Genomic DNA, 55,252 nt, shown 5'->3' on the forward strand with positions numbered 1-55,252 from the left:
TGCCGGCGCCGTTGGGGCCGAGGAAGCCGGTCACCATGCCCGGACGGACGGCGAAGGAGGCGTCGGACACCGCGGTGCGTGCGCCGTACCGCTTCGTGAGGTTCTCTGCGACGATCATGAATCCAGGCTATGAACCGGCTGTACGTCGCGAATCCGCCCCGGGTAGGGGATCGTCGCGTCGGCGTCATCCCAGAGGATGACTCGCCTGCGAAAAACCCAAACGAGTCCGAGAAACCCCGCAACGCAGGGTTTCTCGGACTCGGATGGTCTTCTCGCGGAGGTTACTCGGCGTCGCGCTCCTGCACCGCGAGCGCGCGCTCGACGACGGCGAGGTTCTCGTTCACGAGACGGCGAAGGGCCGCGGGGGCGTCGGCATTCTCCGCGAGCCAGGCGCGCGTGGCGTCACGCAGCTCCCGGTTGGCGAGCGATGCCGGGTACAGGCCCGTGATGAGGTAGTTCGCGATCTGGTACGTGCGCGACTCCCAGATCGGCAGCAGCATCTCGAAGTAGGCCGGTACGAAGGCTGCGAGGTCGTCGCGGGTGGTCGGGTTGACGAAGCCGAGCGCTGCCGAGCGCACGATGGTGTTCGGCAGATCGGCGTTGTCGATCAGTGAACTCCACGCGGCGCGCTTCGCCTCCTCACCGGGCAGCGCGGCCTTGGCCTGTGCCGCGAACTCGCCGCCCTTGGCGGTGTTGTCGGCGGCAAGGGCGGCATCGATGTCGGCGGTCGTCACCGCGCCGGCGGCGGCGAGCGCGACCAGCAGCTGCCAGGACAGGTCGGTGTCGATGCTCAGACCCTCGAAGACGATCTCGCCGTCGCGGATGGCGCGCACGCGCTCGACCTGCTCGGGCGTGGCGGCGTTCGCAGCGAGCGCCTGGACGAACTGCAGCTGGCTGTCGCTCCCGGCTTCGGCGGCCTGCGCCAGCTCCCAGAGTCCTTCGCCCACGCGGCTGCGCGCGGCGGAGCGCGTCGCGGGGTCGACATAGGAGTTCGCGGCCAGACGCAGCTGCGCGAGGGTGGTGCGCACCGTCGTGGACTCGGTCTCACGGCCGATGTTGCCCAGCACGAGCTCGATGTAGTCCGTCGCGCTCGACTCGGCGTCGCGGGTCTGATCCCACGCGGCACCCCACACCAGCGAGCGCGCGAGCGGATCGGCGATGTCACCGAGGTGCTCGATCGCGGTGCGCAGCGAACGGTCGTCGAGACGGATCTTCGCGTAGGCGAGGTCTTCGTCGTTGAGGAGCACCAGATCGGGCTGTGCGAGGCCCTTCAGCTCGGCGACATCCGTGCGGTCGCCGTCCACGTCCAGCTCCACGTGGTGGGTGCGGCGCAGCTCGCCGTCCACGACGTCGTAGAAGCCGACACCGAGGCGGTGCGGGCGGATGGTGGGGTAGTCCGCCGGCGCGGTCTGTGTGATCGCGAATCGGGTGATCTTGCCGTCCACGTCCGTGTCGATGACCGGGGCGAGAGTGTTGACGCCCGCGGTCTCGAGCCACTTCTTCGCCCACGTCGACAGATCACGACCGCTGGTGGCCTCCAGCTCCACCAGCAGGTCGCCGACCTCGGTGTTGGAGTACGCGTGCTTCTTGAAGTACGCGGCGACACCTGCGAAGAACTGCTCGATGCCGACCCAGGCGGCGAGCTGCTTGAGCACCGAACCGCCCTTGGCGTAGGTGATGCCGTCGAAGTTCACCTGGACGTCCTCCAGGTCGTTGATCTCGGCGACCACCGGGTGCGTGGAGGGGAGCTGGTCCTGGAGGTAGGCCCAGGTCTTCTCCATGGCGTTGAAGGTGGTCCACGCCTCCTTCCACTCCGTCGCCTCGGCGGTGGCGATGGTGGAGGCCCACTCGGCGAACGACTCATTGAGCCAGAGGTCGTTCCACCACTTCATCGTGACCAGGTCGCCGAACCACATGTGCGCGAGCTCGTGCAGGATCGTGACGACGCGACGCTCCTTGACGGCGTCGGTCTGCTTGCTGCGGAAGACGTACACCTCGGTGAAGGTGACGGCACCGATGTTCTCCATCGCCCCGGCGTTGAACTCAGGGACGAAGAGCTGGTCGTACTTCGCGAACGGGTACGGGTAGTCGAACTTCTCGCCGAAGTAGGCGAAGCCCTCGCGGGTCTTCTCGAAGATGTAGTCGGCGTCCATGTACTCCCACAGGCTCTTGCGGGCGTAGATGCCAAGGGGGATGGTGCGGCCGTCGCCGTTCACCAGCTCGGAGTGTGTCGACTCGTAGGGTCCGGCGATGATCGCGGTGATGTAGGAGGACATCTTCGGCGTGGGCTCGAAGCTCCACGTGGCGATGCCGTCTCCCGCGGGCACGGGCTCCGGGCTGGGGGAGTTGGACACGACCTTCCACGCGGCGGGCGCGGTGATCGTGAAGGTGAACTCCGCCTTCAGGTCGGGCTGCTCGAACACGGCGAACACACGGCGGGAGTCGGGGACCTCGAACTGCGAGTAGAGGTAGACCTCGCCGTCGACCGGGTCGACGAAACGGTGCAGGCCCTCGCCGGTGTTGGTGTACAGGCAGTCGGCGTCGATGACGAGCTCGTTCTCGGCGGCGAGGCCGTCGAGGGCGATGCGGGAGTCCGCGAACGCGGTCGACGGGTCGATCGAGCGGCCGTTCAGCGTGATCGAGTGCACCGTGCGGGCGATCAGGTCGATGAAAGTCGAGGCGCCTTCGGTCGCGGTGAAGCGCACCGTCGAACGAGAACGGAACACCTCCGCTCCGGTGGTGAGGTCGAGGACGATGTCGTACGTCTGCGTGTCGACGATCGCGCGACGCTCCTGCGCCTCGATGCGTGTGAGGTTCTCTCCAGGCACTGGGTTTCTCCCGTGTTGTGGGGTTCTGCGGCGACCGCCGCTCGGATGCGCCCGGCGCGGTGGCGCGGGCGGAGACGAAAACCAGCCTACGCCCCGCGGCCTCTCTAGGATTGAGCCATGCGCATCCACATCGCCACCGATCACGCCGGTCTCGAGTTCTCCACCCGCCTGCAGGAGCACCTGCGCGCTGCAGGTCACGACGTCGTCGATCACGGCCCGATCGAGTACGACGCCGTCGACGACTACCCCGCCTTCTGCATCCGCGCGGCCCAGGCGGTCGTGGCCGATCAGAGCTCGGGAGCCGAGGCGCTGGGCATCGTGTTCGGCGGATCGGGCAATGGCGAGCAGATCGCCGCGAACAAGGTGGCCGGCATCCGCGCGGCGCTCGCGTGGAACGAGGCGACGGCCAAGCTCGCCCGTGAGCACAACGATGCCAACGTGATCTCGATCGGTGCCCGTCAGCACACATTCGAGGAGGTCGTCTTCCTCATCGATACCTTCATCGCAACGCCCTTCAGCAATGAAGAGCGCCACGTCCGCCGGATCGCTCAGATCGCGGACTTCGAGCGGGACGGCTCGCTGCTGCCCGACCCCCGCGCCGCACGGGGGCACTGATGCCCGAGGGGCATTCCGTCCATCGCATCGCACGCCAGCTCGATCGCAACTTCGTGGGGCGTGTCATCACGGCATCCTCGCCGCAGGGGCGCTTCGCGGAAGGCGCGGCCCTGCTGAACGGCCGCGAGATGATCGGCGTGCAGGCGGTCGGCAAGCAGATGTTCACCGAGTTCGAAGGCGACCTGTGGCTGCGGGTGCACCTGGGCCTCTACGGCGCCTGGGACTTCGCCGGCGAGATCCTGGTGGATCCCACGATCGCGTCGGCCAACGGACGGATGGGACAGACCAACCAGCGAGGCACGGTCCTCGACCCCGCGCCGGCCGAGGACGCCGCGATCTATGACGACGCGGGGGAGAACTCGCTCAACTCGATCGGTGCTCCCCGTCGCGCGCGCGTCAACGTCCGCATGTCGGAGCAGACCAAGGGTCTCGCGTCCGAGCTGACCGAGTGGCCGCCGCCGCCCGTCGGTGCGGTGCGTCTGCGGCTGCTCACCGACCTCATCTGCGCAGATCTGCGCGGCCCCACTGCGTGCCAATTGCAGACTCCGGATGAAATGCTCGCAACGGTCGCGAAGCTCGGACCCGATCCGCTCGTGGGTGACACCTCCGAGGGGGAGGAGCGCTTCATCACCGCAGTTCGACGCCGCAACGTCGCCATCGGTCAGCTGCTGATGGATCAGGCGGTGGTGAGCGGAATCGGGAACGTCTATCGTGCCGAACTGCTGTACCGGGCCGGGCTCAACCCGCACAAGCCGGGAAAGTCGGTTCCCGTGGAGAACCTTCGGGCGTTGTGGCGTGACTGGGTGCAGCTGCTGGACATCGGCGTCGAGACCGGTCAGATGATGACCATGGACGATCTGGATCCCGAGGCATACCGCCGAGCGATGGCCAGCCGTGACGACCGACACTGGGTCTACCACCGCGAGGGCCTGCCGTGCCGGACGTGCGGGACCAACATCGTGATGGAGGACATGGTGGGGCGCAAGCTCTACTGGTGTCCCACCTGTCAGGCCTGAGCGCACGAGAGGATCCTCGATGAGACAGAACCCGAGCTTCGCGCTGACGGACGTCGCCGAGCTACGCCGCGTGATCGCCCGCAATCCCTGGGCGACCCTGATGAGCGACGGCCCGGACGGCCTGATCGCCTCGCACTACCCCGTGCTGCTGGAGGACGGGCGCGACGATCTGACCGTCGTGACGCACGTCGGCCGTCCCGACGATCTTCTGCATGGGCTGGGGGATCGCGAACTGCTCATGGTGTTCCAGGGCCCGCATGGCTACATCACTCCGCGCTGGTACGGCGACGTGCCGGCGGTGCCCACCTGGAACTACGTGGCGGTGCACCTGCGCGGTGTTCCCGAGATCCTCAGCACCGAGGAGAACCTGGCGGTGCTGGACCGTCTGGTCACGCATTTCGAAGCTGCGGAGCCGAACCCGCGCGGGATGTGGCAGGTGCCCAACGACGAGGCGTTCGTCCGCCGGCTGGAGCGCGGCACCGTCGGCATCCGGCTGACGCCGACCTCCGTGACCGCCAAGCGCAAGCTGAGCCAGAACCGTTCTCCGGAGATCATGGAGACGATCCTGACCGGGCTGGAAGGCGACGGACCATACGCAAACGCGGAGCTGGCCCGGGAGATGCGGCGCAGCGAGGCTGCCCGGCGTGCCGCCGTGCAGGGCGAATGAGCGCCGAGGTGTCACTTCGGCCGGCGCTCGTCCGCAACGTGCACATCCCCGGTCCCACCGCGCGGTTCCTTCCCGTGAGTGGGCCCCTCGACATCCTCGTCGACGGCGACCGGATCGCGGACATCGCCCCGGCCGGGGCGCTGCGGGCGGCGGGCCCCGTGTGGGATGCGGAGGGTCGCTGGGCCGTTCCCGGACTCTGGGACCATCACGTGCACGTCAATCCCTGGGCGCTGTTCTCGAGTCGGGTCGACGTCTCGAGCGCGACCGGTGCCCGGGAGGTCGGCGCGCGCATGGCGGCGGTGGCTCCGGATCACCGCGGCATCCGAATCGGCGTGGGGATGCGGGACGGGCTGTGGCGGCGCAGGCCCGCGCTCTCCGAGTTCGACGAGGCCACCGGAAGCGTTCCGACCTACGTAATCGGCGCTGATCTGCACTGCGTGCTGCTGAATTCGGCGGCAGCGCGGCGCGAGGGGATCGCCGTGCCGGACGACGGCATGCTGCGCGAAACCGAGGCTTTCCGTGTGCACGCGTCGCTCGATGCCATCAGCGATGACGAACTCGACGCCGCGGTGGCGGCCGCGGCTGCGCGCGCGGCATCGCAGGGGATCGTGGGCGTCGTCGACTTCGACATGGCCTGGAACATCGGCGCCTGGCAGCGACGCGGCGCGGCGGGATTCGACAGCTGGCGCGTGCGCGCCGGGGTGTATCCCCAGCACCTGGACAAGGCCATCGCGCAGGGGTGGACGAGCGGCGGGACTCTGCATGATTCCGGCCTGCTCGAGGTGGGGTCGCTGAAGGTGATCACCGATGGCTCTCTGGGCACGCGTACGGCGGCATGCTCCGTGGCGTATCCCTCCGGGGGCCATGGTGAGCTCACCGTACAGCCGGACGAGCTCGTCGATCTGCTCCTGCGTGCGACCGGTGCGGGCTTCTCCGTCGCCGTGCACGCGATCGGCGACGTGGCGAACACGCGAGCCCTGGACGCTTTCGCGCTGAGCGGCGCCTATGGATCCCTCGAACACGCCCAGCTCGTCGCGCGCACGGATCTGCCGCGCTTCGCCCGTCTGGAGGTCACGGCCAGCGTCCAGCCGCAGCACGCGGTCGATGACCGCGAACTCGCCCGGCACGAGTGGGCGGGTCAGCGTGCCGCGGCCTACCCGCTGCGGTCGCTGGTCGACGCCGGTGCCAACCTCACGCTGGGCTCAGACGCTCCGGTGGCCCCGCTGGATCCCTGGGGCGCAATCGCGACGGCGGTGGGCCGCTCCCGGCCCGGCGAACCGGGACCGCAGGATGCGGAGGGGATCGATGCCACGACGGCTCTCGCCGCGTCCAGCGAGCACGGTTCCCGGACGGCGCCCGAGTTGCTGCCGGGGGCTCTTGCCGACATCGCGTTCTGCGACGCCGATCCGTTCGTGGCCGAGGTGGAGCACCTGCGCTCGATGACGGTGGGCGCCACGATGCTGGGCGGCCGCTTCACACACGTGTCCTGATCCGCAGGAACACGTCGAAGGGGCGGGCCCGATCGGGCCCGCCCCTTCGACGTGTTGTGATTGCGGTCAGCGTGCGACGTGCGCGGTGAGGAACCAGCGGTCCTTCTCCAGACCGCGACGGATCTCGATGGCCACGTCCTGGCTGGTGAGATCGATCTCGTCCAGGCCGTCGATGGCCTCCTGCGTCTGAGCGAGGATCGCGTCGATGTCAGCGACGATGGCCGCGATCATCTCGTCGGACTGGGCGAAACCATCGCCCACCTGGGTGTTGGCGGCCTTGGTCGCCACGGTGGCCGCGCGGGCGTCGACCGGCAGGCCCAGGGCGACGATGCGCTCCGCAGCCGTGTCCGCCCAGTCTCCGGCGTGGGCCACGACGGTGTCCAGAAGCTCGTGCACGCCGATGAAGTTGGCGCCGCGGACGTGCCAGTGAGCCTGCTTGCCGTTCAGGGTGAGAGCCTGCAGCCCGATCACGAGGGGCGAAAGGAACTGCGCTGCGGCAGCGGCGACGGTCGGGTCGCTGGCAGTGGCGGTGACGGTGGTGGTCTTGCTCATGGTTGCCTCCGATGTGGTTCGTCGTGTGAAACCAACGCTACTCATCTGACATTCCCGCGCAAGCAAGCTGAGGCTGGGCTTACCGCCCGTTAGGGTGAGGGCCATGACCGTCAGCGCAGCAGCACAGATCCTCAGCACCGCCAGCGGAACGCCCCGGCTGGACGACAGCGTCTTCGTCGCCGGAGGAGCCCGCATCATCGGCGCCGTCGTGATCGAGGAGCAGGCCAGTGTCTGGTACAACGCGGTGGTGCGCGCAGATCGCGCCGAGATCCGGATCGGCGCGCGGAGCAACGTGCAGGACAACGTCTCGATCCACGTGGACGAGGGCTCTCCGGTCCGCATCGGCGCTGACGTCTCGATCGGCCACAACGCGGTGGTGCACGGCTGCACCATCGAGGACGGTTCCCTCATCGGCATGGGCGCGGTCGTGCTCAGCGGTGCGGTGATCGGTGCCGGCACGCTCGTCGCGGCCGGCGCGATGGTGCTCGCCGGTGAAGTGATCCCACCCGGCTCTCTCGTAGCGGGGGTTCCTGCGAAGGTGCGGCGCACACTCAGCGCCGACGAGACCGCGGGGCTCCTGCGCAACGCGGCCGTGTACATGGAGCTGTCCGCCGAGCACGCCGCTGCCCGGTGAGCAGACGGAGGGCGTCCGGCACGTGCCGGACGCCCTCAACGGTGCCTGCTGGTCAGTCCTCGTCGGCGAGATCGACGTTGGTGGGATCGAGCACACGTCGCAGGAAGTTCTTCGTGCGCTCGTGCTGGGGTGCGCCGATGACGCTCTCCGCGGGGCCCTCCTCCACGACGACGCCGCCGTCCATGAAAACCACGCGATCGGCGACCTCGCGGGCGAATCCCATCTCGTGGGTCACCACGATCATCGTCATGCCCTTGCGAGCGAGCTTGCGCATGATCGCGAGCACATCACCGACCGTCTCCGGGTCGAGGGCGGAGGTGGGCTCGTCGAACAGCATGAGGCCCGGGTCCATCGACAGCGCCCGCGCGATGGCCACACGCTGCTGCTGGCCCCCGGAGAGCTCGCCGGGATAGCGGTGGCTGAGGTCGGCCAGTCCGACCGAGGTGAGGTGCCCGTGGGCGATCCGCTCGGCCTCGGCCCGGTCGCGCTTGAGCACCGTCCGCTGGGCCACCGTGCAGTTCTCCAGCACGGTCAGGTGCGGGAACAGGTTGAACTGCTGGAACACCATGCCGACGTGGCGGCGCATGTCATCGACGTCCACATCGGGATCGGTGGCGACGAAACCGCCGACCTCGATGAAACCGGCGTTGGGGGTCTCGAGCAGGTTCACACAGCGCAGCAGCGTCGACTTCCCCGAGCCGGACGGGCCGATGAGACAGACAACCTGTCCCGGTGCGACATCCAGTGAGATGCCCTTGAGCACCTCGTTGGAGCCGTAGGACTTCCGGAGGTCCTTGATGGTCACACCGGCAGCGGTGGCGATGGGGGCGGTGATCGGAGCGCTCATGCCGCGACCTCCTTCTTCTGACGCTTCGGGCGGGAGACCTGGGCGGTCCGCTTCTCGAACCAGCGGGCGAGGAAAGTCAGCGGGATCGTGATGCACAGGTAGAACAGGCCGGCCACGAGCAGCGGCGTCATGCCGCCGCCGAGCGAGAGCATTCCGTCGCGTCCCATCTTGGTGAGGTCCACGACCAATGCCGTCATGCCGAGCACCTGCACCAGAGACGTGTCCTTCGTCAGCAGGATGAGCTCGTTCGTCAGCGGCGGGAGCACGATGCGGAAGGCCTGCGGGATGATGATCGAGATCATCGCCCGCCATTGCGGCATGCCGAGCGACCGTGCCGCCTCCATCTGCCCCTTGGGAACCGCCTGCAGGCCGGCGCGCAGGGTCTCGGCCATGTAGGCGGCCGAGACGAGCCCGAGCGCCACCATGACCGTCACCCAGAAGTCCCATTTCAGCCCCGAGAAGGCCAACGGCAGACCGTAGCCCAGAGCGAGCAGCACCAGCAGAGCCGGGATGCCGCGGAAGAATTCGATGTAGATCGTGGCCACCCACCGATAGGGCGGGAAGCTGGCTGTCTTCATCAGCGCAAGCACGAGGCCCAGCGCCAGGCCGAAGATGAACGAGGTGATCGTGTACAGCAGTGTGTTGCGGAGGCCGACGAGGATGATGTCCGGGAACATCGGCAGCGTCTTGCCGAACTGGAAGAACGAGTCCGCGACCAGCGGCCAGTTCACCAGGAAGACGAGGAGGAGGATCGCGACGACGAAGATGAGGACCTGGATCCAGCGACTCACCGTGCGCCGCTGACGGGCTGTCATAGCCATGCGGCTGTGCCTTTCTGAAGAGAGGGCCGGTCCGCGCCGTTGCGGACCGGCCCGTTCACGCGGTCAGTTGCCGAACCACTCGGCTTCGAGCTTGTCCAAGTCGCCCGAGCTCTTCAGCTCGCCGAGCGTCTTGTTGACCGCGGCCAGCATGTCGGCGTTGCCCTTGGGCACCGCGATGCCGAGCTGCTCGCCGGTCTTGATCTCCTCGACCACCTCGAAGTCGCTCTCGCCCTTGATGGCGAACTTGAGCACCGACTGGTTGCCGAGCGAACCCGCTGTGGCACCCGACTTCAGCGACTGGATCTGGAGGCCCGAGTCCTCGTATCCGATGGTGGACAGACCGTTCTCCTGGCCGTAGGCCTCACCGGTCGTCGCGGTCTGCACGCCGATCTCCTTGCCCTTCGCGGTCTCGATGGACGTGATGCCCGAGTCCTTCTTGGCGATGAGAACCAGGTCGTCGTCGTAGTAGGGGTCCGAGAAGTCGACGTTCTGCTTGCGCTCGTCGGTGATCGAGATCGACGACGCCGCGATGTCGCAGTCGGTCTTGAACAGACCCGACGTGATCGCGTCGAACGAGGAGTCGACGACGTTGAGCTCGAGGCCCAGGTCCTCGGCGATCGCCGCGGTGATGTCGATGTCGAAGCCGACCGCCTTGCCGTCCTTCATGGATTCGAAGGGCTCATAGGGGATGTCGGAGCAGACGGTGAGCTTGCCGTCCACGACGGTCTTCAGGCCGCTGCCGGTGCCGGCATCCGTGCCGGATGACGCCGTCGAACCGGCGTCGCCACCGGCCTGGGTGCCGCCGGTGCTGCAACCGGTGAGTGCGAGCGAGCCGGCTGCGGTGAGCACGGCGATCGCGAGAAGGGACTGACGCAACTTCATGGTGTACCTCTTGCGTGATCATCGGGAGATTTGTTGCCTGAGCATAGCGGCACCCGTCGCCCGCACGCGTTACGTCCGTGTCTCGATCCGGTTTCGGTAGCCCCTGACGGGCGCAGATCAGCGAAGTTCCACGCGGGGGCGCACCCATACCTCCGTGATCTGCGTGTCGGCCGGCGCGTCGATGACGTGGCGCACCGAACGAGCCACCGTCGTGGGCAGGATGCGGCGGCCGTCCTCGTCGCGAGTCAGGCCTTCTGCGGCCAGTGCGCCGGCGGTGGCGGTCGGGCCGGGCGAGACGGTGCTGACCCGGATGCCGTCGGGCTCGACCTCCTGCCGGAGGGCGTCTGCGTAGGCCTGGAGCGCATGCTTCGTCGCGCCGTACACGACGTGGCCGGCAGCAGCGCGCCGCGACGCCCCGGATCCGATGAACACGACGCTCCCGCGCGTGTCGCGGAGGCGCGGGAGCAGCACGCGCGTCAGCTCGGCCGGCGCCACCACGTTCACATCGAGTAGCTCGCGCCAGAGGTCGACCGTCGCAGTCTCCGCGGTCGTGTGGGGAAGGAGCGCCGCACCGTGCACGACCGCATCGACGCGGGGGAGCGCGGTCAGTGCCGCCTCGATGCCGGCCGGGTCGCCCAGATCGAGAACGAGCGGGATGATCGCCCCGGCGGCGGCGCGTGCCGCCACCTGGCCCAGCCGCGCGTCGTCGCGACCGATCGCGACGACCGTCCGGTCCTGTGCCAGGTCGACCGCGATCTCCGCGCCGATCCCTGACGAGGCGCCCGTCACGACGACGAGCGGGCGGGTGGGGTCGAGGTCAGCGAGAACAGACATGCCTCGACGCTAGCGCCGGCGCCGGCGGGCGCGATGCCGTGGCGTCATATTCCTGAACGAAACGGATCCGGCTCTCAGACGAAGAACGCCCCGGTTCGGGTGGAGCCGAACCGGGGCGAAGAGGGGATGACGGGAATCGAACCCGCGTGACCAGTTTGGAAGACTGGGGCTCTACCATTGAGCTACATCCCCGCACTGCAGCAGCAGCGGGACCACTCTACCTGATCTGGTGCGTGCTCTCGCACACCGTCGACGGCCGGGCGCGTCGGGGCGAGAATCGCCCGGTAACCCGGGTGTGAACCGGAACCCACCTCGTCGGCTAGACTTTTGGAGGCCGTTTCGTGCCCGCGCGCAGGCGTGGAATCCCGGGGCGTAGCTCAGCTTGGTAGAGCGCCCGCTTTGGGAGCGGGAGGTCGCAGGTTCAAATCCTGTCGCCCCGACCAACGGCCCCCTCAAGACTCAGCACGAAGAACTCGCACGTCCACGCGTGCGGGAACGCTACAAGGAAGAGACGCACAAGCATGGTGAAGAGCACCGTCGAGAAGCTCAGCCCGACCCGGGTGAAGCTGCACATCACGGTCACGCCCGAGGAGCTTCAGCCCTCGATCAAGCACGCCTACGAGCACATCGCCCAGGACGTGCAGATCCCCGGCTTCCGCAAGGGCAAGGTGCCCGCCCCGATCATCGACCAGCGCATCGGCCGTGGCGCCGTCATCGAGCACGCTGTGAACGAGGGCCTGGACAGCTTCTACCGTGAGGCCGTCACCGCTCACGAGGTGCGCATCGTCGGTCGCCCGGCCGCGGAGATCATCGAGTGGCCGGCGGAGAAGGACTTCTCCGGTGACCTGATCGTCGACGTCGAGGTTGACGTCGTCCCGGACTTCGAGCTCCCGGACCTTTCGGGCATCACCCTGACGGTTGACGCCGTCGAGGTCGACGAGAACGCCGTCTCCGAGGAGCTGGACCGTCTGCGCAGCCGCTTCGGCACGCTCGTCACGGTGGACCGTCCCGCGAAGTCCGGCGACTTCGTCGAGCTCGACCTCGTTGCCACCATCGACGGCAACGAGATCGACCGTGCCGAAGGCGTGTCTTACGAGGTCGGCTCGGGCGAGCTGCTCGAGGGCACCGACGAGGCCGTCGAATCGCTGACTGCCGGCGAGGACACCACCTTCCGCTCCAAGCTGATCGGTGGCGAGCACGCCGGTTCCGAGGCGGAGGTTTCCCTCACCGTCAAGGCGGTCAAGGAGCGCGAGCTGCCCGAGGCCGACGACGACTTCGCTCAGATCGCGAGCGAGTTCGACACGATCGCCGAGCTGCGCGAGAGCCTGAAGGAGCGCGTCGCTTCGCAGGGTGCCTTCTCGCAGGGTTCCGCCGCGCGCGACAAGCTGGTCGAGGCGCTCATCGAAGCCACCGACATCCCGGTGCCCGCCGCCCTCGTCGAGGACCAGGTGCACCAGCACCTGGAGCAGGAGGGGCGTCTGGAGGACGACGAGCACCGCGCTGAGGTGACCGAGGCGAGCGAGAAGCAGTTCCGCACGCAGGTGATCCTCGACCGCATCGCCGAGCAGTCCAAGGTCCAGGTGTCGCAGGACGAGCTGACCCAGTACCTGGTGCAGTCCGCCGCACAGTACGGCATGGCGCCCCAGGAGTTCGTCGAGATCCTCCAGCAGGGCAACCAGCTGCCCTCGCTGGTGGGCGAGGTCGCGCGCAACAAGGCGCTCGCCGTCGCGCTCGGCAAGGTCACGGTCGTCGACACCGACGGCAAGGCTGTCGATCTGAGCGACTTCGTCGCGATTGAGGACGACGCCGAGGAGAGCCCCGCCGAGGAGGCTCCCGCCGAGGAGAAGCCGGCCAAGAAGGCTCCCGCGAAGAAGGCTCCCGCCAAGAAGGCCGCCGCGGCCGACGAGGCTGCAGCGGAGGAGAAGCCCGCGAAGAAGGCTCCCGCCAAGAAGGCTCCCGCCAAGAAGGCGGCGCCCAAGAAGGACGCCGAGTAATCACCACGCGTGACCGAGGGGTGGATGACGATGTCATCCACCCCTCGTCGTATCCGGAGGAGAAGTAGATGATCGAGATCGACTCGGCGGAATTCGCCGCGTGGCAGGAGCGCATCGATGCCGTGTGGCAGGACCGCTCGCTCTCGGACGAGGAACGGATCGAGCGGATCGACCTGCTCGCGTCGGAGCTGGGGGCGGATCACCCGGTCGCGCTCTTCGAGCGTGCCGGGGCACGTGACAGCGCCGGACGGGAGCAGGAGGCGGAGCCCCTCTACCGCGCGGCGCTTGCAGCCGGGCTCGATCCCCGCCGCCGCACGCGCGCCGTGATCCAGCTCGCAAGCACGATCCGCAATCTGGGGAAGGTCGACGAGGCGCTGGCTCTGCTGGCGGCCGAGCATGACCTCACCCGCGGGGGTGCACTTCATGATGAGGCCTCCGCGTTCTACGCGCTGGCGCTCGCCTCCGCCGGTCAGCCGAACGACGCCCTGGCGGTCGCCCTCACGGCGCTCGCGCCCCACCTGGAGCTCTATCAGCGCTCGGTGACCGCGTACGCGGCACAGTTGCGCGACTGAAGGTGCCACGCACGTCTGCCGAGGGCGAACACGGCCGGTGCCGCCCGAGCGCGCCGGTAGATTCGTTATCACCAACACGAAACGGGAGCACTCATGGCTGAACCCCTCATGGCGACCAGCGTCTTCGACCGGTTGCTGAAGGACCGCATCATCTGGCTCGGCGCCGAAGTCCGCGACGAGAACGCCAACGAGATCTGCGCCAAGATCCTGCTGCTCGCGGCCGAGGACCCGAACAAGGACATCTACCTCTACATCAACTCGCCCGGCGGCTCGATCACCGCGGGCATGGCGATCTACGACACGATGCAGTTCGTGCCCAACGACATCGTCACCGTCGGTATCGGCATGGCCGCGTCGATGGGCCAGCTGCTGCTCACCAGCGGCACCAAAGGCAAGCGGTACATCACCCCGAACGCCCGCGTGCTGCTGCACCAGCCGCACGGCGGCTTCGGTGGCACGGCCAGCGACATTCAGACGCAGGCGCAGCTCATCATCTCGATGAAGAACCGCCTCGCCGAGATCACCGCAGCTCAGACCGGCAAGTCCGTCGAGCAGATCAACGAGGACGGCGACCGCGACCGCTGGTTCACCGCCGAGGAAGCACTGGAGTACGGCTTCGTCGACCACATCCGTGAGCACGCCACCGACGTGCACGGCGGCGGCGGAACCCAGGCCTGAGACCGAGAGAAGGAACACTCCTATGAACATGCCGACCTTCGGCCTCCCGCAGGGCGTGGCAATGCCGTCCTCGCGCTACATCCTCCCGCAGTACGAGGAGCGCACGGCGTACGGCTACAAGCGCCAGGACCCCTACAACAAGCTGTTCGAAGACCGCGTGATCTTCCTCGGCGTGCAGGTGGACGATGCCTCCGCCGACGACGTCATGGCGCAGCTGCTCGTGCTGGAGAGCCAGGACGCGGACCGCGACATCACGATGTACATCAACTCGCCCGGTGGCTCGTTCACCGCGATGACGGCGATCTACGACACCATGCAGTACGTGGCCCCCGACATCCAGACGGTGGTGCTCGGTCAGGCGGCATCCGCGGCCTCCGTGCTCCTCGCTGCCGGAACGCCCGGCAAGCGTCTGGCACTGCCGAACGCCCGCGTGCTGATGCACCAGCCCGCCGTCGGCGAAGCCGGACACGGCCAGGCATCGGACATCGAGATCCAGGCCGCGGAGATCCTCCGCATGCGCACGTGGCTCGAGGAGACGATGGCGCGCCACACCGGCCGTCCGGCTGCCGAGGTGCACAAGGACATCGACCGCGACAAGATCCTCTCCGCCCAGCAGGCGCTGGAGTACGGCATCGTCGACCAGGTCCTGACGTCGCGCAAGCGCACGACGCCCGCACTCACCAAGTGAGTCACCACGGATGCCCGGCCCGTGTGGCCGGGCATCCGTCGTTTCATGTCGGATATCCCCTCGGATGTCCGAGGGTGCGGTTAGGCTCGAAGCAATCGTTGATCAGGGAGGCGACATGGCACGGATCGGTGAAAGCGCCGATGTCTTCAAGTGCTCGTTCTGCGGAAAGAGCCAGAAGCAGGTGCAACAGCTGATCGCCGGACCCGGCGTCTACATCTGCGACGAGTGCGTGGAGCTGTGCAACGAAATCATCGAGGAGCGGATGGCGGAGTCGGCCTCCGGCACCGTCGCCGAGTTCGACTTGCCCAAGCCTCGTGAGATCTTCTCGTTCCTCGATGAGTACGTCATCGGCCAGCTGCAGGCCAAGCGTGCGCTCTCGGTGGCCGTGTACAACCACTACAAGCGCGTTCGCGCCCGCAGCGCCCTCCAGCCGGCCGAGCAGAAGGCCGACGACATCGAGATCGCCAAGAGCAACATCCTGATGATCGGCCCCACCGGTTGCGGGAAGACCTATCTCGCCCAGACGCTTGCCAAGCGGCTCAACGTGCCGTTCGCGGTCGCGGACGCCACCGCGCTGACGGAGGCGGGCTACGTGGGCGAGGATGTGGAGAACATCCTCCTCAAGCTCATCCAGGCGGCTGACTACGACGTCAAGCGGGCTGAGACCGGGATCATCTACATCGACGAAGTCGACAAGATCGCCCGCAAGGCTGAGAACCCCTCCATCACGCGTGACGTGTCGGGCGAGGGTGTGCAGCAGGCTCTGCTGAAGATCCTCGAAGGCACCGTGGCGTCGGTGCCCCCGCAGGGCGGTCGCAAGCATCCGCACCAGGAGTTCATCCAGATCGACACCACCAATGTGCTGTTCATCGTGGCGGGAGCCTTCGCGGGACTGGAAGACATCGTGTCCGCTCGTGTGGGCAAGCACGGCGTCGGCTTCGGTGCACCGCTGCACGACAAGAGCGCGACCCAGGACATCTTCGCGGACGTCCTGCCCGAGGACCTGCACAAGTTCGGTCTGATCCCGGAGTTCATTGGTCGTCTGCCCGTCGTGGCATCGGTGTCGCCCCTCGACCAGGAGGCGTTGATGGAGATCCTCACCGTTCCGCGCAACGCTCTGGTCAAGCAGTATCAGCGCATGTTCGAGCTGGACGGTGTGGAACTCGATTTCGACGACGATGCGCTGCGCGCGATCGCCGACCTCGCCGTCGAACGGAAGACCGGAGCTCGCGGCCTCCGCGCGATCCTCGAAGACGTGCTCGGGCCGATCATGTTCGAGATCCCCTCCGCCGATGATGTCGCCAAGGTCATCGTGACGCGTGCAGCCGTCGACGATGGCGACGCTCCCACTGTGATCCTCAAGGAGAACCGCAAGAGCGCATGAGCGAGCGCTACGCGGCGATTCGCGCGCTCTGGGAGATCGAGTCCACGGCGCGAATCGGTTACCCGGGCGACGTCCTCGACGACTGGCTGCGTCGCTTCGGTGCCGTCCCGGCTGCGCTGCGCGAGTACTACACGACACTCGGCGCTCACGTCGGAATGAACCATACGCAGGATCAGCTTGTCGCCCCAGCGAACACGCCCGGCACCGTGTACCGGATCGACGGCGACGACGCCACCGACGTGCTCGTCTTCTACGTCGAGAATCAGCTGGCCCTGCAGTGGGGCGTCCTCGCCGCCGACTGCGTCGAGGACGATCCGGCGGTTCAGGTCCTCCGCGACGGGGAATGGGAACCCACGGGCGATTGCGTGAGCACCTTCCTGACCGCCCAGGCGCATCTGCAGCGGCTCTACGCATATGAAGACTGGAGCGAAGAGTTCCTCGCTATCGACCGTGAGGGATGGGGTCGGCTGCGGGACTTCCTCCCCGCTCGGGGAATCGTTGCCGACCTCTACGGCGGGGTCGAGTTCTTCGGTGGCCCCGGAGTGGTGCTCGCCTTCTTCCGGGACAGCTCTTCGGTCGTCTTCGGGTGCGCCGACGCGCAGCTCCTGAACTCATTGTTCGCATACTTCGCCCGCATGGGCTGAGTTTCGCACGTCCGGTTCCCGCGCCGGCGCGGTCGGCGGGCGGGCCGCCGGGGCACCCGGTGAGAGTTGTTCGCCCGCGGTAGCTGATCTCGCAGCTCCGGTTCCCGTGCTGGTGCGGTCGGCTGGAGGTTGCCTGCGCCGGTCGTTTCCGATCAGCGGCGGAGCGTCAGCGTCGGGTTCCCGCGCCGCTGCGGCTGTATTGGCGGCCCGTCCGGCCAACCTGCGCGACGTTGTCCGCCGGCACCGGCTGGGATCGCCGCCCGGCTCAGCGCAGCGGCAGCATCAGGTCCGTGCGCAACTCCTCGGCGGGGGTCGCCGACGGGTCACTGACGTACACCTCTGTCCAGTCTCCGCGCGTCTGCCCCTGCGCGGACGCGAAGTCGGTGAGCGTCGTCCAGGCTGACGGGAGGTGGTCGAAGGGACCGATCGCGGACAGGATCGCCGTCCGGGCAGCGGGAATCGCCCCGGTGGTCACCGTGAGATCGCCGGTCGTGTAGATCGTGGGCATACCTTCGACGGGGAATCCCACCTCGAGATCGAACTCGCCGTGCGGGTCGCCGATGTACCGGCCGAACGGGGCTCCGTTCGGCGTCATCGCGCCTTCGGCGATCGCCTGGCGGAGCGCTCCGAACGCGCCGTCATAGATCGATGACAGCGCCGCCATGGTGATGCCGCGGAAGCGGATCACTGCGGTGGCGATCTCGGAGACCTCCACGATCGTGGGGGCGGTGAACGGTTCGCGCGAAGCGGGCAGCAGGGTCATCGTCGTCCTTTCTCAGCGCCCGACATTACGGGATGCGCGGCCGCCGCGGAAGCCTCAGTCCACAAGCCCCCGTCGCGCGAGCAGCGGGCCGATCTGCGGATCGCGGCCCCGGAAGTCGCGGTACGCCTCGCGAGGATCTTTCGCGCCGCCGACTCCCAGCAGGCGCTCCCGGAAGCGGTCACCGCCTGCGCGGCTCAGACCGCCGTTGTCTGCGAACCACTCCACGGTGTCGGCGTCCATGACCTCGGACCAGATGTACGAGTAGTATCCGGCTGAGTAGCCCCCCGCGAACACGTGTGAGAAGTACGCCGTCGAGTAGCGTGTCGGCACCGTGTCCGAGGCCAGCCCGATCTCAGCGAGCGCCGCAGCCTCGAACGCGTCGATGCTGTCGACCATCTCGGCCTCCGCTGAACTCAGCGAGTGCCAGGCGAAGTCGAGCCAGGCCGCGGCAAGATACTCGGAGGTCTGGAAGCCCTGGTTGAACGTCTCGGCCGCGTTCAGGCGATCGATGACGCTCCGATCGATCGGCTCGCCCGTCTCGACGTGACGGGCGTAATTGTCGAGCACCTCGGGCCACAGCATCCACATCTCGTTGACCTGGCTCGGAAACTCGACGAAGTCGCGGAACACGTTCGTGCCCGAGAACATCGGGTACCGCGTTCGCGCGAACAGGCCGTGCAGCGCATGGCCGAACTCGTGGAAGAGCGTCGACACCTCATCGAAGGCGAGCAGAGTGGGCCCCTCGGTGGGCTTCGGGACGTTGAGGTTGTTCATCACGACCGGGAGGGTGCCTTCGAGATCGCTCTGCTCGACGATCGGATTCATCCAGGCGCCGCCGCGCTTGGTGTCGCGGGTGAAGAGGTCGAGTGCGTAGAGGCCCACCACCGTCCCGTCGTCGTCGCGGACTTCGAAGACCCGCACGTCGGGGTGATAGGTCGGAAGATCATCGCGTTCGTGGAACGTGACGCCGTATGCACGGGTGGCGGCGTAGAACACGCCGTCCTGCAGCACGCGGGTGGCCTCGAACCACGGGCGCAGTGCGGCCGTGTCGACGTCATACTCAGCTGCGCGGACCTTCTCGGTGTAGAACGCCCAGTCCGAGGCTTCGAGTGGCCGGGCTGCCTCGGACGCATCCAGCATCTGCTGCAACAGCTCACGCTCCGCACGTGCGTTGCGAGCCGCTGCCGGTGCCAGCCGCCGCAGCATGGCAGTGACCGCCTCGGGAGAGCCGGCCGTCTCGTCCGCGGTGACGTAGGCAGCGTGATTCGGATACCCCAGCAGCTCCGCACGGCGGGCACGCAATCGCACGATCTCCAGCACGAGATCCGCGTTGTCCCACGCGTTGCCACGGTGACCGCGCGAACGAGACGCGGCCATGATGCGACGGCGCGTCTGCGGGTCGGTGAGCACGGCGAGCGACGGGTGCCCGGTGAAGTTCATGAGGGTCAGAAGGTAGCCCGGCCGGCCGCGCTCGTCGGCTGCGGCCTTCAGCGCTGCGAGTTCCGCGTCGGTGAGGCCGTCCAGATCTGCGGCATCGTCGAAGTGGACGGCGAGGTCGTTCGTGTCGGCGAGCAGGTTCTTCTCGAACTGCGTGGTCAGGACCGACAGGCGTGCGTTCAGGGCCGTCAGGTCCGCCTTCGCGGCGTCGTCGAGAGCAGCACCGGCGTGCGTCATCGTGCGATAGCGCCGCTCCAGGAGGTAGGCGTCTTCGCCGGTGAGGCCGAGCGACTCGCGCTGCTCCCACAGCGTGCTGATGCGCTGGTACAGGTGCGCGTCGAGGGTGATCGCGTCGAAGTGCGCCGACATCAACGGTGCCAGCGTCTCCTCGATCGCCTGGATCTCCTCTGTCGCATCCGCGGAGCTCACGGTGAAGAAGGCGTTGGCAACCCGGCGCAGCATCCCGCCGCTGCGCTCCAGCGCCACGAGCGTGTTCTCGAACGTCGGCATCGAGCGCACCCGCGTGATCGCGTCGATCTCGCCCCGATGCTGCGCGAACGCCGCCTCGAACGCCGGCAGGTAGTGCTCCGGCCGGATGCGGTCGTATGGCGGAACTTCGTAGGGGAGGGATGACGGAACGAGCAGGGGATTGGCGTCGACGGTCATCCTGCCACCCTATCCGCGCACTCTCGCGTTTGCCGCTGCACGCGCGCCCCCGCCCGTGCTCGACACGCTGCGGCGGTGCTGGACGCCGTGCCGCGAGACGTCGTCTGCGGGTGACGATCGGCGCTACGCGGGCATTCTCTCGCACGCAGACGGAACTGCCGCGGGCCAGCAAGGAGCGTGCAGTTCCAAAGTCATTGCAAAGGAATGCTTGCAAAGAAGAACTTGCAAAGATATCTTTGCAACATGAGCAACGATGAGGGCGCCGAACGGCGGGAGATCGCGCCGCTGTCGAGCGCGGCCATGCGTGCGCTGTCGCACCCGCTGCGGGTGGAGATCATCGACATCCTCGGGCAGCGAGGGCCGCAGACGGCGAGCAGCCTCGGGCGACTGGTGGGGGAGTCCTCCGGAGCCACCAGCTATCACCTGCGAGCGTTGGCCAAGCACGGCATCGTTGTCGAGGTCCCGGATCGCGGCAGTGCTCGCGAGCGTTGGTGGGACGTGGATCCCGACGGACTCCGCCTGGACATCGCCACCGAGGCGACTTCCCCCGCCGGGCGCGCTGCCGCGGAGATCCTGACGACGGAGATGTTCCGGCGTCGCAACGCGCAGCTCATGGACTTCCTCCGCGCGAGCACCCGGGGCGGCGCGGACTTCTCGGATCGTGACGCGACTCTGGCGACGTCGAACATGCGCCTCACGCTGGAGCAGTTCGCGGTACTTCGCGACGAACTGGAAGCCGTGCTCACCCGTGCCAAGGCGATGGCGAAAGAGAACGGCGAGACCGGAGGCGTGCTCTACTCGGTGCGCACCGACGTGTTCCCGCTCGTGCTGGACGATGCACCCGAGTCGCGTCACAACCACCCGCAACACCCCACGACGAACGAGGAGACGAACTGATGACCGGTGTTGCCGCACCCAGAACCACCATCATTCCCGTGGTGTACGGACCGCTCACCACGCCGACCCTGGTGCGGACGAATCGCGCGACGCTCGGTGAGCGCGGGATCCTCTCGCTTGCAGCCGCGGTGCAGCGCGCGATCGCGCGTCGTGTCGAGGTTCGCGCCCGGCGTGAATCCGCGCTCCACGCGCATCGGGAGACCGCCGCGGAGGCCTGGCGCTACCTCGGCACTCGCTGACGCGGGCCTCGTCACGGCGACGGTTCCGCTCGCACGGCCACCACTCCGCTCGCACCGGCGACAACTCCGCTCGCACCGGCGACAAACCGACTGGCGTCGGCAACTAGTGCACTCGCGTCCGTGGCGATTGCGACTGTGGGCGAGAGTCGCCGCAACGCGGTGATTCTCGCCCACAGGGGAACTCTCGCGGATCAGTCTTGCCAGGGACGACCGATCACGGAGCCGTCCGGGAGCTCAACCACCTCGACACCCGAGTCGAGTTCCGCCACAGCCCGGCCCTCCAGCCAGGTGAGCGTCCAATGGGATCCGGCGGGGGCGTCTGCGTCGGCCTGCGCGATCGCGTCACGCAGGGCGGCCGGCACGCTGGGCGGTGGGACGGTGCCTGCCGCCCAGCGGGTGCCGAGCTGCATCATGCCTCCGGGGTCGGAGCGAGTTCGATCTCCACGACCGCGAGCTCCGCGCCATCGACGAACTGCAGGTCCTCGATCCGGCCGACCGCCGCGAGATCGGCGGCGGCACTCGACAGCGCGACGCGCACCGCCTCGGGCGCCGCGACGATGGCGCGGGCCACCGGCGTCTTCTGGGACGCCTTGGCCTCCGTCTTCGCACGGCGGATGCCGATCAGCGCCGCACTCGCCGCGGTGAGGACGGCGGTGTCGCCACCGCGCTCGCCCGGGACGGGCCACGGCGCGGTGTGGATGGATCCCTCGTTGAACCAGGACCAGGATTCCTCGGTGGCGAACGAGATGACGGGTGCCAGCAGTCGCAGCAGGGCCGACAGCGCGATCCGCAGCGCCGCCACGGCCGATGCGCCCGTGGCGCCGCCCGCGTAGGCGCGCTCCTTCACCAGTTCCAGGTAGTCGTCGCAGAACGTCCAGAAGAACGACTCCGTGACCTCGAGCGCGCGAGCGTGGTCGTACTCGTCCAGAGCGCGCGTGGCATCGGCGATCACGGTGTCGAGGCCGGCGAGCATGCTGAGATCGAGCGCCTCGGTGACGGCGGCGTCGCCGGGGTCGCCGAAGGAGAGCACGAACTTGGCCGCGTTGAGGACCTTGATGGCGAGGCGGCGGCCGATCTTCACCTGCGTCGGGTTCTGCGGGTCGAACGCGGCGTCGGCACCGAGGCGGCTCGATGCTGCCCAGTAGCGGACGGCGTCGGTGCCGTGCTGAGTGAGGATGTCGGCCGGGGTGACCACGTTGCCCTTGGACTTGGACATCTTCTTACGGTCCGGGTCCACGATGAAGCCCGAGATGGCAGCGTCCGTCCAGGGGGAGCGGTCGTCCTCAAGAGTGCTGCGCAGCATCGTGGAGAACAGCCACGTGCGGATGATGTCCTGGCCCTGCGGTCGCAGATCGAACGGGGACACCAGGTCCCAGAGCTCGGTGTCGCGCTCCCAGCCACCCGCCAGCTGGGGCGTGAGCGAGGACGTCGCCCAGGTGTCGAAGATGTCCATCTCGCCGTCGAAGCCGCCGGCCTGGCCGCGCTGGTCCTCGGTGTACCCCGCGGGCACATCCGTGGTCGGGTCGATCGGCAGCTGCGCGACATCGGGGACGAGCACCCGGTCGTAGTCCCGTTCTCCGTTCTCATCCAGGGCGTACCACACCGGAATCGGCACGCCGAAGAAGCGCTGGCGCGAGACCAGCCAGTCTCCGGTCAGGCCGCCGACCCAGTTCTCGTAGCGCACACGCATGAAGTCCGGGTGCCAGTTCAGCTCACGACCGAGCTCGACGAGCCGCTCACGCAACTGCGGGTCGCGGGCGCCGTTTCGGATGTACCACTGGCGGGTGGAGACGATCTCCAGCGGCCGGTCGCCCTTCTCGAAGAACTTGACCGGGTGGGTGAACGGCCGCGGATCGCCGAGCATCTCGCCCGAAGCCTGCAGCAGCTCCACCATCTGCTTCTTGGCGCTGAACACCGTCTTGCCGACGAGTTCTCCGTACGCGGCGATCCCGGCCTCGGACGTGATCGCCTCGGGCCGCTCCTCCACGATGCGCCCGTCCTTGCCGATGATGGTGCGGTTGGGCAGATCCAGCTCGCGCCACCAGATGATGTCGGTCACGTCACCGAAGGTGCAGACCATTGCGATGCCCTTGCCCTTGTCCGGCTGTGCCAGGTGGTGCGCGAGGACGGGCACTTCGACGCCGAACACCGGGCTCGTGACGGTGCTGCCGAACAGCGGCTGGTAGCGCTCGTCGTCGGGGTGGGCCACGAGCGCGACGCACGCTGCAAGCAGCTCCGGTCGCGTCGTGTCGATCTCGACGTCGCCGCTCGGGCCGTGGAAGACCAGCGTGTGGTAGGCGGACGGCTGCTCGCGGTCTTCGAGCTCGGCCTGTGCGATCGCCGACCGGAAGTCGATGTCCCACAGCGTGGGCGCCAGGTCCTGGTACGCCTCACCGCGCTCCAGGTTGCGCAGGAACGCCAGCTGGCTGGTGCGGATCGTGTCGTCGGAGATCGTCCGGTAGGTCTGCGTCCAGTCCACGGAGAGACCGAGCTGACGGAAGACCGCCTCGAACTGCTTCTCGTCCTCGACGGTCAGCTCTTCGCACAGCTCGATGAAGTTGCGGCGCGAGATCGGCTGCTGGTCCGCAGCCTTGGAGGACTTGTTGTCCCCGCCGCGGAACGGGGGAATGAAGTCGGGGTCGTACGGCAGCGACGGGTCACACCGCACGCCGTAGTAGTTCTGCACGCGGCGCTCCGTGGGAAGTCCGTTGTCGTCCCATCCCATCGGGTAGAACACGCTCTTGCCGCGCATGCGCTCGAAGCGCGCCTTGATGTCGGTGTGCGTGAACGAGAACGCATGACCGATGTGGAGGCTGCCCGAAGCGGTCGGCGGCGGGGTGTCGATGGAGTACACGGACGCGCGACCCTGCGCGGACGCCGCGCCGCGATCGAACCGGTAGACACCGGTCTGCTCCCACTGCTCGGACCACTTGGCCTCGAGACCTTCGAGGGCGGGCTTGTCGGGAATCTGCGCGTCGGCCATGGGGTCTCCAGAGGCGATATGTGCGGCACCGTGTGAGCGTGCCTGAGTGTTTGGGAGAGACCAGTCTACGTGCTCGTGCGTCGCTCAGTCCGTCACGTACACGCCGAGAGCGGTCGCGAGAGCAGTCGCGGCGAGCTGGGCCTGGAGGGAGGTGATCGTCGCCCCGGCGAGCCCGCGCGGGTCGAGATGGTGCCCGATGTCCAGACCGCGCAGGTCGACGTCGGTGTTGCGCGTCTCACGGAGGTCGAGTTCGTCGACGCGGGAATCGGCGAACCGTACGCGTGTGAGCGAGGCGGCGGGCGCGTCGAGCGACCCGAAAACAGTACGCGACACCTCGACGTCCGCGGCGGAGGCCCGCCCGGCGCTGAGGTAGTCGACCCGGGAATCCTCGATGATCAACTCGGAGATCTCGGCGTCCGCGAGGTCCAGACTGCCGATGCGGCTGGAGCGAATCCGCACGCGCCGAAGGTGGGAGCCGCGCAGCGAAAGCGACGCGATCTGAACGGTGTCGAACTCGAGGTCGCGCAATCCGCCGTGGGCTGCGTCCAGGCGATCGATCGTCCCTCCGGCGAACCGTGAGCCGCTGAGGTCGGCGTACGGCGCGTCGAATGCTCCGCGCGCGTCGGCCCACTCGACCTCCTCCGCGGTGATGCCACGGCGCGGCTGGGGGCCGGGCTCGAACTCGGCGGGGAGATCGGGAGCGGCAGCCTGTGGTGGGCGGAGAGGGCGTGATGTGCGAGCCATGCGGGCAGTCTAGGGACGGCATCGGACAAACAAGGAATGGAATGGGTCGAGGTCCGGGGTCAGGGGACTGCGTGAATCGCGACGGTGGCAACCGCCGTGCGCGAGAGGCGACGATTCATGCTTGCGCTACACCGAGCGGGAGGGGTGCCGCGCCCGACCCGAACGGGCGCGGCACCGTGTCGCGGAGGATCTCACGTCGACGTCCGGCCGCTGGAGGGCCGGTGCGGTAATTGCACCGCGTCCAACAACCGTAGCGGATGCGGTAGGTTGGATGCATCCCTGACCCGCAATCCGAGGATCCCGCATGTCTGCTCGTTCCGTCGGCCGCCGAGTGCTGGCCGCGCTGTCTCTGACCGTCGCTGCGACGATCGTTCTCGCCGGCTGCGCCGGATCCGATGCGCCCGCATCGGGCGGGACCGGCTCCGCCGACGGGACCGCCCCTTCGGGTGAGCTCACCTGGGCCATCGCCGGCGCCACCCTGTCCGAGGGACACATGGATCCGCAGACGAGCCAGATGGATGTGACCGCCATGGTGCAGCGCGTCGTCTTCGATTCCCTGGTCTTCCAGAACGCGGATGGTTCCTTCTCGCCGTGGCTCGCCAGCGCGTGGGAGGTCTCCGAGGACGGACGCAGCTACACGTTCACCCTGCGTGACGACGTCACGTTCACGGACGGCGAGAAGTTCGACGCCGCGGCGGTGAAGGCGAACTTCGATCGCATCGTGGCCCCCGACACGGCTTCGGCGCAGGCTGCGAGCATGCTGGGCGGAGAGAACTACGCGGGAACCACCGTCATCGACGACACGACCGTTCGCGTGGACTTCCACGAGCCCTACGCGCCGTTCCTGCAGGCTGCGAGCACGCCGCTGCTCGGTTTCTACTCGCCCCGTGTGCTCACCGAGTCTCTCGACAAGCTCAAGGCCGGGGGTCCGGATGTGACCGTGGGCACGGGGCCCTACGTCCTGAGCGAGTACACCGCTGATCAGGAGATCGTGTACACCGCGAATCCTGACTACGCCTGGGGGCCGCAGGGCCAGAAGACGCCGTCCGTCCAGACGCTGCGCGTCTCCCTCGTCCCCGAGCCCTCCGTACGCACCGGAATGGCGAACTCGGGAGAGGCTCAGCTGGTGAGCGAGCTGCCCCCGAGTTCGGTCGCAGAGCTCAACCCCGACCTGACCGTGGACACCAAGGCCTACCCGGGCATGCCGTACTCGCTGTTCCTCAATGAGAAGTACGGTGTGTTCGCCGATCAGAAGGTCCGTCAGGCTTTCGCGCTCGGGATCGACGTGGACAGCGCTGTCGAGTCGATCTTCGACGGCCAGTTCGAGCGCGCCTGGAGCGTGCTCGGCCCCACCACACCGATGTACGACGCGGCGATCGAGGGCACGTGGGCGTTCGATCCGAAGAAGGCGGAGGCACTCCTCGACGAAGCCGGGTGGACCGGCCGGGACGCGGACGGATACCGCACCAAGGACGGCAAGCGACTCAGCGCCCGCTGGATCGCGTGGACTCCGATCCCCGACGACCGCACGGCGCTCGGCAACGCCATCCAGTCGGATCTGAAGAAGATCGGCTTCGAGGTGGTTCGCGAAGCGCTCGAGCCCGGTGCTTACAACGAGCAGTACGGACCGAAGACCTATGACATCACCGACTGGGGCTTCTCGGGGGTGGATCCGGACTACCTGCGCTCGCATCTGGCGACCGACGGTTTCCAGAACGCCTCGCAGGTGTCCGACCCGGCAGTCGACGCACTCGTCGCGAAGGGCGCCGAGACGGTCGACCCGACCGAGCGGGCCGCGGTCTACACCGAACTGCAGGAGTGGAACGCCCAGCACGTCGCGATCGTGCCGCTCTACGTGCCTGCCCTCATCAGCGCGAGTGCTCCGTCGGTATCAGGACTGACGTTCGACCTGTACGGTCGCCCGCTCTTCTACGACGCCTCGATCGACTGAGTTGGTCAGGACGGCCCCGCGGCGGCGGCGCGACGGAGTGATCCGTCGCGCCGCCATCGGCGTGTTCGGGGGAGTGCTTCTGCTGTGGGTGGCCGCGACGGTCTCGTTTCTGCTCATGCGGGTGATCCCCGGCGATCCGGTGGCCGTCATGCTCGGTCCGCAGGCGAACGTGTCCGAAGAGGTCAAGCAGCGCCTGCGCGAGCAACTGGGCCTGGACCGTCCGCTGCCGCAGCAGTACCTGGACTACTTGGCCGGCTTGCTGCGCGGCGACTTCGGCGAGTCGTTCCAGCTGCGGCTGCCGGTCACCGAGGTGATCGGGCGGCAGCTCGGGGCCACGCTCCAGCTCACCCTCGCGGCGCTGGGAATCGCGCTGGCGCTGGTACTGATCGTCGCGATCGTGGCGCGCACGCGCCGCACCCGCGCGGTGGCCGCCACGGTGGAGCAGGTCCTGCTCGGTATGCCGGTGTTCTGGATCGGACTGATCCTGCTCTCGGTCTTCGCGTTCGGCCTCGGCTGGTTCCCGGTCTCGGGATCACGCCCGGGCTCGCTCGTGCTGCCCGCTCTCACGTTGGCCCTTCCCACCGCAGCGCTGCTGGGCCAGTTGCTGCGCGACGGCCTGGAGCAGGCGGAGCGATCGGAGTTCGCCGAGACGGTTCGCGCCCGTGGCGCCGGTGACGTGCGACTGTTCGCTCACCACACGCTCCGTCATGCCGCGGTGGGGACGCTGCCGATGGTCGCCTACCTGATCGGCTCGCTCCTCGGCGGCGCGGTGCTCGTGGAGACCGTGTTCGCGCGCCCCGGCCTCGGTCGTGTCACGCTGGCGGCGATCATGGACCGGGACGCTCCCGTGCTGAGCGGGGTTCTGCTGCTGAGCTGCGCCGTGTTCGTCGTGGTCTCGCTGTTGTCCGACCTGGCCGTTCCGCTCCTGGACCCGCGTCGGCGGGCACGCTCGGCTCGCCCGCGCGCGGCGGAGGATGCCGCATGATCCGCCGCGCGCTCCTCGCCGTTGCAGGTGTCTTCCTTCTCGTCCTTGTGGCCATGGCGGTGGCGCCGCAGCTCTTCACGACGGCCGATCCGCTGCTTGCCGACGTGAGCTCCCGGCTCCTGCCGCCGAGCGCCGATCACCTGTTCGGAACCGATCAGAGCGGACGCGACGTGTTTGCGCGGGTCGTCCACGGTGCGAGGTCGTCGCTGGGCGTGGGGGTCTTCGCGGTGATCGTGGCACTCGTCATCGGCACCCTGCTGGGGTGGCTCATCGGAAGTGCACCGCGCCCGGTGGACGCCGTGGTGATGCGCGTGATCGATCTCGCTCTCGCTGTTCCCGAGTTCCTCGTCGCCCTCGTCGTCGTGGCCCTTCTCGGCCCGGGCGCGGCGAACGTGGCCGTCGCGGTGACGCTGGCGGTGATCCCGATCTACGTTCGGTACGCGCGCGGTCACACGCGCGCCATCGCTGCGGAGGAACATGTGGAGGCGGCACGCATGCTGGGCCTTCCGGCGCTTACGGTCTCCGTGCGTCACGTGCTGCCCGCCGTCATGCGTCGGCTCACCGTGCTCGCAACGATCGGGATCGGAAGCACGATCCTCGCCGTGGCCGGTCTTGGCTTCCTCGGTCTCGGCGCTGGCGAGCCTGCGCCGGAGTGGGGGCTGATGCTCGCCGGCGGACGCAACGTGCTGGCGCGGGCGTGGTGGGTCACGCTGTTTCCGGGCCTGGCGATCACCCTGACCGTCGTATGCGCGAGCCTCATCGGCCGGGCCCTGCGTGAGCGAGTGGAGGGTCTTCGATGAGCGGAATCCGCCTGCAGGGCCTCGTCATCGCCGATGGCGCGGGCGAGCGCTCGCGCGAACTCGTCCGGGTCGACGAACTCCAGGTCGCCCCCGGGGAATGCGTCGCCGTCGTCGGCGAGTCCGGAGCTGGAAAATCGCTGCTGCTGCGTGCGCTGCTGGGGCTCGTTCCCCGGCCACTGCAGGTGAGCGCGGCACGGATGGATGTGGACGGGGTGGACATCGCGGGAGCCTCGGAGCGGGAGCTGCGGGCCGTTCGCGGGTCGCGGATCGCCCTGGTGGGCCAGGACGCCCTCGTCGCGCTCGACCCGCTGCGACGGGTCGCCGACGAGGTCTCCGAACCGCTGGCGATCCACACAGACCTGCGCCGGCGGGCGCGACGTGCTCGCGCGGTGGGGCTGCTCACCGACGTCGCGGTGGATCGACCGGCCCTGCGTGCTGCGCAGTATCCCCATGAGCTGTCGGGAGGCATGCGACAGCGCAGCCTGATCGCGTCCGCTCTGGCCGCGGACCCCCCGGTGCTCGCACTCGACGAGCCGACCACGGCCATCGATGCCACCGTGCAGCGTCGCGTCCTCGAGCTGGTGCGCTCGCTCGCGGATGACGGACGCGCGGTGGTGCTGGTCAGCCACGACATCGCCGCCGTGTCCGCGATCGCGGATCGTGTCGTGGTGATGCGGGACGGACACGTGGTCGAGAGTGGAGCCACCGCGAGTGTGATCGCGTCGCCCTCTCATCCCTATACCCGCGAGCTGCTGACGTCAGCGCGCCGTCGCGCACCGGAGCGGCGGATGATCGGCGACCGGGAGCTGCTGAGCGCGCACAACCTCACCCGCCGGTTCGCGCATACGGCTGCGGTAAGCGATGTGTCGCTCCGCCTGAACAACGCAGAGGTCGTCGGTGTCGTCGGCGAGTCCGGTTCGGGCAAGTCCACGCTGGTACGGATGCTGCTGGGGGCGGAACAGCCCGATGACGGCCGCGTGACGCTCGACGGGGCGGCATGGTCGCCCCTCCCGGAGTCGGCGCGCCGGAGCAGACGCACGCGGATCCAGCTCGTCGCACAGAATCCGCGCGGTGCCTTCCTGCCCACGTGGACGATCGGACGCACCATCGGCGAGGCGCTGGCGGCCGCAGGGGTGCCCCGGCGAGAGCATGCCGCTCGCATCGCGGAGCTGTTGGAGCGCGTGGAACTGGATCCCGCGTTCGCCGGGCGGCGACCCCGCACACTGTCCGGAGGCCAGCTCCAGCGGGCAGCCATCGCGCGTGCTCTCGCCGTGGCGCCGGACGTGCTGTTGCTGGATGAGCCGCTGTCCGCCCTGGACGTGTCCGTGGCCTCGCGGATCCTGGCGGTGCTGCGCCGGCTCCGGGATGAGGGGACGGCCATGGTACTGGTCTCCCATGACCTCGCCGTCGTGGGGGAACTCGCGGACCGGATCCTGGTGATGCGGGCCGGCCATGTCGTCGAAGAGGGTACGGCGACTGAGATCTTCTCCGCACCGGCGCATGCGTTCACGCGGGAACTGCTCGCGTCCCGGGCGGTGCTGCCGCCTTCCTAAATGAGATTCCCCTCATCTAGATGTCCATATCGCGCTTCCGGGGTCTGAGACGGATTATCGTCGTCGTGCAAGTGCCGTCCTCTCCGTCCCGCGTTCCGATCGCAGGACGGGGTCGCGGCGAAAGATAGACTCCGCCGTCACCTGGCGTTTCCCCGAGTCCGAACGAGGGGAGAAGTATGTCCTGTGTCGCCTGCACACATACGCGTACCAGGGGCGAGGTGTCCGGTGCAGCGTGAAACCTGGGTGAGGGAGTTCGCACCCGAGCTCCGCGCCGCGGCGCGATCATCGTTCGCCGTGCGACGCGTGCCGCCCCGATCGATGCGCACGCTCGTCGGCGGCGCCGTTCGCCCACGACCCGGCGACGTCGTGCTCGTGCGTATCGCGCGGCTTGGACATCATCGACACATCGAGCAGCCCCACGGTCGCCGGAGTGCGCTGCACGTGGACGACCTGATCATCGTGGCGTACGCGGATCGCTACGCCACGGATCAGTTCGAGTCCTATGTCCCGCGTCACCTGGGCCCGGTCAACCTCGTGGCCAGCGGAGGCATCGCCTCCGAGGTGCACACGCGAAGCCGCGCCGTCCGGGCCGCCACCGACATCGTCCCGATCGGACTGATCGGGGACGAGGCGGGCCGGCCGCTCAACGTTGCGGACTTCCGGCTGCCGACGGTCGACACCGCAGGGGAGCGACCGCGAACCATCGCTGTCCTCGGCACCGCGATGAACGCGGGCAAGACCACCACGATCCGTCACCTCGCTCACGGACTGGCGCGGGCCGGCGCCCGCCCCGGCGTGACGAAGGTCACCGGAACCGGCTCCGGCAACGACTACTGGGTGATGCTCGATGCCGGCGCCCACATGATGCTCGACTTCACCGATGCCGGTCTCGCATCGTCTTTTCGTCAGCCGACGAGCGTGCTGGAGGAGGTGACGGCCCAGCTCATCGGCAATCTCACCGTCGGCGGATGCGGCGTGAACCTTGTGGAGATCGCCGATGGTCTGCTGCAGCAGGACAACCGCCGGCTGCTGCAGTCCGAGCGCCTGCACGACCTGATCGATGCGGTCGTGTTCGCCGCCTCTGATGCCATGGGAGCCGTGCAGGGCGTGAGCATCCTCACGGACTTCGGCTTCGACGTGGTCGCCGCCTCCGGGACGATGACCGCATCCCCGCTGGCCGCCCGCGAGGCGGAAGCTGCTCTGGGCATCCCGGTGTGGGGGATCCCCGAGCTGGGCGATGCCCGTGCGGTTGCCCCGGTGCTCGGGGTCCCGGCATCGCTGCTGCATGAACCCGCCGAGCTTCCGCTTCCCGCGTGGCCCGTGGACATGCTGAACCCGGAGGCGACGCTCGCGGTGGCGAGCTCCGACACGGCGGCTGAGCTCGTTGCTCAGGCTGCGGCCGAGCGTGCCGACGTGCCGGCAGCCGGTCTGTTTCGTCCGGTGATGCCATGACGGACCGCCTCTCCATGACGACGACGGACTCAATGACGACGACGGGTGGGGCCCCCGCGGACGCGTGGCGCGAGGAAAGCGAACCGGAGTGGATGCAGGAAGGGCTCGAAGATGACGACGATGTCCACACCGGAACGCTGTTCCGCCTGAGGGCCTCCGACATCATCACCGTGGCTGCGCTGGGCCTGATCCAGGCGGCCGCGCTCGCCGGGTTCGTGCTGGTCACGCGGACGGTCATCGACGCACTCGTCCCCGACGGCGTCGGGCGGGCTGCGGAGCTCACCTTCGAGCGCGCACTATGGAGTTGCGGGGTGCTCGCGGCCCTCGCGGTCGTGCTCGGCATCGCACGAAGCATCGAGTTCACCGTTGCGGAGCGCGCCGGATACCTCGTTGTGCGCCGGCTCCGGATGGCCATGTACGCGCATCTGCAGCGCATGCTGCCGGCGCACCTGCGACATCGGGCACGGGGCGGGTTGCTGCTGCGTCTGACCGGTGATCTCTCTATGCTCCGCATGTGGCTCAGCCGTGGAGTCCTCGAAGGGATCTCCGCCGCAATCGTGCTGATCGTGGGAATCGGCGTGCTGTGCTGGCTCGACGTGTGGCTCGCGATCACGGTGATCGCGGTGCTCGCTGCAGGAAGCGCGTTGTCCCTCGTCTTCGGACGCTCCATGCGCGAGGCGACCCGGACGATGCGCCGACGGCGCTCGCTCCTGATGGGCAACATCGACGAGCAACTGGGCACTCTTGCGGTCAGCCAGGTGTCGGGGCGGACCCGTGGCGAATTCTCCCGGCTGTCTCGACAGAACGCCTCCCTGACGGACGCGCTCATCCGCGTCGCGGGTTTGCGCGGGCGCCTCCGCGGCATCGCCGTCGCCGTCTCGCTGGTCTCCGTCGCCGCGGTGCTCGCGGTGGGAGTCATCGAGGCGCGGCGTGGCCAGGTGGGCGTGGATGTCGTCATCGTGGCAGCGCTGCTGGCCCGGTACCTCGCCCGTCCGGTGCGAACGCTCGGCCTCACTCACGACTACTGGCATCGCGGTCTGGTGTCGCGGCAGAAGGTCACCGACTTCCTCACGAGTTCGTCGCGTGACGCCGCCGAGGAGGATCTCCCTGCGCTCATCGTGCGCGGAGGGCGAATCGAGTTCCAGGGCGTCACCGTGCCGGGGGCCCTCGCCGACTTCACCGCGGTCGCGGACCGCGGGGAGCTGGTCGTGATCACCGGCCCGTCCGGCAGCGGCAAATCAACGCTGCTCGAGCTCGTCGCCCGGCAGACGGAGCCGGTATCGGGCGCGGTGATCGTGGACGGCCAGAACCTGGCTCAGACCGCCCCTTCGTCGGTGGGACGCATGATGGGGGTGGCCGGCCCCAACCTCCCGCTGCTCAAAGGCAGTGTGCTGAGAAACGCCACCTATGCCGCACGCCATGTGGCGCCGGGCGAGGTGCAGCGCATACTGCGCACGCTCGGGCTGGATGAATCGCTGGCCCAGCACGGGTTCTCGGACATCCATGACTGGGTCCAGGAGGGAGGCTCGAATCTGACGCTCAGCGATCGTCAGCTGCTCGCGCTCGCGCGCGCCATGATGGGCACGCCGCGGATACTGCTGCTGGACGAGCCGCTGATGGGCCTGGACGCCGAGGCACGCTCACGAGCGCGCGAGGCCCTTCTCCGTCACCGCGGCACCGTGCTGCTGGTGACGCAGGATCCTGATGCTCTGGCGCTGGCTGACAGCGTCTGGGTGATGGGGCGGGGCGTCCCGGTGACGGTCCAGACCGGGGAGGAGTACCGCGCCCAGCTGTGGCGCGAACGAGGTGAACGGAACCGACGATGGCATTTCGAACGATGAACGCGGCACGCCGGGCACAGCCCCGGAAGCGGGCCGGACGCCACCTCCGCCGTGACCGGAGGATCATCGCACTCAGCCTGACCGTGGCAGTGGGCGCATCGGCCGCGGTCGGAGGGCAGCTGGCGCTCGCGGCACCGCCACCGGAACCGGTGGTCGAAGCGGCCGCAGCGCCCCTCTCGGACGGCGTGCTGGACCTGGGCTTCACCGGAGACACCATGCTGGGCGACGGCGCAATGTCGAAGATCACCGAGGAAGGACCGGAGTCAGTCCTGGCCGGCGTGGCTCCGATGCTCAGCGGATTCGACTTCACGATCATCAACTCCGAGGTCCCGTTCACCACCAGCACAGCACCGAATAACCCCGGTGCGAAGTACTCCTACGCGAGCGATCCGGCGTACCTGCCCGTCCTGCACGCGCTCGGAGTCGATGCCATCAACCTGGGGAACAATCACGCCATGGATCGAGGCCCCGTCGGCCTGGCCGACACGCTCCAGGCCGCAGCCGACACCGGGGTCGCGGCGTTCGGAGCGGGAGCGGATCAGGCGCAGGCTTCGATGCCTCTCATGGTCCGCTCCGGACAGCTCGATGTCGCGGTCGTGTCGTTCGGCGAGAACTTCGGCCCCCTGCAGCGCAGCACCGATGTCTCCGCCGGAATGCTGCCGCTGAAACCGGACCGTATCGAGCGAGGCATCCGCGTGGCTCGGGACAACGGAGCCGATCGGGTGGTGGCGTTCGTCCACTGGGGCGACAACTACGCCGACGTGAACGATCAGCAGCGCTACTGGGCGGGGCTGTTCGCGGAGGCCGGGTACGACGTGGTGATCGGCAGCGGCTCGCACACCCTCCAGCCGGTCGATGTGATCGGCGACATGCCGGTGGTCTACAGCATGGGCAACTTCGTTTTCGGGGCGCCGGGTCGTTTCGCCAGCTACGGCCGTCCCGGTCTCGGCGCCGTCGTGGGTCTGCGCTGGGCTGACGACGGCGCAGGGGAGCTGAGCATTCGCGTCATCGAGACCGACAACCTTCTCACGGACTATGTGGCCCGTCCCGTCACCGGAGCCGAGCTCGGCCCAGCCCGGAAGATCCTGGGCCCACGGGTCGCCTGGAGCGGTGACGTCGGGAGCGTGACGTTTTGAGTACGACGGCAGTCGTTCGCCGCCTGGGGATGGCGCTCGCGGCTCTGCTCATCGTTGCCGCGGTTCCCGCGTGCGCGGCGACGGCTCCCGCATCCTCCGGGCTGAGCGGGAGAGGGAAGTTCGAGCTGGCCGTTCCGGGACGCCCCACTATTCCCGTCTACTACGTCAGCGGCGAGCACGCGACGCGCAACGCGACCATCCTGATCGTCATGCACGGCGTCGAGCGCAACGCAGCGGACTACCGCAATTCCTGGACCGACCTGGTGCGCGACCGGGACGTCGTCGTGCTCGCGCCGCAGTTCTCCGCAGCCGACTTCGGTGACGCAGAGGGCTACAACCTCGGAGGGGTCGGAGGATCCGATGCCGGGGAGCCTGCGGATGTCACCGCCGGGTCGTACGGGTACATCCAGCCCTTGTTCGAGGCGGCTCGCGATCGTATCGGAGGGGAACAGCACTCGTTCGAGATGTTCGGGCACTCGGCAGGCGCTCAGTTCGTCCATAGATACGTGATGCTCGTTCCGGATGCCCCGGTCTCGCTCGCGGTCGCCGCGAACGCGGGGTGGTACCTGATGCCGGACGACGGGGCCGACTTCCCCTTCGGGTTCGGGGGCGGTGCTGCGCCGGTCTTCGATCCCGCGCTCGCCTTCAGCCGGCGACTGGTCGTGATGCTCGGCACCGCCGACACCGGATCCGACAACCTGCGTACCGACGACGATGCGATGCGGCAGGGCGCGACCCGCCTCGCACGCGGGGAGGAGTTCTTCGCACGCGCTGAGGCGGTGGCTCATGATGACGGCGTCGCGTTCCGGTGGCGTGTGCAGGAGGTGCCGGGGGTGGGCCATGACCAGGAGAAGATGGCGCGTGCCGCCGCCGCGGTGCTGCTGGACGGCGCATCCTGAACGACGGCGGGGTATGATCGGGGAACGCGCACAGATCCGGCATCACCGGGGAGCATTCGGAAGAACGGGCCATGGCCTCAGTAGAACCGAACGGGGCAGGCCCGTCACAGCCGAAGTATGAAGTGGTCCACCGCCCGCCGGGCGTGGGGCAACGCGGGGTGGTACCGCGGTCGAGAGATCGTCCCCGCAGGAGCGAATCACGAGCACCTGCGAGATGAGATGACCTACCCACGATCTTCCTTCGGACCCGCTGCCGACCAGGCGGCGGCCGTGACGCCGAGCCCGCGGTTCCCGGAGATCGAGCGCGAGATCCTCGACTTCTGGGAAAGCGACGACACCTTCCGTGCGTCGATCGCCCAGCGCGACGGAGCCGATGAGTGGGTGTTCTACGACGGCCCGCCCTTCGCCAACGGTCTGCCGCACTACGGGCACCTCCTCACCGGTTACGCCAAGGACCTCTTCCCGCGGTTCCAGACCATGCGGGGCAAGAAGGTCGACCGCGTCTTCGGATGGGACACCCACGGGCTGCCCGCTGAGCTCGAGGCCATGAAGCAGCTCGGCATCACGGAGAAGAGCGAGATCGAGGCCATGGGCATCGACACGTTCAACGCCAAGGCGCGGGAGTCGGTCCTCACCTACACGCAGGAGTGGCGCGACTACGTCACCCGCCAGGCTCGTTGGGTCGACTTCGAGCGCGGCTACAAGACGCTGGACACGTCGTACATGGAGAGCGTGCTGTGGGCGTTCAAGACGCTCTACGACAAGGGCCTCGCCTATGAGGGCTACCGTGTGCTGCCGTACTGCTGGCGTGATGAGACCCCGCTGTCGGCGCACGAGCTGCGCATGGACGACGACGTGTACAAGGAGCGTCAGGACCCGTCGGTCACGGTGAGCTTCCCGCTCGTGGGCGCCAAGGCGGAGTCGCTCGGTCTCACGGGTGTGCGCGCACTGGCGTGGACCACGACGCCGTGGACGCTGCCCACCAACCTCGCGCTCGCCGTCGGCCCAGACATCGACTACGTCGTGGTGCCGGGCGGTCCCGCCGGCGCTGCGGACGTCGCCGCCGGCGATGCCGCGGAATCCGCTGTGGCGTATCGCTACCTGCTCGCCGCCGCGCTGCTCGGCGGCTACGCCAAGGACCTCGGCTACGGGTCGGCGGATGAAGCACTGGCCGCGGTGGAGCGGACGGTGCGCGGAGCCGACCTCGCCGACGTCCATTACGACCGTCTCTTCGACTACTACGCGGATGAGGAGGCGTACGGTACCGGCACGGCCTGGCGCATCCTGGTGGACGACTACGTCTCCACGGGAGACGGCACCGGCATCGTCCACCAGGCTCCGGCCTACGGTGAGGATGACAAGCGCCTCGCCGATGCCGCGGGTCTTCCCACGATTCTCTCGCTGGATGACAGCGGACGTTTCCTGCCTGCCGTCACCGACGTTGCGGGTGAGCTCTGGATGGACGCCAACCGTCCCCTGATCCGCCTGCTGAAGGCGAACGGCCGCCTGCTGCGCGAGGCCTCCTACCTGCACTCCTACCCGCACTGCTGGCGCTGCCGGAACCCTCTGATCTACAAGGCGGTCTCGAGCTGGTTCGTGCGCGTCACCGAGTTCAAGGACCGCATGCTCGAACTCAACCAGGAGATCACCTGGGTGCCGGAGAACGTCAAGGACGGTCAGTTCGGCAAGTGGCTCGAGGGTGCGCGTGACTGGTCGATCAGCCGCAACCGCTACTGGGGATCGCCGATCCCGGTGTGGAAGAGCGACGACCCCCAGTACCCGCGTGTCGATGCATACGGCTCCTTCGAAGAGCTGGAACGCGACTTCGGGCGTCTGCCGCGCAACGAGAAGGGCGAGCCGGATCTGCATCGTCCCTACATCGACGAGCTGACCCGGCCGAACCCCGATGACCCGACCGGGCAGTCGACCATGCGCCGCATCGAGGATGTGCTGGATGTCTGGTTCGACTCCGGATCGATGCCGTTCGCGCAGGTGCACTACCCGTTCGAGAACCGCGAGTGGTTCGACTCGCACTCGCCCGCCGACTTCATCGTGGAGTACATCGGCCAGACCCGTGGCTGGTTCTACCTGCTGCATGTGCTCTCCACGGCACTGTTCGACCGGCCCGCGTTCACCGGCGTCTCCTGCCATGGCATCGTGCTGGGCTCCGACGGGCAGAAGATGTCGAAGTCGCTGCGGAACTACCCCGACGTGTCCGAGGTCCTGGACCGCGACGGCTCCGACGCCATGCGCTGGTTCCTGATGTCCTCCTCGGTGCTCCGCGGCGGCAATCTCTCGGTGACCGAGGAAGGCATCCGCGGCGGTGTTCGCGAGTTCCTGCTGCCGTTGTGGAACTCGTGGTACTTCTTCGCGACCTACGCCAATGCCGCACAGCCCGGTGGCTATCAGGCGACCTGGCGCACCGACTCGACCAACGTGCTGGACCGTTACATCCTGGCGCTGCTCGGCGACCTCGTCTCGGGCGTGACGACCGACCTCGACGGGCTCGATTCGACCAGCGCCACCGAAAAGCTCCGCGACTTCGCCGAGGCGCTGACCAACTGGTACATCCGTCGCTCGCGCGACCGGTTCTGGGTGGGCGTCACCGAGGAAGAGAGTTCCCGCGAGGCGTTCGACACCCTGTACACCGTGCTCGAGGTGCTCACACGGGTCGCCGCACCGTTGATCCCGCTGGTCTCCGAGCGGGTCTGGCAGGGGCTCACGGGCGGACGAAGCGTGCATCTGCAGGACTTCCCGGATGCGGCGGCGTTCGCCCCGGCATCCGACATCCGCACCGCGATGGATGCGGTGCGGGAGATCTCCTCCACCGCCAACGCGTTGCGCAAGCAGCACGGCCTGCGGGTCCGGCTGCCCCTCGCCAAGCTCACCGTGGTCGCAGCCGACTCGGCCGGGCTCGGGCAGTTCGAGGGGATCCTGCGGGATGAGCTGAACGTCAAGGCGGTCGAGCTCGTCGAGGCTGAAGACGGCATCGGAGAGCGCTACGGCATCAGCCGCCGCCTGGTCGTGAACGCCCGGGCGGCCGGTCCGCGCATCGGAAAGCAGGTGCAGCAGGCCATCGGCGCCGCCAAGAGCGGTGACTGGACCGAGGTCGACGGCGTCGTCGCGGCGGGGGGCATCGCGCTCCAGCCGAACGAGTACGAGCTGGCTCTGGAAGTCGCCGGCGGTGCCGACGGTACGGCGCTGGCGCTCCTGCCGGGCGGCGGTTTCGTGCTGCTCGACACGGTGACCACCCCACAGCTGGAGGCGGAGGGCCTCGCACGCGACGTGATCCGTGCCGTGCAGGACACCCGTCGTGCGGCGGACTTCGACGTGAGCGACCGCATCCGTCTGCAGCTCGCGTTCGCGAGTGCCGACGAAGCGGCCGCCGTGGCGAGCGCATTCGACGTCGCCGATGTCGCGGGGGAGACCCTGGCGACGAGCTACACGGTGCTGGGAGACGGCACGGTGGTGCTGGCGAGCGGTGAGGCCGGAACCTCCTTCGAGCACACCGTCGATGTGGTGGCGGGTACCTACGCGAACACCGCGGCCTTCACGGTCTCGGTGGCACGTACCGGCGAGCGAGGAGAGCGCTAATGACCGATCGCGATCGGGCGGACGCCGTCTACGCCGAACTGCTCACCCGTCAGGGGGAGCAGTGGGTGCAGCCGCGGGTCGAGCGCACGGCCCGCGTTCTCGAGCTGCTGGATGACCCGCAGCGGACGTACCGCGTGATCCACATCACGGGCACGAACGGCAAGACCTCCACCGCGCGGATGATCGAGTCGCTGCTGCGGGCTCATGGGCTGCGCACTGGCCTGTTCACCAGCCCGCATCTCGTGCGCTTCACCGAGCGCATGCTCGTGGACGGCGAGCCGATCTCGGATGCGGCGGTCGCCGACGCGTGGGAGGAGATCGCCCCGTTCGTCGGGATCGTCGATGCCGAACTCGCCGCGAAGGGCGACGCCGCGCTGACGTTCTTCGAGCTGCTGACCGTGCTCGCCTTCGTCGCCTTCGCGGATGCGCCCATCGATGTGCTGGTGCTCGAGGTCGGCATGGGTGGTTCGTGGGACTCCACGAACACCGCCGACGGCGATGTGGCCGTATTCGCACCGATCGATATGGATCATGCAGACCGGCTGGGCGACACGATCGAGAAGATCGCCGCCGTCAAGGCGGGCATCATCAAGGATGGCGCGGCCGTGGTGTCCGCACGTCAGAGCGCCGAGGCAGAAGCCGTGCTGCGTGCTGCCGCCGCCGCCCATGGGGCGAGTATCGCGTTCGAGGGCGGGGACTTCGCGCTCATCGGCCAGCAGCTCGCCGTGGGCGGGCAGCAGGTGAGCGTCCGCGGCGTCTCCGGTGCCTACGAGGACGTGTACCTGCCGTTGTATGGCGCCCATCAGGGACAGAATGCCGCCCTCGCCATCGCGGCCGTGGAATCCCTGATCGGCGGAGCCGCGCAGCCGATCGCGGATGACGTCCTGGCGGAGGGCCTCGCCGAGGCGACTTCTCCCGGTCGCCTGCAGCTGATCGGGATCGAGCCCACGGTGCTCGTCGACGCTGGTCACAACCCCCACGGTGCACGGGCGCTGGCCTCAGCCCTCCGCGAGTCGTTCGATTTCGACGAGTGGGGTCTCGTGCTCGGGGTGCTCGCGGACAAGGACGCAGCAGGCATCATCGAGGCGCTCCGCGAGATCCCCGCGCACGTGTTCGTCACCGAACCGGACTCGGAGCGCTCACTCGACGCCGACGCCCTGGCGGATCTGGTCGAGGCGGCGGGACTGCGGGCGAGCGTCCACCCCAACCTGGACGACGCCGCGGAGTCCGCTCGGGAGTGGGCGGCGGAGGCACCCCGTCGCGCCGTCATCATCGTCGGTTCGGTGGTTCTCGCAGGCGAAGCCATCCGCCTCGCCGAGGATGAGGACTGGAAGGGGAGCACCGCCCGATGAGCGCCTCCTCTCGCACCCCGTCCCTGATGGCCCGGCTCGGGTCAATCGTGCTGATCTTCGAGGCGTTCGTCGCGTTCCTCGGGGGTCTGGTGGTCTACGGGCTGCGCGCTCTGCCCGAGACGATCGCTCCGTGGTGGGGAATCGTCGGGGGCGCCGTTGTGGCGCTGTTGATGATCGTCGTCGCCGGGTGCACTCGCTTCCGCTGGGGAATCGCCGCAGGCTGGGTGCTGCAGTTCGTCATCCTCGCCGCCGCATTCCTCAACCTCGCCTTCGTATTCGTCTTCCTCGTCTTCGGCGGGATGTGGGCGTATGCGATGATCACGTCGGCCCGTTTGGTCCGCAAGGGCCCGGCCGCCACCTCCACGACAGAAAGTGACTGACATGGCAACCGAAGAAACGCTCGTCCTGGTCAAGCCCGACGGCGTCGCTCGCGGACTGACCGGCGCGATCCTCGCGCGCATCGAGGCGAAGGGCTACGCGCTCGTCGATCTCAAGCTCGTGCAGCCGGATCGCACGCTCCTGGAGCAGCACTATGCCGAGCACGAGGGCAAGCCCTTCTACGAGCCGCTGCTGGAGTTCATGATGTCCGGTCCGTCTGTGGCAATCCGCCTCGCCGGTAACCGGGTCATCGAGGGCTTCCGCTCGCTCGCCGGAACCACGGATCCCACCACCGCGGCCCCCGGAACCATCCGTGGCGACTTCGGTCGCGACTGGGGTCTCAAGGTTCAGCAGAACCTGGTCCACGGCTCCGACAGCGTGGAATCCGCCGAGCGCGAGCTCGGCATCTGGTTCGGCTGAGTCCACACACGACTGAGGCGTCCTCCCGGCCGGGAGGACGCCTCAGTCGTGTGTGAGCTCAGAAGAGCGTTGCCAGCACGTGCAGGCGCATCTCGGCGACCACGGCGATCACGGCGAGCACGAGGACCGCCATGAGCGGCGTCCAGCCCATCAGCCGTTCGCCCGCGGCTGCTGCGCGCGTCCCGAACACACCCTGCTTCATCGCGTGGAAGGTGACGACGAAGAACGACGGAATCACCATGACCCAGGTGACCATGCACCACGGGCACAGCACGTTCAGCGCGAAGATGCTCTGGAACGCCAGCCAGAAGACGAATCCGATCGCGAAGACGTAGCCGAGCCAGAAGAACGTCCAGAACCAGCGGGCGAAGCGGGCGCCGGCGAGAATCGCGAAGCCCACCACAATCGGCGCGATCCAGGCCGCGATGCCAATCAGCGGGTTGGGGAAGCCGAAAACGCTGCCCTGCCACGAGTTGAGGTTCGTGCTGCACTGGACGAGAGGGCTGAAGTCGCAGGAAGCGATGGCGTCGGGGTTCTCGAGCTTCTCGAACTTCTCGATCGTCAGGGCGAACGCGGCGTACCAGCCGATGATGCCGGTGACGATGAGCCAGAGGGCCACACCGACGGGACGCTTGCGGGTTTCGGTCATGACCTCAGTATGCCCGCCGGGTCATGCGACCAGGCCGGAGAAAACCTGAGAGCAGCCATATGCCGACATGCGCATGAGAGGCTACTGGCTCATTTCCGCTCGATGGTGCGATAATGAAGGTCGTTGCACCCACCGGCCGCGCCGGTGAACGCAGTGGAGAAGACTTCGAGGCCAAGACGGCCTCCGCGACCAGAGCCGCTGAGCCGGTCGCAGACCGAGTGAGTTCGCGGCACCGCCAGGTGCGGCGCCGCACGAGAATTTCGCCGGGCGACGCGCGGTGTTGCCCGCAGGGAGTGCGCCAGAAATGGCAGAGACGAAGAGCGAGAACGACCGTACCTCCGATTCCGGAGCGAACGACGACCAGCTGGGACTGCCCGCGGGGGCCGACGGGGAGCTGTTTGGCGACCACACGGCGCTTCCGGCTTTCGGTGGACCCGCTGCGGATGCCGATGCGGACCCTACCGAGCCGGTGGCAGCGCCGACGGCTGAGAACGATATCGAGCGCTCCGCACCCGACGACGGAGAGACGGTCATCGAGTCGGACGGCGGCATCATTGTGGTGACCGATGAGGCCACGCCGAATGCCGGGGATGCGACATCCGGTGGCGATGAGGCCGCGCCCGAGACCACGGACGAGGGCCAGGCCACTGCCGAGTCCGCCGGCGATGGCGGCTCAGCAGCTGCTGCCGCCGAAGACTCCGCAGCGGAACCGGGTGCCGGTCTGGGGCTCGGCGACGACGTCGTCATCCTCCGCCAGCCCGCGCCTGAGGCGGAGCCGGAGCCGGAGCCGCTGCCCACCGCGGTGAGCCTGGGGCTGCTTCCCGAGGTGTTCGTGTCCCAGGTGTCCACCGCGCTGCACTTCTATGCGCCGGAGATCGTTCCGCTTCCGGCTCTGCCCGCAGACGAGGACGAGGGCGGATCGTCCCGGCGTCGCCGCCGTCGCGGCGAGCCCGATGACGGCGGGGAGGGGCGGCGCCGCACCCGCGCGGTGGAGTACATCACCGAACCGAAGGCGATCAAGGGCTCCACCCGCCTGGAGGCGAAGAAGCAGCGCCGTCGTGACGGTCGTGAGGCCGGTCGACGCCGCGCCGTGGTGACCGAGGCGGAGTTCCTCGCACGCCGTGAGGCCGTGGACCGCCAGATGATCGTCCGTTCCAAGAACGGTCGCATCCAGATCGGCGTGCTCGAGGACAAGGTCCTCGTCGAGCACTACGTGGCGCGCAACCAGGACGCATCGCTGATCGGCAACGTGTACATCGGGCGCGTGCAGAACGTACTGCCGTCGATGGAGGCGGCGTTCGTCGACATCGGCCGCGGTCGCAACGCCGTGCTGTACTCGGGCGAGGTGGACTGGGACTCCGTCGAGACCGGAAACCAGCCTCGTCGCATCGAGCTCGCTCTGAAGACCGGAGACAAGGTCCTCGTCCAGGTGACGAAGGACCCGGTGGGCCACAAGGGCGCGCGCCTCACCAGCCAGATCTCGCTCCCGGGACGTTACCTCGTGTACGTGCCGAACGGGTCGATGAACGGCATCTCCCGCAAGCTCCCCGACACCGAGCGCGCGCGTCTGAAGCGCATCCTCAAGGAGGTGCTCCCGGAATCCAGCGGCGTGATCGTCCGTACCGCCGCCGAGGGCGCCACGGAGGAGCAGCTGACCGTCGACGTGCAGCGCCTCACCTCGCAGTGGGAGCACATCGCGGCACAGGCGGCCTCCGGCCATGCGCCGCAGCTGCTGCACTCCGAGCCCGACCTGCTCGTCAAGATCGTGCGCGACGTCTTCAACGAGGACTTCCAGAAGCTGATCATCCAGGGCGATGAGGCGCAGCAGACGATCGAGAGCTACCTGCGCGGTGTGGCCCCCGACCTCCTGGAGCGGGTCGAGCGTTACGAGGGCGATCGGGATCCGTTCGACGAGTACCGCATCACCGAGCAGATCGAGAAGGCGCTGGACCGGAAGGTCTGGCTGCCGTCGGGCGGCTCGCTCGTGATCGACCGCACCGAGGCCATGACCGTGGTCGACGTCAACACGGGCAAGTTCGTCGGCTCGGGCGGCAACCTCGAGGAGACGGTCACCAAGAACAACCTCGAGGCCGCCGAGGAGATCGTGCGCCAGCTGCGGCTGCGCGACATCGGCGGCATCATCGTCATCGACTTCATCGACATGGTGCTCGAGTCCAACCGTGACCTCGTGCTGCGCCGTCTGGTCGAGTGCCTGAGCCGGGACCGCACCAAGCACCAGGTCGCCGAGGTCACCTCGCTCGGACTCGTGCAGATGACGCGCAAGAAGCTGGGCCTCGGCCTGCTGGAGACCTTCTCCGAGCCGTGCGAGGTCTGTGCTGGACGCGGCGTGGTGGTTCACCACGACCCGGTGGTCAAGCACCGTGCCCCTTCCGCGAACGGGAACGGCAATGGAAACGGGAATGGCAACGGATCGTCCCGCCGGTCGCGTGGCGGCTCGAACTCCGGTGGCGGTGCCGCGGCACCGGCGCCTCAGGTGTCGACCCACGTGATCACCGAGGGCGCCAAGTCGGCGCTCGCTCAGATTGCAGCCTCCACGCGCAGCGGTGCAGCCGCCGACGCGGCGCCGGCGGACATCACCGAGATCGTGCTCCCGGAGGCGTCTGAGCGCCCGGAACGCGCGGAGCGTGCGAAGCGACCGCGGAAGAAGCGCAACGGCTCGAACGGTGCCGGCGGCAACGGCGGCGACAAGCCCAAGACCGAGAAGGAGCAGCTTCTCGAATCGGTGCTCGACGCGCTCCCCGAGCCGAAGGCCCCGGGCCAGGGACGGGGCCGGCGTCGTGTGACGACCGCCGCCCTCACCGGCACTCCGGTATCGACCGCCCCGGTGTCGGGTGCAGGTGCCGACCCGGCAGGGGAGTGACAGCGACCGTCATTCCCCCTCGACTGTGAGAATCACCGCCCGCGACGTTCGCGGGCGGTGATTCTCAATCCGGAGGCGATCAGACGGCGTACCAGCTCATGGCTGTCGACCGGAGTGGCTCCGGCCGCGACGAGCCTCTCGATGATCTCCCCGGGGACGTCGTAGTGATCCCGATCGAACGAGCGCTCCGGGAGCTGCTGAGCGCGCGCGAACGCATGCAGCTCGTCCAGGCTGCTGTCGCTGACGAGGTGCGCCCACAGGCGGCCGTGGGCGGGCCAGCGTGCGGCATCGACGAGAACGGTCATTCTGCCGATGCTACGCCGACGCCGGTGCGGCGCGCTGCGCCAGGTGGGGCAGAATGGAACACGGAAGACGACACGCAGCGGTTCCTTTTGCCGCTACACAGGATCATCCGGTAAAGTGGTCCCTTGGTGCGCATCCGCGTCGCCCGCCCCCGGGCGGCGTCGAGAGACTTGCAGCCGCGCCGGCCCCTCGTGGGCGTCCCTTTCCGGGAGTGCAAGCACAGTCTTTTCAGACGTTCCGGAACCCGACAAGTGGTTCCCCAAAGAAACAAGGTGGCAAGTGGTTTACGCAGTTGTGCGCGCCGGTGGACGGCAGGAGAAGGTGGAAGTCGGCACGATCGTGCAGCTCGACCGTGTCCAGGCCGCTCAGGGCGAGAAGATCGAGCTCCCCGCGGTTCTGTTCGTCGACGGTGACACCGTCACGACCGACGCGGACAAGCTCGCGAAGATCAAGGTGACGGCCGAGGTTATCGGCAACCTCCGTGGTCCGAAGATCGTCATCCAGAAGTACAAGAACAAGACCGGTTACAAGAAGCGCCAGGGTCACCGTCAGGACCTCACGCGCGTCAAGGTCACCGGAATCAAGTAAGCACCGGAGGCAGCAGAGATGGCACACAAGAAGGGCGCAAGCTCCACCCGCAACGGTCGTGACTCCAACGCGCAGCGCCTCGGCGTCAAGCGCTTCGGCGGTCAGACCGTCAACGCCGGCGAGATCCTCGTCCGCCAGCGCGGCACCCACTTCCACCCCGGCGTCAACGTCGGTCGTGGTGGCGACGACACGCTCTTCGCGCTGTCGGCCGGCGCTGTCGAGTTCGGCACCAAGGGCGGCCGCAAGGTCGTCAACATCGTCGCGGCTGAGTAAGTCGCAAGCTTTCTGATCGGGGCGGGCTTCGGCTCGCCCCGACCTGTTTATCCGGAGGATTCCGATGGTCACGTTCGTCGACGAGGTCACCCTGCACCTGCGCGCGGGAAAGGGCGGCAACGGCTGCGTCTCCGTGCGCCGCGAGAAGTTCAAGCCGCTGGCCGGCCCAGACGGCGGTAACGGGGGGCATGGCGGCGACATCGTGCTCGTCGCGGACCCCCAGGTGACCACCCTCCTGTCGTACCACCACAGCCCGCACCGCAGCGCAGGTAACGGCGGTTTCGGCATGGGCGATCACCGCTCCGGCGCGCTGGGAGAACCGCTCGAGCTGCCGGTTCCCGTGGGAACCGTGGTGAAGGATCCCAACGGCGAGGTGCTCGTCGACATGATCGAGCCCGGTATGCGATTCGTCGCTGCGCCCGGTGGGCAGGGTGGTCTCGGCAACGCCGCGTTGGCCAGCCAGAAGCGCAAGGCTCCGGGCTTCGCTCTCCTGGGCACGCCGGGCTGGGAGGGCGATGTCGTCCTCGAACTCAAGACCGTCGCCGATGTGGCGCTCGTGGGCTACCCGTCCGCTGGGAAGTCGAGCCTGATCGCGGCGATCTCCGCGGCCCGCCCCAAGATCGCGGACTATCCCTTCACCACGCTGCACCCGAACCTCGGTGTCGTGCAGGCCGGCGACATCCGCTACACCGTCGCCGATGTCCCCGGACTGATCGAGGGCGCCAGCGAGGGACGCGGCCTCGGTCTCGAGTTCCTCCGTCACGTGGAGCGATGCTCCGCCCTCGTGCACGTTCTGGACTGCGCCACCCTGGAGCCCGGTCGCGACCCGCTCAGCGACCTGGACGTGATCCTCGCCGAACTCGCCGCCTATCCGGTGCCCGAGGGGCAGACGCCTCTCCTGGAGCGTCCGCAGGTGGTGGCGTTGAACAAGATCGATGTGCCCGAGGCGCAGGATCTCGCCGATCTGGTGCGTCCGGACATCGAAGCGCGCGGCTTGCGCGTGTTCGAGATTTCCACGGTGGCCCGCAAGGGTCTGCGCGAGCTCAGCTTCGCTCTCGCAGAGATCGTGGAGCAGCACCGCATCGAGACGGCCGCCGCGCCGGCTCCCGAGCGCATCATCGTTCGTCCGCAGGCGTCCGAGAAGGAGTTCTCCGTGACCGTCGAGGGCGGCACGTATGGCAACGTCTACCGCATCCGGGGTGCGAAGCCCGAGCGCTGGGTGGCGCAGACCGACTTCACCAACGACGAGGCCATCGGCTACCTGGCCGACCGGCTCGAGCGTCTCGGCGTGGAGAACGAGCTCTACCGCGCCGGAGCCGTCGCCGGATCGACCGTGGTCATCGGCGGCGACGGGGGAGTCGTGTTCGACTGGGAGCCCGCGCTGTCCTCGGCGGCGGAGCTCACCGCGGCCCCGCGTGGCACGGACCCGCGTCTGTCGGGCTCGTCGCGGCGGACCACCTCCGAGCGTCGTGAGCAGTACCACGACCGCATGGACGCGAAGGCGGAGGCTCGTGCCGAGCTCGAGGCCGAACGCGTCGCCCAGAAGTATCGCGACGAGCAGTACCTGGAGGAGCGGTGACCGCACGTTCACGGGCCGACCTGCCCGGGATTCGCCGGCTGGTCGTCAAGGTGGGCTCGTCCTCGATCTCCGGTGAGGGATCCTGGCGCATCCCGATGCTGGTGCACGCCCTCGCTGAGGCGCATCGATCGGGCACGGAGGTCGTGCTGGTCTCGTCGGGAGCCATCGCCACGGGTATGCCGTATCTCAACCTCGACAGCCGGCCCACCGACCTCGCCACGCAGCAGGCCGCCGCGGCGGTCGGGCAGAACGTCCTGGTGTACCGCTACCAGGAGGCGCTGCGTCCCTTCGATATCGTCGCCGGCCAGGTGCTCCTCACCGCAGGCGACCTGGAGAACCCCGTCCACCGTTCGAACGCGCGCCGCGCGATGGAGCGGCTGCTGAGCCTGCGCATCCTGCCCATCGTGAACGAGAACGACACGGTGGCCACCCACGAGATCCGATTCGGTGATAACGACCGTCTCGCGGCACTGGTGGCACAGCTCGTCGGTGCCGATGCCTTGGTCCTGCTCAGCGACATCGCCAACCTCTACACCCGGCCGCCGGGTGAGCCCGGTGCCGAGCCTCTCGATGTCATCGCCGCAGGTGACGACCTCGCCGGATGGGAGTTCGGCGCGAAGGTCGTGAACAGCGTCGGCACGGGCGGTGCGGCCACCAAGGTCTCGGCCGCTCGGCTCGCCGCGGCCGCGGGCATCGGTGTTCTGGTCACCTCCACCGACCAGGCGGCCCAGGCCCTCGCGGGTGCGCATGTCGGCACATGGTTCGAGCCTGCCGATGTCACACCGCAGGCGGCGACGGGCTCCATCGCTAAGGTGGATGCGTGAGCACCCCCGACGCACTCCTGGACCGCTTCCGCGCCGCCAAGACCGCTTCGCGTGCGGTCGCGCGCCTCACCAGCGGCGATAAGGCCGAGGCGCTGCGCGCCATCGCCGACGCCCTCGAAGCCGCGGCACCCCGGATCATCGAGGCGAATGCCGTCGACCTGGAGCGTGGGCGCGCCGAGGGCATCGCCACCGGGCTGCTGGATCGTCTGCTGCTCGATGAGGCACGCATCGCGTCGCTGGCATCGGCCGTCCGTGACGTGGCCGCGCTGCACGATCCGGTGGGTCAGGTCGTCGGCGGGCACCGTCTGGCGAACGGCGTGGCGCTGGAGCAGATCCGAGTGCCGTTCGGAGTGGTGGCCGTCATCTACGAGGCTCGCCCGAACGTCACCGTGGACATCGCCGCCCTCGCGCTGCGATCGGGAAACGCCGTGCTGTTGCGCGGTGGATCCGCAGCGCGCGAGTCGAACATGGTGCTGGTGGAGGTCATGCGCGATGCGCTGGCCGGGCGGAGCATCACCCCGGACGCGATCCAGTCCGTGGATGATTTCGGTCGCGACGGTGCGAACGCGCTGATGAATGCGCGCGGCTACGTGGACGTCCTCGTGCCCCGCGGCAGCGCTCAGCTGATCGAGACCGTCGTGACGCAGTCGACCGTTCCGGTGATCGAGACCGGTGCCGGCAACGTCCACATCTTCCTGGATGAGACGGCCCCGGCGGACTGGGCGCAGGACATCGTGGTCAACGCGAAGGTGCAACGTCCGAGCGTGTGCAACGCCGTCGAGACCGTTCTGGTTCACGAGAGCGCTGCGGGGCGCCTGGTTCCTGATCTCGTGGCGGCCCTGCAGGCACGGGGCGTGACCATCCACGGCGATGACGTCGTGGCGTCTCTCAGCTCCGGGATCGTGCCGGCGACCGAAGCGGACTGGGCCACGGAGTACCTCGATCTGGACATCGCGATGCATGTCGTCGCCGATCTGGACGAGGCTCTCGAGCACATTCGCACCTACTCCACCGGCCACACCGAGTCGATCATCACCACCGACAGCCGCAATGCGGATCGTTTCCTGGCCGAGGTCGACTCTGCCGTGGTCATGGCGAACGCCTCGACGCGTTTCACCGACGGCGGCGAGTTCGGATTCGGCGCCGAGGTCGGCATCTCCACCCAGAAGCTGCACGCCCGCGGCCCGATGGGCCTGTCCGAGCTGACGAGCACCAAGTGGCTCGCGCGTGGCTCTGGCCAGGTTCGCGGCTGACCGCAATAGACTGATACCTGTAACAAACCCGATCGGAGTTTCCATGTCTCTCTCCACGCTCGTCGTCGCAGCCGCAGAGGAGCACGCCGAGAACGTCATGCTGCACACCTTCCCGGCAGCGCTGATCGCCGCGTGCGTCTTCTTCCTGCTCGCGATGGTGACGCTGTCGTACCGCAACGTGGCCAACCGTCACGCGGAGAAGGCAGCGAAGTTCGCGCACGAGAACCCGGAGTCGGGCCACGGCGCAGGACACGGAGCCGGCCACTGAGGCCTGCCGCATGACGAGCGAACGGCGACCGCGGATCGGCGTGATGGGTGGAACCTTCGATCCCATCCACCACGGCCACCTGGTTGCCGCGAGCGAGGCGGCGCAGTGGTTCGACCTGGACGAGGTCGTGTTCGTGCCCACGGGGCACCCCTGGCAGAAGTCCGATGTCACGGGCAGCGAGCACCGCTATCTCATGACCGTGATCGCCACGGCCTCCAACCCGCGTTTCACGGTGAGCCGCGTGGACATCGACCGCGGTGGGCCCACCTACACGATCGACACCCTGCGTGACCTGCACGCGCAGCGCCCCGATGCGGATCTGTTCTTCATCACCGGGGCCGACGCCATCGCCCAGATTCTCAGCTGGCGGGATCATGATGAGCTGTGGGACCTCGCGCAGTTCGTCGCGGTGTCCCGGCCGGGCCATGTCCTCAGCACGGAGGGTCTTCCCTCGGAGGTCGTGAGCCAGCTGGAGATCCCGGCGCTGGCCATTTCGTCCACGGACTGTCGCGAGCGTGTCCGGCAGGGACACCCCGTGTGGTACCTCGTTCCCGACGGGGTCGTCCAATACATTGCGAAGCATCACCTGTATCGGAGCACCGCATGACTACCACTGATCACTCCGGGGAGCAGTTGACCCGACGCCAGTTGCGTGAGCTGCGGCTGACCGGCCAGACCCCCGTGGTCGCCGACGAAGCGGCTGTCGAGGACAACGCACCCGCTGACCCCGTTCCGCCGCGTCGTGACGCCCCGGTCAACAATCCCCTGCCCCGGCCGGCCGAACCGATCGTCGTGGCGGCTCCCGAGACGCCTGCGGCGCCGTCCGCCGGCGCGACGGAGCATCGCCTCACGCGGCGAGAGCTGCGTGATCTGGAACGCGTGCGCACCGCATCCGTTCCGGTGATCCGTCCGGCGGATGACGCTGCGGATCCTGCAGCGGCCGCTGCGGACATCGCCCCCGCCGTGGAGCCCGCCGTCCTCGCCGAGGCTGAAGAGCCCGTCGCCGCTGTGGACGCTGCAGAGGCGTCTCGTGCAGCGGACTCCTCGGCCGACGAGGCAAAGGAGGCCTCCGCAGAGGAAGAGCACGCCCCCGTCGCGGACGACGCCGTGTCGGCTGAGGTCGCCGCGCAGGAACCCGCTGCGGACGGGACGGCGGCGGATCACATCGTCGACGAGCAGTCCGACGCTGGCGCTGCCGACGCTGGCGCTGGCGACGCTGGCGCTGCCGCGCCGGATGCCTCCGCGCCGACGGATCACGTGTCGGCTCCGGTCACGGAGCACGCGCGTCCCGCCTGGGCACCGCCCGCGGAGACCGCGTCCCCGGCTCCGGCGTTCGATGCGCCGCTGAAGGCGAAGACGCCGGAGAAGAGCACGGCAGAGCACGCGGCTGTCAGCGATGGCCCTACCCTCAGCTCCTCCTTCGGTGCTCAGGTCGCCCCGGGGCCGTCGTCGGGCGAGCAGTCCTTCGACGAGCTCATCTCGCGCGACAGCGGCGGCTCCACGGCAGCGGGTCACTCGCTCGTGCTCCCGGACGCCACCCTCCCGCCGCTGACGGCACCGGTCACCTCGACCGGCGCGATGCTCGTCACCGGCACATTCAACCTCCCCGAGCTCGGCTCCCAGGGGCACGCGCCCGGAGTCGCCGACGGCAAGGATGTGGACGCCGTCCTCATCGACGGAGAGCTGCCCGCCGCGTCTTCGCCCACCCCCATCGCCGCCACGGCCGCGGTGAGCCAGGCGAAGGCCCCCGGCGAGATCATCAAGCCTCCCGTGCCGGAGAAGAGCAACAAGCTGATGCTGGTCCTCGCGATCACCGCGGGCGTTCTCGCCCTGGCCCTGGTGGGTGTGATCGTCGGGGCAGCCCTGACAGGAATGATGCAATGACCGCTAGCGAACAAGCTCGCAAGATGGTACAGATCGCGGCCGTGGCTGCGGACGCGAAGGGCGGCGAGGACATCGTCGCGCTTGACGTCTCGGAACCCCTTCCGTTCGTGGATGCCTTCGTGATCGTGACGGGGCGCAATGAGCGCAACGTCGCGGCGATCGCCGACGAGGTGGAGGAGAAGCTTCTCGAGGCCGGCCACAAGCGCCTGCGCCGTGAAGGTCGCCAGGACGCCCGCTGGGTGCTCAGCGACTTCGGCGACATCGTGGTGCACGTGTTCCACGAGCAGGAGCGCGTCTACTACGACCTGGAGCGCCTCTGGAAGGATGGCGCCACCATCGACTTCACCCTTCCGCAGCCGGCGTCGATCTGATCGATCCGGCCAGATGGTCGGCAGCACCTCACCGGGTGCTGTAGGCTAAGGGGGTTGGTTCATCCAGCGCCCTTCCGGGCCTGTGGCGCAGCTGGTAGCGCACCTGCATGGCATGCAGGGGGTCAGGGGTTCGAGTCCCCTCAGGTCCACACTCAGAGGCTCCCGCTCAGCGCGGGAGCCTCTTTCCGTTGTGCCGGGTAATACGTCAGCGCACCGGCTGGACGAGCTCGGTGAGCCACTCGGACTGGGGGAGTGGCTCCGATTCGAGGTACACCTCCCGGCAGCTGCCGAGGGGATCCTCGCCATCGGCGAGGACGGCTGCGGTCAGCTCGTTCCATGCCCGGCCGATGCCAGCCATGTCACCGCGATACGCCAGCACAGCGGCGCGCTCGATGGCCGGCAAGGTGATGACCTCCCACGCGGGGTCGACGCGTGGAGAATCCCCGGCGAGCCAGGAGACCCAGACGCGGAGGTCATCGGTGCCGGGCACGTTCTCGTACCAGAAGACGCCGGGCTCGTGGAACTCGACGCCGGAGGCCTGGAGGGCATCATGCAGCGGTGGCAGGATGCGGTCGACGAGCGCGCTCACGTCTTCGCCACCCGGAGCGATGCCGCTCGCTGCGTAGACGGTCACCTCTTCGATGCGCCGATACTCGATGCGAGCGGTGGTGGATGCGGTCATGGGGTGATTCCTTTCGAGAACGGCGAGTCGGTGCTCCACCCGTGTGAGCCGGCCCTGTTCCTCGCCGATGACGGCCCGCAGCTCGGTGCGCCGGCGCGAGAGCAGCGCGACGAGCGCGCCATTCGCGTCCTCGGCGCCGAGCACGGCTGCGGCATCGTCCAGGGAACAGCCCAGATCGCGTAGTTCCGCGATGCGCAGCAGGTCAGCGAGCTGTGCCGGTTCGTAACGTCGATACCCGCTGTGCGGGTCGACCTCGGCTGGACGTAGAAGCCCGATCGCGTCGTAGTGGCGGAGCATGCGGACACTCACGTGGCCGAGCGCGGCGAACTCTCCGATGGTGTACATGATGGGATCACGCTCCACCCTGACACTGTGGCAGGGTCAAATCGGTGCGGTCAGGTGTCGTAGTCGCCGCTGTCCCAGGGACTGGAGAACGCCATGTAATCGCCGGGTTCGATCGTCACGTTCCAGTACCACTCCTCGTCTTCATCCTCGTCGTCGTCCGGGCCGTTCAGGACCAGCCCGAACTCCACGCCGTCCTGCACGATGCTGAACGGAGCTATCGTGATGTCGCCGTACGTCACCGGGCCCACCTCCGTCAGCAGCAGGTCGACGGCGGACTGCTGGGCGGGGAATGCGGTGACATTGCCCGGGAGTGCGCCGTCGCCGTCGCGACCGCCGACGGGAACGATCGTCGTCTCCACGAGTGCGCCATCGTCATCGAAGAGATAGCGAGCCGCGTACTCGGCACCACCGCCGGGAGAACTCGCCGACACGAACGGGGTGGTGACGAAGAACTGGCGCCCGTCCGCCGTACGCCCGACGTGGCGGGCGTGGTAGTCGTCGTGGGCGATACGGAAGCGCTCCGGTGCGAACTCACCGTTGGCGTCGCGCAGCGGCAGGGGATTCATGGGACCAGTATGCCGGGCATCGCTCTCAGCCATCCCGACGCGCGCGAGATGCGCCTCGATTGTGCGCGAGCCCGCGGATTCGGTTATCGTATTCTCTGTTCGGTTCGCCGGACGAGATGGGCCTGTGGCGCAGCTGGTAGCGCACCTGCATGGCATGCAGGGGGTCAGGGGTTCGAGTCCCCTCAGGTCCACCATCACGTCGAAAGCCCGGCTCTCCGCCGGGCTTTCGTGTTATCGCCGTGGGCGGCTACAGCGAGCCGAGCACGTCGCTCGGCCGGGCATCGAGTGCGAGAGCGTCCAGCACCGTGATGAGTTCGCGCTCCTCGTAGGCGAAATGGGACTCCATGATGGCAGCAATCCCGTCGAGGTGACGCGAGATCGATCCGCGTTCGCCGGTGGGCGCCGCGGCGGCCAGGTCCGCGAGGAGCCAGGCGATCATGGCGTGATCCTGCTGCAGTCGTTCGAGCGTGTCGCGCAACGCGGGGTGGGCCGCGGCGATGGCGGGGAAGAGGTGTCGATCCTCCCCCTCGTGGTGCTCTGTCAGGGCGACACAGAAGCCGTGACAGACGAGGAGGAGATCGCGCGCCGGCACGTCGTCGGATCCGTCCGCCTCCCTGACCGCTCTGAGCGCGGCCCGCAACCGTGTGTGTACCGCCCGCAGCTCTGCACCCCACGCCACCAGGCGCTCCGACTCCTCCTCGATACCCACGGCACCATCCTGTCAGTCCAGACCGCAGCCGGTGAACAGGGTCGTTCGACATAGGCTGATCCGGTGGAGCATCGCTGGAGCGTCGGGCCGATCACCGTGGCGGTCCGGAAACACGATGGCGCTCGTCGCAGTCCGATCGCACGGGATGCCGGCTCCCTGCTGCTGACGGATCTCGTCCGAGAACTCACGGGTGCTGAGGCTGCGGTGCGCCGGCTCTGCCCGAACTGTGGCGCGACCGACCACGGGCGACCGGTGGTGCCGCGGAGAGATGTCGTGCTCTCGCTGTCCTACGCTCCCGGCGCGGTTGCCGTCGCCGCCGCGCCCGGGGATGCGATCGACGGTCTCGGCATCGACATCGAGGCGGGGCTTGCTGAGACCGAAGCCATTTCCGGCGTCTGCCTCCGGGACTGGACCCGGCTGGAGGCTGCCATGAAGGCTGACGGGCGGGCGTCGATGCTCGATCCTGCCACGGCGGTCGTGAGCGGGGATCACGTGAGCTTCCCTGGCGCGCCGCCCTGGTTCAGCACGGTGCTTCCCGTGCCCGGGCCGTTCCAGGCCGCGATCGCGTACCGTTACCGCTGATCGGGAGCGGTCGCGCCCTGTCGGGGCTGCTCCCGGCCGTCGGGCTGCGAGATGCCACGAGGCAGGAGGATCGCCTCCGTCAGGGGTGCGGGCTCGTCACGGCTCCACGCATCAGGCATCGGCGGGAGTTCGGGACGGTCGAGCCAGGGGTGCAGGAGCTCCGCGAGGGCGACCCCGGACACTCTCTCGGCGAGTGCGATGAAGTCCGGCGTGGTCGCTGTGGCATGAGCGAAACGACGAGTCCACGCGCGGAGGATCG

At 68.3% G+C, this 55,252-nt stretch carries 54 protein-coding genes and 4 tRNA genes (2 of these 58 running past the window's edge); 39 read left to right on the plus strand and 19 right to left on the minus strand.

Annotation, left to right across the window (positions count from 1 at the left end):
* Together ACIQJ5_RS06905 and pepN are read right to left on the minus strand one after the other, a co-directional pair.
* Positions 1 to 118 carry the start of an ABC transporter ATP-binding protein gene (locus ACIQJ5_RS06905; RefSeq protein ID WP_231089940.1) on the minus strand. Its footprint begins 794 nt before the window's first position, so only the first 118 of its 912 coding nucleotides appear in the window; its start codon is at positions 116 to 118; its stop codon lies off the left edge, out of view.
* Positions 119 to 281: 163 nt separating this feature from the next.
* The gene (gene pepN, locus ACIQJ5_RS06910; protein WP_402842257.1) at positions 282 to 2,828 is read right to left on the minus strand and encodes an aminopeptidase N; all 2,547 of its coding nucleotides are present in this window, start codon (positions 2,826 to 2,828) and stop codon (positions 282 to 284) included.
* Between the two features lie 117 nt (positions 2,829 to 2,945).
* On the opposite strand from pepN, the gene ACIQJ5_RS06915 reads away from it, so the two are divergent.
* The 4 genes from ACIQJ5_RS06915 to ACIQJ5_RS06930 are packed head-to-tail and all read left to right on the plus strand — an operon-like array spanning position 2,946 to position 6,616.
* A complete protein-coding gene (locus tag ACIQJ5_RS06915; RefSeq protein WP_402842260.1) occupies positions 2,946 to 3,443 on the plus strand; it encodes a ribose-5-phosphate isomerase in 498 nt (165 codons plus the stop codon).
* The gene (locus ACIQJ5_RS06920) at positions 3,443 to 4,459 is read left to right on the plus strand and encodes an Fpg/Nei family DNA glycosylase (protein ID WP_402842263.1); all 1,017 of its coding nucleotides are present in this window, start codon (positions 3,443 to 3,445) and stop codon (positions 4,457 to 4,459) included. The genes ACIQJ5_RS06915 and ACIQJ5_RS06920 overlap by 1 nt, the downstream gene beginning before the upstream one ends.
* Positions 4,460 to 4,478: 19 nt before the next feature.
* Positions 4,479 to 5,126: an FMN-binding negative transcriptional regulator gene (locus tag ACIQJ5_RS06925; RefSeq protein ID WP_231089944.1), complete on the plus strand. Its 648-nt coding sequence runs from the start codon at positions 4,479 to 4,481 to the stop codon at positions 5,124 to 5,126.
* 8 nt (positions 5,127 to 5,134) lie between these two features.
* Complete coding sequence (locus ACIQJ5_RS06930) at positions 5,135 to 6,616, plus strand: amidohydrolase (protein ID WP_402842266.1); 1,482 nt, start codon at positions 5,135 to 5,137, stop codon at positions 6,614 to 6,616.
* A gap of 66 nt (positions 6,617 to 6,682) precedes the next feature.
* Here ACIQJ5_RS06930 and ACIQJ5_RS06935 read toward each other — a convergent pair whose 3' ends face one another.
* Positions 6,683 to 7,168, minus strand: a complete 486-nt coding sequence (locus ACIQJ5_RS06935; RefSeq protein ID WP_231089946.1) for a Dps family protein — start codon at positions 7,166 to 7,168, stop codon at positions 6,683 to 6,685.
* Between the two features lie 103 nt (positions 7,169 to 7,271).
* On the opposite strand from ACIQJ5_RS06935, the gene ACIQJ5_RS06940 reads away from it, so the two are divergent.
* A complete protein-coding gene (locus ACIQJ5_RS06940; RefSeq protein ID WP_402842271.1) occupies positions 7,272 to 7,802 on the plus strand; it encodes a gamma carbonic anhydrase family protein in 531 nt (176 codons plus the stop codon).
* A 52-nt stretch (positions 7,803 to 7,854) separates the two neighbouring features.
* Here ACIQJ5_RS06940 and ACIQJ5_RS06945 read toward each other — a convergent pair whose 3' ends face one another.
* The 5 genes from ACIQJ5_RS06945 to ACIQJ5_RS06965 form a co-directional block, all read right to left on the minus strand.
* A complete protein-coding gene (locus tag ACIQJ5_RS06945) occupies positions 7,855 to 8,649 on the minus strand; it encodes an amino acid ABC transporter ATP-binding protein (RefSeq protein WP_402842274.1) in 795 nt (264 codons plus the stop codon).
* The gene (locus ACIQJ5_RS06950) at positions 8,646 to 9,470 is read right to left on the minus strand and encodes an amino acid ABC transporter permease (RefSeq protein ID WP_231089949.1); all 825 of its coding nucleotides are present in this window, start codon (positions 9,468 to 9,470) and stop codon (positions 8,646 to 8,648) included. The genes ACIQJ5_RS06945 and ACIQJ5_RS06950 overlap by 4 nt, the downstream gene beginning before the upstream one ends.
* 63 nt (positions 9,471 to 9,533) lie before the next feature.
* Positions 9,534 to 10,352, minus strand: a complete 819-nt coding sequence (locus tag ACIQJ5_RS06955; RefSeq protein ID WP_231089950.1) for an ABC transporter substrate-binding protein — start codon at positions 10,350 to 10,352, stop codon at positions 9,534 to 9,536.
* Positions 10,353 to 10,469: 117 nt separating this feature from the next.
* A complete protein-coding gene (locus tag ACIQJ5_RS06960; protein WP_402842277.1) occupies positions 10,470 to 11,186 on the minus strand; it encodes an SDR family NAD(P)-dependent oxidoreductase in 717 nt (238 codons plus the stop codon).
* A gap of 121 nt (positions 11,187 to 11,307) precedes the next feature.
* Positions 11,308 to 11,378 (minus strand) — tRNA-Gly (locus ACIQJ5_RS06965).
* A 174-nt stretch (positions 11,379 to 11,552) separates the two neighbouring features.
* Between ACIQJ5_RS06965 and ACIQJ5_RS06970 the strand changes: the two genes are divergently transcribed.
* The 7 genes from ACIQJ5_RS06970 to ACIQJ5_RS07000 all read left to right on the plus strand — a co-directional run bounded on the left by ACIQJ5_RS06970 (position 11,553) and on the right by ACIQJ5_RS07000 (position 17,146).
* Positions 11,553 to 11,629: transfer RNA gene (locus ACIQJ5_RS06970), tRNA-Pro, on the plus strand.
* 78 nt (positions 11,630 to 11,707) lie between these two features.
* On the plus strand, positions 11,708 to 13,180 hold the full coding sequence (tig, locus tag ACIQJ5_RS06975) for a trigger factor (RefSeq protein WP_231089952.1): 1,473 nt from the start codon (positions 11,708 to 11,710) through the stop codon (positions 13,178 to 13,180).
* A gap of 68 nt (positions 13,181 to 13,248) precedes the next feature.
* Positions 13,249 to 13,752 (plus strand): tetratricopeptide repeat protein, encoded by a 504-nt coding sequence (locus tag ACIQJ5_RS06980; protein ID WP_402842282.1) that lies wholly within the window; start codon positions 13,249 to 13,251, stop codon positions 13,750 to 13,752.
* Positions 13,753 to 13,845: 93 nt separating this feature from the next.
* Positions 13,846 to 14,430 carry an ATP-dependent Clp protease proteolytic subunit gene (locus ACIQJ5_RS06985; protein ID WP_231089954.1) on the plus strand — a complete coding sequence of 195 codons (585 nt, stop codon included), beginning with the start codon at positions 13,846 to 13,848 and terminating at the stop codon, positions 14,428 to 14,430.
* Between the two features lie 22 nt (positions 14,431 to 14,452).
* The gene (locus ACIQJ5_RS06990; RefSeq protein ID WP_231089955.1) at positions 14,453 to 15,118 is read left to right on the plus strand and encodes an ATP-dependent Clp protease proteolytic subunit; all 666 of its coding nucleotides are present in this window, start codon (positions 14,453 to 14,455) and stop codon (positions 15,116 to 15,118) included.
* Positions 15,119 to 15,233: 115 nt separating this feature from the next.
* On the plus strand, positions 15,234 to 16,502 hold the full coding sequence (gene clpX, locus ACIQJ5_RS06995) for an ATP-dependent Clp protease ATP-binding subunit ClpX (RefSeq protein WP_231089956.1): 1,269 nt from the start codon (positions 15,234 to 15,236) through the stop codon (positions 16,500 to 16,502).
* Positions 16,499 to 17,146: a hypothetical protein gene (locus ACIQJ5_RS07000; RefSeq protein WP_231089957.1), complete on the plus strand. Its 648-nt coding sequence runs from the start codon at positions 16,499 to 16,501 to the stop codon at positions 17,144 to 17,146. Before clpX ends, ACIQJ5_RS07000 begins: the two co-directional genes overlap by 4 nt.
* A 265-nt stretch (positions 17,147 to 17,411) precedes the next feature.
* Here ACIQJ5_RS07000 and ACIQJ5_RS07005 read toward each other — a convergent pair whose 3' ends face one another.
* Positions 17,412 to 17,909 carry a GyrI-like domain-containing protein gene (locus ACIQJ5_RS07005; RefSeq protein WP_231089958.1) on the minus strand — a complete coding sequence of 166 codons (498 nt, stop codon included), beginning with the start codon at positions 17,907 to 17,909 and terminating at the stop codon, positions 17,412 to 17,414.
* A gap of 54 nt (positions 17,910 to 17,963) precedes the next feature.
* Entirely contained in the window at positions 17,964 to 20,012 is a 2,049-nt protein-coding gene (locus tag ACIQJ5_RS07010; RefSeq protein WP_402842288.1) for a M3 family metallopeptidase, read from the minus strand.
* 243 nt (positions 20,013 to 20,255) lie between these two features.
* Here ACIQJ5_RS07010 and ACIQJ5_RS07015 point away from each other — a divergent pair, with 243 nt between their 5' ends.
* Together ACIQJ5_RS07015 and ACIQJ5_RS07020 are read left to right on the plus strand one after the other, a co-directional pair.
* Positions 20,256 to 20,909 carry an ArsR/SmtB family transcription factor gene (locus tag ACIQJ5_RS07015; RefSeq protein ID WP_402842291.1) on the plus strand — a complete coding sequence of 218 codons (654 nt, stop codon included), beginning with the start codon at positions 20,256 to 20,258 and terminating at the stop codon, positions 20,907 to 20,909.
* Positions 20,909 to 21,148 (plus strand): hypothetical protein, encoded by a 240-nt coding sequence (locus tag ACIQJ5_RS07020; protein ID WP_402842294.1) that lies wholly within the window; start codon positions 20,909 to 20,911, stop codon positions 21,146 to 21,148. The genes ACIQJ5_RS07015 and ACIQJ5_RS07020 overlap by 1 nt, the downstream gene beginning before the upstream one ends.
* Positions 21,149 to 21,339: 191 nt before the next feature.
* Here the strand turns inward: ACIQJ5_RS07020 and ACIQJ5_RS07025 are convergent, their stop codons facing one another.
* The 3 genes from ACIQJ5_RS07025 to ACIQJ5_RS07035 all read right to left on the minus strand — a co-directional run bounded on the left by ACIQJ5_RS07025 (position 21,340) and on the right by ACIQJ5_RS07035 (position 24,875).
* A complete protein-coding gene (locus ACIQJ5_RS07025) occupies positions 21,340 to 21,561 on the minus strand; it encodes a hypothetical protein (protein ID WP_402842297.1) in 222 nt (73 codons plus the stop codon).
* Positions 21,558 to 24,131: a valine--tRNA ligase gene (gene valS, locus ACIQJ5_RS07030; RefSeq protein ID WP_402842300.1), complete on the minus strand. Its 2,574-nt coding sequence runs from the start codon at positions 24,129 to 24,131 to the stop codon at positions 21,558 to 21,560. Before valS ends, ACIQJ5_RS07025 begins: the two co-directional genes overlap by 4 nt.
* Positions 24,132 to 24,215: 84 nt before the next feature.
* A complete protein-coding gene (locus ACIQJ5_RS07035) occupies positions 24,216 to 24,875 on the minus strand; it encodes a pentapeptide repeat-containing protein (protein WP_402842303.1) in 660 nt (219 codons plus the stop codon).
* Between the two features lie 304 nt (positions 24,876 to 25,179).
* Between ACIQJ5_RS07035 and ACIQJ5_RS07040 the strand changes: the two genes are divergently transcribed.
* From ACIQJ5_RS07040 to ndk, 12 genes are all read left to right on the plus strand, one after another.
* Entirely contained in the window at positions 25,180 to 26,826 is a 1,647-nt protein-coding gene (locus ACIQJ5_RS07040; RefSeq protein ID WP_402842306.1) for an ABC transporter substrate-binding protein, read from the plus strand.
* A 37-nt stretch (positions 26,827 to 26,863) separates the two neighbouring features.
* Complete coding sequence (locus ACIQJ5_RS07045; RefSeq protein WP_231089966.1) at positions 26,864 to 27,811, plus strand: ABC transporter permease; 948 nt, start codon at positions 26,864 to 26,866, stop codon at positions 27,809 to 27,811.
* On the plus strand, positions 27,808 to 28,611 hold the full coding sequence (locus ACIQJ5_RS07050; protein ID WP_402842310.1) for an ABC transporter permease: 804 nt from the start codon (positions 27,808 to 27,810) through the stop codon (positions 28,609 to 28,611). Before ACIQJ5_RS07045 ends, ACIQJ5_RS07050 begins: the two co-directional genes overlap by 4 nt.
* A complete protein-coding gene (locus tag ACIQJ5_RS07055) occupies positions 28,608 to 30,164 on the plus strand; it encodes an ATP-binding cassette domain-containing protein (RefSeq protein ID WP_402842313.1) in 1,557 nt (518 codons plus the stop codon). The genes ACIQJ5_RS07050 and ACIQJ5_RS07055 overlap by 4 nt, the downstream gene beginning before the upstream one ends.
* A 225-nt stretch (positions 30,165 to 30,389) precedes the next feature.
* The gene (locus tag ACIQJ5_RS07060; protein WP_402842316.1) at positions 30,390 to 31,616 is read left to right on the plus strand and encodes a DUF1611 domain-containing protein; all 1,227 of its coding nucleotides are present in this window, start codon (positions 30,390 to 30,392) and stop codon (positions 31,614 to 31,616) included.
* A complete protein-coding gene (locus ACIQJ5_RS07065; protein ID WP_402842319.1) occupies positions 31,613 to 33,457 on the plus strand; it encodes an ABC transporter transmembrane domain-containing protein in 1,845 nt (614 codons plus the stop codon). The genes ACIQJ5_RS07060 and ACIQJ5_RS07065 overlap by 4 nt, the downstream gene beginning before the upstream one ends.
* Entirely contained in the window at positions 33,439 to 34,593 is a 1,155-nt protein-coding gene (locus ACIQJ5_RS07070) for a CapA family protein (RefSeq protein ID WP_402842322.1), read from the plus strand. Before ACIQJ5_RS07065 ends, ACIQJ5_RS07070 begins: the two co-directional genes overlap by 19 nt.
* Entirely contained in the window at positions 34,590 to 35,492 is a 903-nt protein-coding gene (locus tag ACIQJ5_RS07075) for a hypothetical protein (protein WP_402842324.1), read from the plus strand. Before ACIQJ5_RS07070 ends, ACIQJ5_RS07075 begins: the two co-directional genes overlap by 4 nt.
* 219 nt (positions 35,493 to 35,711) lie before the next feature.
* Positions 35,712 to 39,086, plus strand: a complete 3,375-nt coding sequence (gene ileS, locus ACIQJ5_RS07080) for an isoleucine--tRNA ligase (protein ID WP_402842327.1) — start codon at positions 35,712 to 35,714, stop codon at positions 39,084 to 39,086.
* Entirely contained in the window at positions 39,086 to 40,438 is a 1,353-nt protein-coding gene (locus tag ACIQJ5_RS07085) for a folylpolyglutamate synthase/dihydrofolate synthase family protein (RefSeq protein ID WP_231089974.1), read from the plus strand. The genes ileS and ACIQJ5_RS07085 overlap by 1 nt, the downstream gene beginning before the upstream one ends.
* Positions 40,435 to 40,818, plus strand: a complete 384-nt coding sequence (locus tag ACIQJ5_RS07090; RefSeq protein ID WP_231089975.1) for a DUF4233 domain-containing protein — start codon at positions 40,435 to 40,437, stop codon at positions 40,816 to 40,818. The genes ACIQJ5_RS07085 and ACIQJ5_RS07090 overlap by 4 nt, the downstream gene beginning before the upstream one ends.
* 1 nt (position 40,819) lies before the next feature.
* Complete coding sequence (gene ndk / locus ACIQJ5_RS07095; RefSeq protein WP_231089976.1) at positions 40,820 to 41,236, plus strand: nucleoside-diphosphate kinase; 417 nt, start codon at positions 40,820 to 40,822, stop codon at positions 41,234 to 41,236.
* Positions 41,237 to 41,294: 58 nt separating this feature from the next.
* On the opposite strand, the gene ACIQJ5_RS07100 is transcribed toward ndk, so the two are convergent.
* Complete coding sequence (locus ACIQJ5_RS07100) at positions 41,295 to 41,885, minus strand: vitamin K epoxide reductase family protein (protein ID WP_231089977.1); 591 nt, start codon at positions 41,883 to 41,885, stop codon at positions 41,295 to 41,297.
* 304 nt (positions 41,886 to 42,189) lie between these two features.
* Here ACIQJ5_RS07100 and ACIQJ5_RS07105 point away from each other — a divergent pair, with 304 nt between their 5' ends.
* Complete coding sequence (locus ACIQJ5_RS07105) at positions 42,190 to 44,766, plus strand: Rne/Rng family ribonuclease (RefSeq protein ID WP_402842334.1); 2,577 nt, start codon at positions 42,190 to 42,192, stop codon at positions 44,764 to 44,766.
* Positions 44,767 to 44,798: 32 nt separating this feature from the next.
* Here the strand turns inward: ACIQJ5_RS07105 and ACIQJ5_RS07110 are convergent, their stop codons facing one another.
* Positions 44,799 to 45,071 carry a DUF4031 domain-containing protein gene (locus ACIQJ5_RS07110; RefSeq protein ID WP_402842337.1) on the minus strand — a complete coding sequence of 91 codons (273 nt, stop codon included), beginning with the start codon at positions 45,069 to 45,071 and terminating at the stop codon, positions 44,799 to 44,801.
* Between the two features lie 277 nt (positions 45,072 to 45,348).
* On the opposite strand from ACIQJ5_RS07110, the gene rplU reads away from it, so the two are divergent.
* From rplU to ACIQJ5_RS07160, 10 genes are all read left to right on the plus strand, one after another.
* A complete protein-coding gene (rplU, locus tag ACIQJ5_RS07115; RefSeq protein ID WP_231089980.1) occupies positions 45,349 to 45,657 on the plus strand; it encodes a 50S ribosomal protein L21 in 309 nt (102 codons plus the stop codon).
* A gap of 18 nt (positions 45,658 to 45,675) precedes the next feature.
* Entirely contained in the window at positions 45,676 to 45,930 is a 255-nt protein-coding gene (gene rpmA / locus ACIQJ5_RS07120; protein WP_231089981.1) for a 50S ribosomal protein L27, read from the plus strand.
* A gap of 64 nt (positions 45,931 to 45,994) precedes the next feature.
* Entirely contained in the window at positions 45,995 to 47,509 is a 1,515-nt protein-coding gene (gene obgE / locus ACIQJ5_RS07125; protein ID WP_402842342.1) for a GTPase ObgE, read from the plus strand.
* On the plus strand, positions 47,506 to 48,333 hold the full coding sequence (gene proB / locus ACIQJ5_RS07130) for a glutamate 5-kinase (protein ID WP_231089983.1): 828 nt from the start codon (positions 47,506 to 47,508) through the stop codon (positions 48,331 to 48,333). The genes obgE and proB overlap by 4 nt, the downstream gene beginning before the upstream one ends.
* Entirely contained in the window at positions 48,330 to 49,586 is a 1,257-nt protein-coding gene (locus ACIQJ5_RS07135; RefSeq protein WP_402842346.1) for a glutamate-5-semialdehyde dehydrogenase, read from the plus strand. Before proB ends, ACIQJ5_RS07135 begins: the two co-directional genes overlap by 4 nt.
* A 43-nt stretch (positions 49,587 to 49,629) precedes the next feature.
* The gene (locus ACIQJ5_RS07140) at positions 49,630 to 49,854 is read left to right on the plus strand and encodes a hypothetical protein (protein ID WP_231089985.1); all 225 of its coding nucleotides are present in this window, start codon (positions 49,630 to 49,632) and stop codon (positions 49,852 to 49,854) included.
* 10 nt (positions 49,855 to 49,864) lie between these two features.
* Positions 49,865 to 50,461, plus strand: a complete 597-nt coding sequence (gene nadD / locus ACIQJ5_RS07145; protein WP_231089986.1) for a nicotinate-nucleotide adenylyltransferase — start codon at positions 49,865 to 49,867, stop codon at positions 50,459 to 50,461.
* Positions 50,458 to 51,738: a hypothetical protein gene (locus ACIQJ5_RS07150; protein WP_402842350.1), complete on the plus strand. Its 1,281-nt coding sequence runs from the start codon at positions 50,458 to 50,460 to the stop codon at positions 51,736 to 51,738. Before nadD ends, ACIQJ5_RS07150 begins: the two co-directional genes overlap by 4 nt.
* On the plus strand, positions 51,735 to 52,109 hold the full coding sequence (gene rsfS / locus ACIQJ5_RS07155) for a ribosome silencing factor (RefSeq protein WP_231089988.1): 375 nt from the start codon (positions 51,735 to 51,737) through the stop codon (positions 52,107 to 52,109). The genes ACIQJ5_RS07150 and rsfS overlap by 4 nt, the downstream gene beginning before the upstream one ends.
* Positions 52,110 to 52,185: 76 nt before the next feature.
* Positions 52,186 to 52,258, plus strand: a tRNA-Ala gene (locus tag ACIQJ5_RS07160).
* Between the two features lie 56 nt (positions 52,259 to 52,314).
* Here the strand turns inward: ACIQJ5_RS07160 and ACIQJ5_RS07165 are convergent.
* Together ACIQJ5_RS07165 and ACIQJ5_RS07170 are read right to left on the minus strand one after the other, a co-directional pair.
* Positions 52,315 to 53,154, minus strand: coding sequence for a MerR family transcriptional regulator (locus tag ACIQJ5_RS07165; protein WP_231089989.1), 840 nt, complete (start codon positions 53,152 to 53,154; stop codon positions 52,315 to 52,317).
* A 32-nt stretch (positions 53,155 to 53,186) separates the two neighbouring features.
* Positions 53,187 to 53,702 (minus strand): hypothetical protein, encoded by a 516-nt coding sequence (locus ACIQJ5_RS07170; protein ID WP_402842355.1) that lies wholly within the window; start codon positions 53,700 to 53,702, stop codon positions 53,187 to 53,189.
* 118 nt (positions 53,703 to 53,820) lie between these two features.
* Between ACIQJ5_RS07170 and ACIQJ5_RS07175 the strand changes: the two genes are divergently transcribed.
* Positions 53,821 to 53,896: transfer RNA gene (locus ACIQJ5_RS07175), tRNA-Ala, on the plus strand.
* 53 nt (positions 53,897 to 53,949) lie between these two features.
* Here the strand turns inward: ACIQJ5_RS07175 and ACIQJ5_RS07180 are convergent.
* Positions 53,950 to 54,411: a hemerythrin domain-containing protein gene (locus ACIQJ5_RS07180; protein ID WP_402842358.1), complete on the minus strand. Its 462-nt coding sequence runs from the start codon at positions 54,409 to 54,411 to the stop codon at positions 53,950 to 53,952.
* A gap of 63 nt (positions 54,412 to 54,474) precedes the next feature.
* On the opposite strand from ACIQJ5_RS07180, the gene ACIQJ5_RS07185 reads away from it, so the two are divergent.
* The gene (locus ACIQJ5_RS07185) at positions 54,475 to 54,993 is read left to right on the plus strand and encodes a hypothetical protein (protein WP_402842361.1); all 519 of its coding nucleotides are present in this window, start codon (positions 54,475 to 54,477) and stop codon (positions 54,991 to 54,993) included.
* Here ACIQJ5_RS07185 and ACIQJ5_RS07190 read toward each other — a convergent pair.
* Positions 54,984 to 55,252: the 3' end of a M1 family metallopeptidase gene (locus tag ACIQJ5_RS07190; protein ID WP_231089993.1), read on the minus strand. Its footprint extends 1,141 nt past the window's final position; the window shows 269 of its 1,410 coding nt (coding positions 1,142-1,410); the start codon falls outside the window, past its right edge; it ends in the stop codon at positions 54,984 to 54,986. The genes ACIQJ5_RS07185 and ACIQJ5_RS07190 overlap by 10 nt on opposite strands.

The organism is Microbacterium sp. GXS0129, from assembly GCF_044769785.1.
GTDB lineage: Bacteria > Actinomycetota > Actinomycetes > Actinomycetales > Microbacteriaceae > Microbacterium > Microbacterium nymphoidis.

Excerpts from the sequence above, each read along its gene's own strand:
- ACIQJ5_RS06915 (WP_402842260.1), top strand. The coding sequence starts at position 2,946 with ATGCGCATCCACATCGCCACCGATCACGCCGGTCTCGAGTTCTCCACC.
- ACIQJ5_RS06920 (WP_402842263.1), top strand. The coding sequence starts at position 3,443 with ATGCCCGAGGGGCATTCCGTCCATCGCATCGCACGCCAGCTCGATCGC.
- ACIQJ5_RS06925 (WP_231089944.1), top strand. The coding sequence starts at position 4,479 with ATGAGACAGAACCCGAGCTTCGCGCTGACGGACGTCGCCGAGCTACGC.
- ACIQJ5_RS06935 (WP_231089946.1), bottom strand. The coding sequence starts at position 7,168 with ATGAGCAAGACCACCACCGTCACCGCCACTGCCAGCGACCCGACCGTC.
- ACIQJ5_RS06940 (WP_402842271.1), top strand. The coding sequence starts at position 7,272 with ATGACCGTCAGCGCAGCAGCACAGATCCTCAGCACCGCCAGCGGAACG.
- ACIQJ5_RS06945 (WP_402842274.1), bottom strand. The coding sequence starts at position 8,649 with ATGAGCGCTCCGATCACCGCCCCCATCGCCACCGCTGCCGGTGTGACC.
- ACIQJ5_RS06950 (WP_231089949.1), bottom strand. The coding sequence starts at position 9,470 with ATGGCTATGACAGCCCGTCAGCGGCGCACGGTGAGTCGCTGGATCCAG.
- ACIQJ5_RS06955 (WP_231089950.1), bottom strand. The coding sequence starts at position 10,352 with ATGAAGTTGCGTCAGTCCCTTCTCGCGATCGCCGTGCTCACCGCAGCC.
- ACIQJ5_RS06960 (WP_402842277.1), bottom strand. The coding sequence starts at position 11,186 with ATGTCTGTTCTCGCTGACCTCGACCCCACCCGCCCGCTCGTCGTCGTG.
- tig (WP_231089952.1), top strand. The coding sequence starts at position 11,708 with ATGGTGAAGAGCACCGTCGAGAAGCTCAGCCCGACCCGGGTGAAGCTG.
- ACIQJ5_RS06980 (WP_402842282.1), top strand. The coding sequence starts at position 13,249 with ATGATCGAGATCGACTCGGCGGAATTCGCCGCGTGGCAGGAGCGCATC.
- ACIQJ5_RS06985 (WP_231089954.1), top strand. The coding sequence starts at position 13,846 with ATGGCTGAACCCCTCATGGCGACCAGCGTCTTCGACCGGTTGCTGAAG.
- ACIQJ5_RS06990 (WP_231089955.1), top strand. The coding sequence starts at position 14,453 with ATGAACATGCCGACCTTCGGCCTCCCGCAGGGCGTGGCAATGCCGTCC.
- clpX (WP_231089956.1), top strand. The coding sequence starts at position 15,234 with ATGGCACGGATCGGTGAAAGCGCCGATGTCTTCAAGTGCTCGTTCTGC.
- ACIQJ5_RS07000 (WP_231089957.1), top strand. The coding sequence starts at position 16,499 with ATGAGCGAGCGCTACGCGGCGATTCGCGCGCTCTGGGAGATCGAGTCC.
- ACIQJ5_RS07005 (WP_231089958.1), bottom strand. The coding sequence starts at position 17,909 with ATGACCCTGCTGCCCGCTTCGCGCGAACCGTTCACCGCCCCCACGATC.
- ACIQJ5_RS07010 (WP_402842288.1), bottom strand. The coding sequence starts at position 20,012 with ATGACCGTCGACGCCAATCCCCTGCTCGTTCCGTCATCCCTCCCCTAC.
- ACIQJ5_RS07015 (WP_402842291.1), top strand. The coding sequence starts at position 20,256 with ATGAGCAACGATGAGGGCGCCGAACGGCGGGAGATCGCGCCGCTGTCG.
- ACIQJ5_RS07020 (WP_402842294.1), top strand. The coding sequence starts at position 20,909 with ATGACCGGTGTTGCCGCACCCAGAACCACCATCATTCCCGTGGTGTAC.
- ACIQJ5_RS07025 (WP_402842297.1), bottom strand. The coding sequence starts at position 21,561 with ATGATGCAGCTCGGCACCCGCTGGGCGGCAGGCACCGTCCCACCGCCC.
- valS (WP_402842300.1), bottom strand. The coding sequence starts at position 24,131 with ATGGCCGACGCGCAGATTCCCGACAAGCCCGCCCTCGAAGGTCTCGAG.
- ACIQJ5_RS07035 (WP_402842303.1), bottom strand. The coding sequence starts at position 24,875 with ATGGCTCGCACATCACGCCCTCTCCGCCCACCACAGGCTGCCGCTCCC.
- ACIQJ5_RS07040 (WP_402842306.1), top strand. The coding sequence starts at position 25,180 with ATGTCTGCTCGTTCCGTCGGCCGCCGAGTGCTGGCCGCGCTGTCTCTG.
- ACIQJ5_RS07050 (WP_402842310.1), top strand. The coding sequence starts at position 27,808 with ATGATCCGCCGCGCGCTCCTCGCCGTTGCAGGTGTCTTCCTTCTCGTC.
- ACIQJ5_RS07055 (WP_402842313.1), top strand. The coding sequence starts at position 28,608 with ATGAGCGGAATCCGCCTGCAGGGCCTCGTCATCGCCGATGGCGCGGGC.
- ACIQJ5_RS07065 (WP_402842319.1), top strand. The coding sequence starts at position 31,613 with ATGACGGACCGCCTCTCCATGACGACGACGGACTCAATGACGACGACG.
- ACIQJ5_RS07070 (WP_402842322.1), top strand. The coding sequence starts at position 33,439 with ATGGCATTTCGAACGATGAACGCGGCACGCCGGGCACAGCCCCGGAAG.
- ileS (WP_402842327.1), top strand. The coding sequence starts at position 35,712 with ATGACCTACCCACGATCTTCCTTCGGACCCGCTGCCGACCAGGCGGCG.
- ACIQJ5_RS07085 (WP_231089974.1), top strand. The coding sequence starts at position 39,086 with ATGACCGATCGCGATCGGGCGGACGCCGTCTACGCCGAACTGCTCACC.
- ACIQJ5_RS07090 (WP_231089975.1), top strand. The coding sequence starts at position 40,435 with ATGAGCGCCTCCTCTCGCACCCCGTCCCTGATGGCCCGGCTCGGGTCA.
- ndk (WP_231089976.1), top strand. The coding sequence starts at position 40,820 with ATGGCAACCGAAGAAACGCTCGTCCTGGTCAAGCCCGACGGCGTCGCT.
- ACIQJ5_RS07100 (WP_231089977.1), bottom strand. The coding sequence starts at position 41,885 with ATGACCGAAACCCGCAAGCGTCCCGTCGGTGTGGCCCTCTGGCTCATC.
- ACIQJ5_RS07105 (WP_402842334.1), top strand. The coding sequence starts at position 42,190 with ATGGCAGAGACGAAGAGCGAGAACGACCGTACCTCCGATTCCGGAGCG.
- ACIQJ5_RS07110 (WP_402842337.1), bottom strand. The coding sequence starts at position 45,071 with ATGACCGTTCTCGTCGATGCCGCACGCTGGCCCGCCCACGGCCGCCTG.
- rpmA (WP_231089981.1), top strand. The coding sequence starts at position 45,676 with ATGGCACACAAGAAGGGCGCAAGCTCCACCCGCAACGGTCGTGACTCC.
- obgE (WP_402842342.1), top strand. The coding sequence starts at position 45,995 with ATGGTCACGTTCGTCGACGAGGTCACCCTGCACCTGCGCGCGGGAAAG.
- ACIQJ5_RS07140 (WP_231089985.1), top strand. The coding sequence starts at position 49,630 with ATGTCTCTCTCCACGCTCGTCGTCGCAGCCGCAGAGGAGCACGCCGAG.
- nadD (WP_231089986.1), top strand. The coding sequence starts at position 49,865 with ATGACGAGCGAACGGCGACCGCGGATCGGCGTGATGGGTGGAACCTTC.
- ACIQJ5_RS07150 (WP_402842350.1), top strand. The coding sequence starts at position 50,458 with ATGACTACCACTGATCACTCCGGGGAGCAGTTGACCCGACGCCAGTTG.
- rsfS (WP_231089988.1), top strand. The coding sequence starts at position 51,735 with ATGACCGCTAGCGAACAAGCTCGCAAGATGGTACAGATCGCGGCCGTG.
- ACIQJ5_RS07170 (WP_402842355.1), bottom strand. The coding sequence starts at position 53,702 with ATGAATCCCCTGCCGCTGCGCGACGCCAACGGTGAGTTCGCACCGGAG.